The organism is Micromonospora sp. CPM1 (assembly GCF_023896895.1).
GTDB classification, from domain to species: domain Bacteria; phylum Actinomycetota; class Actinomycetes; order Mycobacteriales; family Micromonosporaceae; genus Micromonospora; species Micromonospora tulbaghiae.
Map to the genome: position 1 here is coordinate 516,192 of NZ_JAMHIU010000001.1, position 57,671 is coordinate 573,862.

Genomic DNA, 57,671 nt, shown 5'->3' on the forward strand with positions numbered 1-57,671 from the left:
CTGGGGTGGCGTCGTGGGCGCCGGCACCGCAGTCGTACCCACCGCCGTGGCGGTCGCGGCGCTGGAGCTGAGCGCGCCCGCGGAAAGCGCCGACGCGATCGCGGCGGGCCGGGCCCGGCTGGCCGCGCTCGGCGGCGTCGACACGATCACCGATCCGGCCATCTCGCTGCTGTGCCGGCAACTGCTCACGATGGCCGGGATGACCGCCGAGGCCGGCCCGCTGCGCCGGCTGCCGCTGGAGATCGTCCTGTTCGACCGGGTACGCCGGCAGCGCCTGTCGTTCCGGACCGCGCCGTTCGTCGGGCTCGCGCTCATGCAGGCCGACATGCTGCCCGCCGGCCGGCTGCGCCGGGCCACGCTTCGCCGGGCCCGTCCGGCGGCGGTGCGGCTGCTGCGGTCGATCCACGACCACGAGGGCCGCACCGGCGCGCTGAGCGAGGATCCGTGGCCGGCCGCGCTCGTCCTGCTCGGCCTGGCCCGCAGCGGCGAGGCGCCGGACATCGCCCGCGCCGTCGTCGGCTGGCTGCGCCGGGCGGTACGCCCCGACGGCTCCTGGGACGCGGTCACCAACCTGGACCTTACCCGGTCCGGGTACGCGGCGACCGGGCTGATCGCGGCCGGCTACGCCGACGATCCCCGGCTGCACGCCACCCGGGACTTCCTCCACGCCGCCCGCAAGACGGAGGCGTTCGAGGTGCTGGACGTCCCGCCGGGCGGGTGGAGCTACTCCAACGCCCGGGGCTGGCCGGTCACGCTGGAGTCGGCCGAGATCCTCTCCGCGCTCGCCGGACTCCCCGGCGCCGGCGCCGATCCGGTGCTGCGCCAGGGACTGGCGTGGCTCGCCGGCCGCCAGGACAGCCGCGGTTCGTGGAGCCTGTGGGTCCGCGACACCCGGCTCGCCAACGACGGCCCCTGCCCGGCCATCACCAGCCAGGCGGTCCTCGCGCTGCACGACGCCGGGCACCCGGACGACCACCCGGCGATCGCCCGGGCGGCGGCCTGGCTGCTGACCCGCGCCGCGCCCGGCGGCACGTTCGAGAACCTCTGGTACCGCGACCACACCTCCGGCACCGCTGTGGTGGTCGCCGCGCTGTCCCGGGTCGGGCACGCCCGGCACGAGGTGGTGCGCCGCGCGGCCCGGTGGCTGCGCGACACCCAGCTGCCCGACGGCTCGTGGGGCCCGGGCGACGGCACGGACGGCACCGTCGAGGAGACGTCCTGGGCGGTGCAGGGCCTGCTCGCCACCGGCGATCCCGACGCCGCCGACGCGGTGGACCGGGGCGTGGCCCGGCTGGTGGCCGCCGCCGGACCGGACGGCGCCTGGCCCGCCGCCCGGGTCTGCAACTACATCCGCCATCACATGCGGTACCCGAACGCGGTGATCACCCAGGCGCTCGCGCTGCGGGCGCTCGGTGAGTACCGCAGCGCCGCCGCCGCGCGATCCGGCGCCGCACCGGACGCGGTGGCCCGATGACCGCCGACGTCGTGGTGGCCGGCGCCGGCGCCGGCGGGCTGGCCTGCGCGCACGCGCTCGGCGCGCTCGGCCTGCGGGTGCTCGTGCTCGACCGGCAGCGTGCCCCCGCCTCGATCGCCAAGGGCGAGATCCTCCAGCCCGAGACGGTACGCATCCTCGACTCCTGGGGCGCGCTGGACGCCCTGCTGTCCACCGGCGCGCGTGCGGTCGGGCGGCTGGCCATCCGCGACGCGTACGGCGAGCCGTTGCTCTGCCTGGACTACGCCGGCCTGCCCGGGGCGTACCGGCAGATCCTCTGCGCCGACTACGGCGACCTGCGCGCGGTCCTCGCCGACGGGCTACCGGCCACCGTGGAGGTCCGGTGGGGCGTGCGGGTGACCGGCGTCCGGCGCGACGGCGACGGCCGGGTCGGCGGCGTCCGGGCCGTCGCGGACGGCGCCGAGCGGGAGATCCCGGCGCCGCTCGTGGTCGCGGCCGACGGCATGTCCTCGCCGCTGCGCCGCGCGGCCGGGATCGGCGTGGAACGCCGGGAGTACCCGCACGGCCTGGTCGCGTTCGACGTGGGCGGCGCCGAGGTGGCCGACGAGGTGTCCGCCTACCGTACCGGCCGGGGACTCTGCCTGGTCTACCCGCTGCCGGGCGGGCGGTGCCGCCTCTACGTGCAGGTCACGCCGGACGAGTTCCGGGGCCGGGCCGACGTGGACGCGTGGTGCGAGCGGCTGCTCGCCGACGTGCCGGCGATCCGCCCTCTGGGCCCGGCCGTGCGGGCGAGCCTGCACCGGCGCCAGTTGCTCGCGGTCTACCGGCTGCGCAGCGCACGACTGGCCGTACCGGGTCTCGCGCTCGCCGGCGAGGCCGCCCACGCGGTGCACCCGATGGCGGCGCAGGGCGTCAACAGCTCCCTCGGCGACGCCGAGACGCTCGCCGCCTGCCTGGCCGCCGAGGGCGGCGCGCCGGAACCGGCCGCTGTGGACCGGGCGCTGCGGGCCTTCGAGGCGGCGCGGCGGCCCCGGCTGGACCACGTCGCCACCGTCAGCCACAACGCCTCCCGCATGATCACCGCCGTGTCCGGGCTGCCGAAGCTGCTCGGCGCGCGGATGATGCGCCGCACCGCCGCCAACCCGCGGCTGCTCGGGCTCACCGCCGGGAACCTCTCCGGCACCGACGTCCGGCCGCTCTCCGCCCTCGACCGGCTGTACCAGCTCGGGCTGCTGGCCGACCGGCACGCGCACACCACGTCCCCACCGGTCCCGTCGGAAAGTGAGCGATGATGACGCCTGCCACCGCCGTCGGGACGCAACCGCCGGCCGACCTGTCCATGAACGAGACGCCCTACCCGCCGTTACCGGGGGTGCGGCGGGTGGTCGAGGACGCCGCCGCGACGCTCCAGCGCTACCCGGACCGCACGTCGTCGGCGCTCGTCGCCGCGCTGTCGGCGCGGCTCGGCGTCGGCCCCGAGGCGATCCTCGTCGGCCCCGGCTCGGCCGGCCTGTGCCAGCATCTCGTGCAGTCCCTCGGGCCGCGCCCGGACGTCGTCCACCCGGCCCTGTCCTTCGAGGGCTACCCGCTGATCATCGGCAACGCCGGCGCCCGCGCCGTGCCGGTCCCGATGGACGGGTACGACCACGACCTGCCCGCGATGGCGGACGCGGTCACCGAGCGGACCCGGTGCGTGCTGCTGTGCAACCCCAACAACCCGACCGGGGCGGCGCTGCGCCGCGACGACGTCGAGGCGTTCCTGGACCGCGTCCCGGCCGACGTCCCGGTGATCGTCGACGAGGCGTACCGCGAGTTCGTCACCGACCCGCGCTCACCGGACGGGATGGACCTGTACCGCGCGTACGACAACGTCTGCGTGCTGCGCACGTTCTCCAAGGCGTACGGGCTGGCCGCGCTGCGCGTCGGGTACGCCGTGGTGCCGCCCCGCCTCACCCGGGCCGCCGCGCTCACCGGGGCGGTGTTCTTCCCGGGCGCGCTCGCCCAGGCCGCGGCGGCGGCGAGCCTGACACCGGAGGTGGGCGCGGAACTGACCCGGCGGTGCACGGAACTGGTGGCGGCACGTACCGGCCTGATCGGCGCGCTGCGCGGCCTCGGGCTCACCGTGGCGCCCAGCGAGGCCAACTTCGTGTGGCTACCGCTGGGGGAGCGGGCCGTGCCGTTCGCCGAGCGCGCCCGGGAGGCGGGCATCCTGGTCATGGCGTTGCCCGGCGCCGGGGTCCGGATCACCGTCGGCTCCCCGGAGGCCAACGAGCGGCTGCTCGCGTTCGTCCGCGCGGCGCTCGCCGACGGGCTCTGACCGTCCGACCGGCTCCAGCGCGACCACGCTCAGGTAGCCCAGGCCGGGCTCGTAGTCGGCCGCCACCACCGGCCGGGGCCGCGCCGCGTCCCCGGCCAGACGGTCCAGCAGCGCCCACCAGAGGCCCGTGGACGGCTGCCTCGCCGGACCGGTGGTGACCGTGTCATCGCGGTGGCCGGGCCACGCGGCGGCCAGGTCCGCGCCGAGCACGACCGCGACATCGGTACGTCCGGCCGTCAGCTCGCGCACCTCGCCCGCCGCGAGCGCGGCCACGTCGTCCGCCCGGACGTCCGCGTGCTGGCGCAGCGCGGTCACCCGCGCCCCGCCGCCGAGCGCGATCCGCTCGGGACCGCCGGCCCCACCGTCGCCGCCGGCCCCACCGTCGCCGCCGGCCCCACCGTCGCCGCCGGTCGCGCCGTTGTCGCCGCGCCGCGCGGTGCCGCCGGTCGCGTGGCCGTCGCCGCGGTGCGCGCCGTCGTCGGCGAGCGCGCCCCAGAGCATGGCCACGGCCCGGTGGCGGGCCGGCACGGGCACCCCCGCGTCGTACGGCAGGACCGCCTGTTCGACGGTGACCAGCAGGGCGCGGCGGCACCCGTACTCGCGGGCGATCCGCAGCCCGGTGAACGCCGCGGCCGATCCCTGGTCGCAGAGCGCGAACGACATCGGCGTGCCCGGGCACACGTGACTGAGGTACGCCGCCGTGGCCCGCCCGGGCAGCACGTCGTGCACGGCGAACGCCAGCACCAGCACGTCCACCGGCTCGTCCGGCGGCACGACGGCCGGGATCAGCTCGGCGGCCATCTCCCCGTACGACTGCCCGAGCGCCCCCGGCGGCGCGTCGAACAGACCGTCGGGCACCCGCAGACCGTACGGCCGGGTCAGGTCCGCCACGTACTCGGCGGCACGGCCGCGCAGCGCGGGATCGCCGAGCAGCGCGGCCGGGCCGGTGACGGTGTGCCGCGCGGCCCGCAGCAGGCGCAGCCCGTCGTCCATGGTGACCTCCCGTCCGCCGGTCAGTGCTCGAACACCATGGCGGCGAACGTCGCGCCGTCCCCGGCGCCCACCGCCGCGACCAGGTACCGGTCACCCGGCCGGAGCAGGCCGCGCTCCCGGGCGGTGCGGTAGTTGACGAACGCGTCGGCGCAGAACACGTGGCCGGTCTCGGTCACGTTGTCCAGCAGCACCCGGTCCAGCGGCAGCCCGATCAGCCGGCACAGCCGCTTCCAGGTCATCAGGTTGACGTTGTGCGGCAGCACCAGCCGCAGCTCGGACAGCCCGGTGCCGGCCCGGTCCAGCGCCCGGCCGATCACCTCGGCCAGCGCCGGCCGGTACGCCCGCTGGAACCGCGCCGGGGACTCGCCGCCTGCCACGTCGAACTCGCCCCGCTGGTGGCAGGCGTACGCGAGCAGCCGGTCCCGGCCCCCACCGGCGCTGAGCAGGCAGGCCGAGGAGCCCTCGCTGAACACCGACGTCTCCGGGATGAACTGGGCGTCGCGGGTGAACGCCTTCTCCCCGGTGAGCACCAGTGCGAGCGGTGGACCGTCCGGCGTGTCCGGTTCGGACGCGAGCAGCCGCCCGGCCACGTCGACCGCGGCCAGCGCGCTCGCGCAGGACTGCTGGGTGAGCGTGAACGCGAGCGCGTGGCCCAGCCCGAGCATGCGGCACACCTCGTGCAGCGGGTTGACCGGATAGGGGGTGACCACCGGGAACGCCCGCCCGTACACCACGAACCGCACCCGCCGCCGCAGCGCGGACAGCGCGGTGAGGCCGGCCGCGGCGCGCAGCAGCAGGTCGGTCAGGGACAGCCCGGGGTCGCGGCGGACCTCGGTCAGGCCGTGGAAGCGGCGGAACAGGCGGACCTGCATGTCGCTCAGGCCCAGCGGCGCGGCCAGGCTCTCGACCGGCACCCGGCGCTGCGGCAGGAACACCGAGACGGCGTCGATCGCCGTCATACGCGTACCGTCACGCCACGGATCAGATCAGTGACACAGGTGGATGTCAACGCGCGTGCGATCATATCGACGTGGCTCGCTTCCTGTTCGTCGTGCTGCCGGTGGAGTCCCATCTGCACGCCCCGGTCGCCATCGCCCAGGAGCTGGAGGCGGCCGGGCACGAGGTGGCCTGGGTCGGGCCGCGCAGCGACCTGCACCCGCTCGTCGGCCCGGACGCCGCGCTGTTCCCCACCGGCAAGCGCTACTACCGGCCCGACGGGGCGTCCGGGGCGGCCTCGGTGCGCAGCCTCTGGGAGGGGCACGTGCTGCCCGCCAACCGGTTCGTCCGCGACGCCGCCGACGCGGCGGTCGAGCGGTACCGGCCGGACGTGGTGGTGGCCGACCAGTACGCGCTCGCGGGCGCGCTGGCCGCGCACCGCCGCCGGCTGCCGTGGGCGACGTTCTGCGTCGGCATGCTGGAGCTGACCCCGCCGACCGAGGAGATGCCCGAGTTCACCGACTGGGTGGACGCCCAGGTCCGCCGGGTGTGGGCGATGACCGACGTGCCGGTGGACGAGACGATCGACCTGCGCTTCTCGCCGTACCTCGTGATCGGCCTGACCACGACGGCGCTGACCGGCCCGGTGCCGCTTCCGCCGCGCTGCGTGCTCACCGGGCCGGCGCTGGGACGGCGGCCGAACGCGCCCGCGTTCGCCTGGCAGGAGTGGGATCCCGGCCGTCGGCACGTGCTGGTCACGGTCGGGACGATGGCCGAGCACCTGGCCGCCGACTTCTACCGGCGGATCACGGCGGCCACCGCGCCGCTCGCCGACCGGGTACAGGTGGTCCTCACCGCCGCCGCCGGCCTGGTGCCCGACCCGCCGCCGCACGTGCTGGTCGCGCCGCGGGTGCCGGTGCTGGAGCTGATGCCCCGGCTGGACGCGCTGGTGTCCCACGGCGGACTGGGCACCGTGTCCGAGGCGCTGGCCCACGGCGTGCCGGTGGTGGTCGCGCCGATCCGGCACGACCACCCGGCGGTGGCGCGTCAGGTGCGCCGGGCCGGCGCCGGCCTGGAGGTCTCCTTCCACTCGGCGACTCCGGCGCAGCTGACCGCCGTGCTGAGCGCGGTGCTCGACGAACCCGCGTACCGGACGGGGGCGCGCCGGGTGGGTAAGTCGTTCGCGGCGGCCGGCGGCGCCCGCGCGGCGGCGGCACACCTCGCCGCGTTGGCACGGACGGCCCCCGGCGCCTGACGCATCGACCGTTGTCCAACAGTCGGGGCCGAACTAGCCTGACCTGACGCACCCGCGCAGGCGTCGTGCCGCACGAGGAGGCTCGATGATCGAGGCCACCGGCCTACGCAAGTCCTTCCGGGTCGGGCGGGGGCGCGGCACCACCACCGTCGACGCGGTACGCGGTGTCGACTTCGCGGTGGGGCGCGGCGAGATCGTCGGTTTCCTCGGCCCGAACGGCGCGGGCAAGTCCACCACGCTGCGGATGCTCGCCACGCTGATCCGGCCCAGCGGGGGAGCGGCCACCATCGCCGGTGTCGACCTGCTGCGCGCGCCCGCGCAGGTCCGACGGCGGATCGGTTTCGTGGCGCAGGCCAGCGGCACCTACGACGACTCCACCGCCCGGCGGGACCTGGTGCTCCAGGCCCGGATGCACGGGCTGTCGAAGTCGGTCGCCCGGGAGCTGGCTGTCGGGGCGATCCGGGCGTTCCAGCTCGACGACTTCGCCGACCGCAAGATCAAGACGTACTCGGGCGGGCAGCGCCGCCGCCTCGACGTGGCGCTCGGCGTCATCCACTCGCCGCAGGTCATGTTCCTGGACGAGCCCACCGCCGGGCTGGACCCGCCCAGCCGGGTCCGGATGTGGCAGGAGGTACGGCGGCTGCGCGAGGAGGGCATGACCATCTTCCTCACCACGCACTACCTGGACGAGGCCGACAGCCTCTGCGACCGGGTCTCGATCATCGACGCCGGGCGGATCGTGGCCGAGGGCACCCCGTCGGCGCTCAAACGGGAGATCTCCGGCGACGTGGTCGCCGTCGACTTCGCCGCCGCCGACGTCGCGGGCGAGACCGGCGACCTGCCGGCCGCGACGAAGCTGCTGGCCGAGGCGCCGTACGTGCACGCGGCCGAGCCGGTCGACGGCACGCTGCGGCTCTACGTGGACAGCGCCGCCACCGCCATTCCGCAGATCATGCGGGCGCTCTACGACCGGGGCATCGAGCCCGGCGCGATCGAGGCCCGCCGGCCCAGCCTCGACGACGTGTTCCTGGCCAAGACCGGCCGGTCGCTCGCCGAGTGACCGGACGCCGAGAGGAGTACGGCGTGAAGCTCGTCCGCGACACCTGGCTGATCTTCCAGCAGGAGGCCGGCCTGATGGTGCGCAACCCGGTGATGGTCGCGTTCAGCCTGGCCCAGCCGATCACCTACCTGATCCTCTTCGCGCCGTTCCTCAAGGTGGTGATGGTCGACCGGGGCGCCTCGACCTACGCCGACGCGTACCGCATCTACGTACCGGGCCTGTTCGTGGCGATGGGCCTGTTCGGTGGCCTGTTCGCCGGGTACGGGCTGCTCAGCGCGCTGCGCGCGGGCATCATCGACAGGTGCCGGGTGACGCCGGTGAGCCGGACCGGCCTGCTGCTGGGCCGGGCACTGATGCACGTGTGTCTCAACGTGGTGCAGGCCGTGGTGGTCACGCTGGTGGCGCTGCCGTTCGGCCTGCGCGTGCACCTGGCCAACCTGCTGGTGTCGTACGCGCTGCTGTCGGTGATGGTGCTGCTGAGCACCTCGATCTCGTACGACATCGCGCTGCTCGTGCGCAACGAGAACAGCCTCGGCGTGCTGGTGAACACCGTCGGGCAGCCGGTGTCGCTGCTCGCCGGCGTGCTCATCCCGCTCGTGCTGGCACCGATGTGGATCCAGCGGGTCGCGGTCTGGAACCCGTTCGCCTGGGCCACCGACGGCATGCGGGCGCTGTTCGCCGGCCAGATCACCCAGAACGTGGTGTGGCAGGGCGCGCTCATCATGTCCGGGCTGGCCGCCGCCAGTCTGTTCTGGTCGTCGCACCTGTTCAACCGCGACGTCTCCTGACCGCTCGTACATCGACCATTGTCTCAGCGTGGCGGGCGCTCTAGCCTGATCGTGTCCCCGCTCGGCGGCCGGTACGGGGCGCGGCCGTGACGCGTGTCAGCTGAGGAGGCGACGAGTTGGGTGCCGACAACTTCCGGGCGACGCTGGCGGCCGACATGGAGCTGGGCGCGGGCAACGTGCTGCTCCGGCTGGCCGAGCACGGCGCCGACATGGAGATGCCCCGGGTGACGTTCGACGCCGACGTCGACGGCATCCCCGCCTGGACGCCACTGTCGCTGGCGACGCTCACCGAACGGGTCGCGGCCCGGGCCGCCTGGTTCCGGGCGCGCGGCGTCCGCCGCGCCGACCCGGTCGCGGTGTACGTGACCTCCGCGCCCGACGTGTTCCTCAACTTCCTGGCGCTGACCTGGCTCGGCGCGATCCCGGCGCTGATGAACGGCAACATGCCGATCCCGCTGGCCGCCGAGTTCGTCAGGCGGCTGCGCGGAACCGGGGTGCTGGTCGACGCCGACCACGCCGCCCTGGCCGAGCACGACCTCGGCGTGGAGATCCTCGGCGACGCGGCGCAGACCGGCACCGGCGACCCGGCGCAGGCGCCGCCGCACCACCGGCACCACCCCGGGGATCCGGTGGTCATCACCCACTCCTCGGGCACCACCCGGGTTCCGGCGGCGATCGTCCACTCGCACCACGGCCTGTTCGCCGCCATCCGCGCGGTCCGGCTCACCGAGTCCCGGCCGTACGGCGAGGTGCGGGAGATGTCCGCGCTGCCGGCCGCGCACGCCGCCGGCATCATCACGCTCAACCAGGCGCTCTGCAACGGCTACCAGCTGCTGTGCCTGTCCGCGCAGGGCGGTCCGTTCGAGCGCAGCGCGGAGACGATCCTGGACGCGATCGAGCGGTGGCGACCCACCGGCGTCTTCGGCTTCGCGGTGACCTGGTCCGAGCTGGCCCGGGTCGACCTCACCACCCGCGACCTCAGCTCGGTGCGCAACTGGTTCAACACCGGTGACTGCGCGCACGAGGCGCACGTACGCCGGCTGGTCGCGGTCGGCAGCCACCCCGCGTACACCCGCGAGGGCATGGTCGACGTGCCCGGCTCCAAGTTCGTCGACATGCTCGGCTCCACCGAGATGGGCCACGGCGCGTTCCGGATCACCCACCGGCTCGGCAGCGACCGCTACGACCGCTGCGTCGGCAGGCCGTACCCGTTCGCCGAGATCGCGCTGCTCGACATGGACACCGGCGAGGAGGTCGCGCCGGGGCAGGTGGGGCACGTCGGTCTCAAGTCGCCGACGCTGGCGCTCGGCTACTGGAACGACTCGGTCACCACGTACCGCACCCGGCTGGGCGGCTACTACCTGACCGGTGACCTGATGTACCGCGACGCGGCCGGCGACTACCACCACGTCGACCGGGCCAGCGACGCGGTCGACCTGGGCGGCGGCACCTGGCTGTACACCGCGTTGTCCGAGGAGCGCATCCTCAGGCACTGCCCGGACGTCCGCGACTGCACCGTCCTCGCGGCGACGGGGGAGGACGGCACGACCGTCACCGACGTGCTGCTCCTGCTCGCCGACGACGCCGACCCGGCGCAGGACCGGACCGGCCGGGTCCGGGCCGCGCTGGGGCCGGCGGTGGCCGCGACGCTGCGCCGGGTGGTGACGGTCCCCGACGACGACGTGGTGACGGGGCCGACCGGGAAGGTCCGCAAGTTCCTGATGCGACAGCGGCTACTGGCCGACACCGGAGCGCCGGGTGCGGGCTGACCGGCGGGAGATCGACGGCTGGCGTGGCCGTGCCAGAATCCAGCCGTGTCCTACCTCCCCTCGCAGCCGTACCCGCCGATGCCCGGCGGGGTCAGCCCGCTGATCGCCTACCCGCACCCGATCACCCCGCCGCCCGGCTGCGGTGTGCTCGTCGTCTCGGTGAACCGCGGGCCGTACGTGATTCCCGTGCCGGTGACCAGCCGCTTCAAGATCAACCGCCAGGTGGTCGCGATCCCCGGCGAGGGGACCTGGCACGTCGCGGTGCCGGCCGGCGCGCACGACGTCCGGTACACCGACTTCATGGGCGTCCCGATCGTCACCACGACGCTCGCGGTGCAGCCGGGCGCCGCGCACCACCTCGCGTTCCGCTTCGGCGGGTGGCGCAACCGGGTCTACGACGGGTACGGCACCGACGTCACCCGGTTCGGCATGTGGTCCAACTACAGCGTCATGCTGATCCTGCTCGCAGTCCTCGGCGTCGGCTGCTGCGGGGTGTTCGGACTGGCCCTGAGCACGACTCCCTGAGACGGGCCGGCCGGCGGACCTGGTCGCGCGGCTAGCGCAGCGACCAGGTCTGCTTCACGTTGAACACGCAGGTCCAGGCGTTCAGCGGCGCGCCCGCGGCGTGCCCGTCGACGTCCAGGCAGCGGTCGGTCGCCCGGTTGAACAGCGACCGCCGGCCCTGGCTCTCGATCCACTCCCACTTCTGCGCCGGGTTGCCGCTGCACCACGCGGTCTGCACCGGTACGCCGTCGCGCTTCTCGCCCCAGGCCACGTCCAGGCAGAGGTCGCCGTTGACCCGGACGCTGCCGTCGGACGCGAACGTCCACCACTGGGCACGCTCCTCCCGGCAGGCCCGCAGGACGACGCGTACGCCGTCCCCGCTGCCGCCGCTCGCGCACAGCCCGGTCTCCTTGCCGACGAGTTGCTTCGCGCCGGCCGGGCGGACCGGTGCGGACGGCTTCTCCGGCTCCTTCGACGTGCCCGCGGTGGGCGTCGGCGTGGACGGGCGCGTGACCGACGAGGACGGCGGCTTGGTCGTGGGCGTCGGGGTGGCGGGTGCGCCGGAACTCGCCGGCGTGCCGCGCAGCCGGCCGTCGAGGGCGTAGAAGTCGGCGAACTCCCGGACCGTACGCAGGAACGCCTGCGTCCCGGCGTCGAAGTCGCCGCCGGTGTGGCGCACGGCGTCGGTCCCGTCGCGGTACGCGGCCAGCGCCAGCAGGTCCGGATCGCCGTCGAGCGCGGCCAGTTCCCGCCGCAGCGCGCAGAGCGTGGCGCCGACCGCCGGTACGGCCGCCTGCGGATCCCACGGCGAGGCGCCGGACGGCCCGTGGGCACGCCACAGCTCGGGCCGGAACTGGGCGACGCCCTTGCGGCCGCCGTCACCGAGCAGGTTCGGGTCGAAGCCGGAGGAGGCCATGAGCTGGGCGGCGACAGTGGCCGGCGGCACCTGTGGGCACACCGAGCCGGCCCGCACCACGAGGCGGACGTACGCGGCGGGGACCGCCCTGGGCTGCCGGCGCTCGGCCTCGCCGCCCGCCGGGCCGGTTTCGGCGAAGCCGTCCTGCCGCCCGTAGTAGGCGGCGTACCGGCTCGCCTCGTCGACGTACCGGACCGCTGCCGAGGGCACCCCCTCGGCTTCGCGGACCGCGTCGAAGCCGGTGTGGAACGCGGCGAGCGACAGCCGCCACGGGTCGCCGGGGACTGCCGCCGCGCGCAGCTGCCCGGCCAGGTCGCACATGTGGTGGGCGAGCGCGAGGATGTTGGCGGCGGCGTCCGTGCGCCGCGCGTCCGGCCACGGCGCCCAGGTCCGCCACCGCTCGTCGTCCAGGCCGGCCAGTCCGCGGCCGCCGGACGCGGTCCGCTCGGCCCGCCCGTCCAGACCCGACTCGGCCATGAGCTGCCCGGCCAGCCGTGCCGGGGTCAGCGCGGGGCAGGCGCGGGCCGCGGTCCGGATCGCGGTCAGGTGCTCGGCGGAGACGGCCCGCCCGGCCGGTTCGTCGTCACGGGCGGCGGCGACGGTCCCGCTGAGGGCGGCGACCACCAGGATCAGCGCCGCCAGCCCGGCGGCGCCGGCGGCGACCAGGCCGCGCGGGATCCGGCGCGGGCGCGGGCCGCGGGCATCGGCTGTCACAGGCGGTCCTTCCGGTGATGACGTACGCCGGACGGGTGCGCGACGTCCTCGGTTCACCCGGCCGGAATCGGGTCCGACTCCGGTCCGGCCGTCATTGAACCGACCGACCGGCGAGCCGTCAAATGTGGACGGTCCGGCCGCCCCCGTCCCGGCATCCGCGGCGACGGTGTTGATCCGGAACGAGCCCGAAAAGTTTCGGAGATTCATCGCCTCAGACGGTGGCCCAGCGGCTGCCGCCGGTCCGTCGGTGCTGATCGGACGCCCTTTCCGGCAGCCGTAACGCCCGTTCAGGGCTCGGAGACGGGTTACCACAACATTTCCGGAACTTGTTGACAGGATGAACCGGGCCTCCAATACTGTGGCCATCGGCGTATCTCGATTGACGTCGATGTCCGACCACCACCGTGGCGCGGTTGTCGCCCCGGTCCCGCCGTCCGCGGGCGGGCGAGCACACCGCGGCTCGCGCCACCCGGCTGGCCGCCCGCCAGCCGTCACAGGGAGGAAACCCGTCCATGAAAGACGCCCCCGTCCGCACGGGCATCCGCAGGCGCGGACGCCTCAGGATGGTCCTCGGCGGAGCCTGCGCCGTGGCGCTGATCGCCGCCGGGGCGACGGCGGTCACGTCAGGTCCGGCCTACGCCGACACCACCGTCACGTCGAACTCGACCGGCACCAACAACGGCTACTTCTATTCCTTCTGGAAAGACAGTGGCAACGTGTCCATGACCATGGGCAACGGCGGTCAGTACAGCACCCAGTGGAGCAACATCAACAACTTCGTCGCCGGCAAGGGCTGGAACCCGGGCGGGCGGCGGACGGTCAGCTACTCCGGCAGCTTCAACCCGTCCGGCAACGCGTACCTGACGCTCTACGGCTGGACGCGCAACCCGCTCGTCGAGTACTACATCGTGGACAGCTGGGGCAGCTGGCGCCCGCCGGGCAGCGGCTACATGGGCTCGGTGTCCTCCGACGGCGGCACGTACGACGTCTACCGCACCCAGCGGGTCAACGCCCCCTCGATCGAGGGGACGCGGACGTTCTACCAGTACTGGAGCGTCCGGCAGTCGAAGCGCGTGGGCGGCACCATCACCGCCGGCAACCACTTCGACGCCTGGTCGCGCTACGGCATGAACCTCGGCTCGCACGACTACCAGATCCTGGCCACCGAGGGCTACCAGAGCAGCGGCAACTCCAACATCACGATCGGCGGGACCAGCGGTGGCAACCCGACCACCCCGCCGCCGAACAACGGTGGCTGCACGGTCAGCGTCAGCCGGGCCGAGGAGTGGGGCGACCGGTTCAACGTGACCTTCTCGGTCAGCGGCACCAGCAACTGGGTGGTCAGCATCCAGACCCAGGGCGGGCAGAGCCTCCAGAACAGCTGGAACGCGTCCGTCAGCGGCACCAGCGGCACGCTCACCGCACGCCCGAACGGCAACGGCAACAACTTCGGCATCACGCTCTACAAGAACGGCAACAGCAACACACCGACGGCGAGCTGTTCCGCCGCCTGAGCCCTCTTCCGGGGAGGGGGTGCCGCGCGCCAGGCGCGCGGAACCCCCGTTTTCGCGTGCCCGGACCACTGTCGTGTGACAGCCGACACACCCGCGCAAAAACTTGATTCATTCCAAAAGAGCGGACTAAGGTCGTCGCATGACGGCCGACTTCGAGACGCAGCTCCGGGCGGTCTCGTTGCGGGTGACCCGGCCCCGCCTGGCAGTGCTGGCCGCGCTGCGCGACCACCCGCACGTCGACACCGACACGGTGATCGCCCTGGTCCGCGCCGACCAGCCCACCGTGTCCCACCAGGCGGTCTACGATGTGCTCCGGGCACTCACCGACGCCGGGCTGATCCGGCGCATCCAGCCGGCCGGCGCCACGGCCCGCTACGAGTCGAGGGTGGGAGACAACCACCACCACGTCGTGTGCCGTTCCTGCGGCGCCATCGCCGACGTCGAGTGCGCCGTCGGCCGCGCCCCCTGTCTCACCGCCTCGGACGACCACGGCTTCGTGGTGGACGAGGCGGAGGTCGTCTACTGGGGCACCTGTCCCGGTTGCGCGGCCGACCGTACCGCCCAGCGATCCGCCAGTTCGGAAGGAAACAGATGAGCGACACCCAGGACAACCGGCCCGTCAGCCCGCAGGGCGTGGACGCCAAGGAGGCGGCCGGCTGCCCGGTCGCGCACGACTCCGTGACCGCGCACGGCAGCGAGAGCGAGAACCCGGCGATCGACTCGCCGACCCCGAAGACCGGCGGTCGTCCGCGCAGCAACCGCGACTGGTGGCCCAACCAGCTCGACCTGTCGGTGCTGCACGCCCACTCCTCCAAGGGCAACCCGCTGGGCCCGGAGTTCAGCTACGCCAGGGAGTTCGCCAAGCTCGACGTCGAGGCGCTCAAGCGGGACATCACCGAGGTCCTCACCACCTCGCAGGACTGGTGGCCGGCCGACTTCGGCCACTACGGCGGTCTGATGATCCGGATGAGCTGGCACGCCGCGGGCACCTACCGCATCGAGGACGGCCGCGGTGGCGCCGGCGACGGCGGGCAGCGGTTCGCCCCGCTGAACAGCTGGCCGGACAACGCCAACCTGGACAAGGCCCGCCGGCTGCTCTGGCCGGTCAAGCAGAAGTACGGCCAGAAGATCTCCTGGGCCGACCTGCTGGTGCTCGCCGGCAACGTGGCCCTGGAGTCGATGGGCTTCAAGACCTTCGGCTTCGGTTTCGGCCGTGAGGACGTCTGGGAGCCGGAGGAGATCTTCTGGGGCCCCGAGGACGCCTGGCTCGGCGACGAGCGCTACTCCTCCGAGAAGGAGATGGTGGCCGGCGTCGGCGCCACCGAGATGGGCCTGATCTACGTCAACCCGGAGGGCCCGCGCGGCAACGCCGACCCGCTCGCCGCGGCGCACTTCATCCGCGAGACGTTCCGCCGGATGGCGATGAACGACGAGGAGACCGTCGCGCTGATCGCCGGCGGCCACACCTTCGGCAAGACCCACGGCGCCGGCCCCGCCGACGGCCACGTCGGCCCCGAGCCGGAGGCCGCGCCGCTGGAGTCGCAGGGCCTGGGCTGGCTGAGCACGTACGGCGAGGGCAAGGGCGGCGACACGATCACCAGCGGTCTCGAGGTGACCTGGACCGACCGCCCGACGCAGTGGAGCAACCGGTTCTTCGAGATCCTCTTCGGCTACGAGTGGGAGCTGACCACCAGCCCCGGTGGCGCCAAGCAGTGGGTCGCCAAGGACGCCGAGGCGATCATCCCGGACGCCCACGACCCGTCGAAGAAGCACCGGCCGACGATGCTGACGACCGACCTGTCGCTGCGGGTCGACCCGGCGTACGAGAAGATCTCGCGCCGGTTCCTGGAGAACCCGGACGAGTTCGCGCTGGCGTTCGCCAAGGCCTGGTACAAGCTGCTGCACCGCGACATGGGCCCGGTCAGCCGCTTCCTCGGCCCGTGGGTGCCCGAGGCCCAGCTCTGGCAGGACCCGGTGCCGGCCGTCGCGCACGAGCTGGTGAACGACGCAGACGTCGCCGCGCTCAAGGCGAAGGTGCTGGAGTCCGGCCTCACCACCGCCCAGCTGGTCTCCACCGCGTGGGCCTCGGCCGCGAGCTACCGCTCCACCGACAAGCGCGGTGGCGCCAACGGCGCGCGGATCCGGCTGGAGCCGCAGCGCAACTGGGAGGTCAACCAGCCGGAGCAGCTCGCCACCGTGCTGAGCACCCTGGAGGGCATCCAGCAGGAGTTCAACGCGGCCGGCGGCGCCCAGATCTCGCTCGCCGACCTGATCGTGCTGGCCGGCTCGGCCGCTGTCGAGCAGGCGGCGCGGGACGCCGGCGTCGAGGTGACGGTGCCGTTCCACGCGGGTCGTACCGACGCCACGCAGGAGCAGACCGACGTCGAGTCGTTCCGGGTGATGGAGCCGCGCGCCGACGGGTTCCGCAACTACCTGCGGCCGGGCGAGAAGACCCAGCCGGAGGTGCTGCTCATCGACCGCGCGTACATGCTGAACCTGACCGCGCCGGAGATGACCGTGCTGGTCGGCGGCCTGCGCGCGCTCGGCAACAACGTCGGCGGCGCCGCGCACGGCGTGCTCACCGACCGGCCCGGCGTGCTCACCAACGACTTCTTCGTCAACCTGCTCTCCCCGGGCACCCGGTGGAAGGCGGCGGAGTCCGAGGAGCACGTGTACGAGATCCGGGACCTGGCGACCGACCAGGTGAAGTGGACCGCCACCGCGGTCGACCTCATCTTCGGCTCCAACTCGCAGCTGCGGGCGCTGGCCGAGGTCTACGCCAGCGACGACGCGCGGGAGAAGTTCGTCCGCGACTTCGTGGCCGCCTGGACGAAGGTCATGGAGCTGGACCGCTTCGACCTGGCCTGATCCGCCGTACCTCCCCGAGCCCCGTTCGCGGGTGGGCCGGTCCGGTCAGTCGTGCAGCGTACGGCTCGGGGGGATGCCGAACACGGACCGGTAGTGGGCGGTGAACCTGCTGTGGCTCAGGAAGCCCCACCGGGTGGCGATCCGGCTGACGGTCTCGCGTCTCGGATCGCCCATCCGCAGCTCCTGGTGCACCCGCTCCAGCCGGATGCGCCGCAGGTAGGCCGCCGGTGTGCTGTCCAGATGCCGCCGGAAGGCCAGTTGCAGGGATCGCACGGACACGGCGGCGGCGACAGCCACATCTGCCGGGCTGATGTCCCGGTGCGCGTTCTCCTCCATGAAGGCGATGGCCCGGCGCAGCGCCGGCGCCGAGGCGTCGCGCCGGTCCTGGCGCGCCGGGTCGGTCAGGGCGGTGTTGGGGAAGACGGCGAGCGCGGCCGCCGCGAGGGTGCGCGCCGCCGTACCGAGCACCAGCGGCTGGCGGCTCGCCTCGGGATTGCCCAGCACGGCATGCCGGACGTAGCGGGCGGCGGACCGCCAGTGCTCGGCCAGGACCGGGGAGGCCGGCTGGAGGTCGGTGAACCGGACCGGCGCGGGCCGGCGTCCGGGAGCGGGGGAGACGACCTGGTGGAGCAGGCCCGCGTCCAACTGGACCAGGAGCACCTCCCCGCATCGCCACCGGATCCGGTACGGACGGCCCGGATTGGCGTTCAGGAACACGTCGCCGGGGCGGAAGGGACGCTGTTCGCCGTCGCTGACACGGCACACCATGCTGCTCGTGCTCTCGCAGACGACAACGGAGTCGAGCTGCTCGACGTCGATACGCAGATCGCCCGACTGGGCGACCCGGTCCATCCGGAACGACCCGGCGTTGAGCCCTGCATATCCCGAATCCCATCAATGGGGCGCGGATCGCCGTGTGGTTGCCGTCGAGGTCGTCCTCGACCACCCGGCAGTTCAGGCAACTGCCCCGCTCGGTGATCCAGACGCCGGCGGTCTGCGTGCCGGTCGACGAGCGCCGCGAGCGCCGGCTGGTCGTCCGTCACCCCGTTGCCGGTCAGGCCGCCGGCATGTGGGCTGTCCGTGAGCGGGATCCACCGACACGGTACGTGCCGGCGGGCCCCCGCCAGGCCCGGATCGGTTCAGGTGGGTGTCACCGGCCCGCAAAGGTTGGAAAATCTGCTCGGAACTTGCGGTCGTCCCGCCAAGCGGTTCGCCGCCTCCCGAGCAGTGGGAACCGACTCTGGGCAGGGCTCGTCCGGTCCGCTGCGGATCGCCGCTGGTGGCAGGGAATCCGTACCGCTTTGTGTTGCCTGCTGGTTTCGAAAACTTTGCCGCAAGCTATTGCAAAGACTTTCATGGATGGCGCATCGTGTTCGTCACCCGGGACGGCCGCCCCACCCCCGCTCACCCTTTCGAACCCACGGAAGAGGTCCCCCAGCCATGCAATCCGCCAGGCCACACCCCCGTGGCCGCGCCGGTCGCCTGCTGCTCGCCGCCGCGCTCGTCGCGGCCGGCGGCACGGTGGCCGTCGCCGCTGCCACCACCGTCCCCGCCCCCGCCCGCGCCGCCGTCGCGCTCAACGACAGCGAGGTGACCGCCAACCTCTGGGAATGGAACTGGACCTCGGTCGCCGCCGCCTGCACCGACCACCTCGGACCGGCCGGTTACGGCGCGGTGCAGGTGGCGCCGCCGCAGGAGTCGGTGAAACTGCCCGCCAGTGCCGACGGCGCGTACCCCTGGTACGAGGTGTACCAACCGGTCTCCTACAAGCTGGACAGCCGGTTCGGCAACCGCCAGCAGTTCGCCGCCATGGTCACCGCGTGCCACGACGCCGGTGTGCGCGTCTACGTCGACGCGGTGGTCAACCACATGGCCGGCACCAACAACCCGGCCGGTACGCGCGGCTACGCCGGCACCGAGTTCTCCGGCTACAGCTACCCGGCCGTGCCGTACGGCGCCGGTGACTTCCACCGCCCCGGCGACAACTGCCCGACCGGCGGCGCGATCAACGACTGGAACAACGAGGCCCAGGTGACCAGCTGCGAGCTGCTGTCGCTGTCCGACCTCTACACCGAGAAGGAAACGGTCCGGAACAAGATCGCGGCGTACCTGAACGATCTGATCGGGCTCGGCGTCGACGGCTTCCGGGTCGACGCGGTCAAGCACATCCGCAAGGACGACTTCGCGGCCGTTCTCGGCAAGCTGGACGACACCGTCGCCGAGGGCCGGCGGCCCTACGTAGCGCAGGAGATCTTCGACGGGGCGAGCAACCCGGCGTTGCAGGCCCGCGCGTACATCGGCAACGGCGACGTGCTCGACTTCGCGTACGCCAAGGGCATCCGCTCGGCGTTCCAGGGCTCCGTCTCGGCGCTGGCGAACGTGCCGAACTGGAACCTCGACGCGCCGAGCGCCAACGTCTTCTCCATGGTCACCAACCACGACCTGGAGCGCGACGGCGTGGTGCTGTCGTACAAGAACGGCACCGACTACGTGCTGGCCAACTACTTCGCGCTGGCGTACCCGCACGGCAAGCCGTCGGTCTACGACAGCTTCACCTGGTCCGACCGCAACCAGTCCCCGCCGCACGACGGCACCGGACGGGTCACCGACGCGGTCTGCGGCGCCGCCTGGAACTGCCTGAGCCGCACCACGGGCGTCAAGGGCATGGTCGGCTGGGCCAACGCCGCCCGGCCGGTGAAGACGGTCTCGGACTTCACCACGGTGAACAGCAACGTGATCGGCTTCCACCGGGGCGACCGGGCGTGGATCGGCATCAACGACTCCGGCTCCGCCACCACCGCCACCTTCGTCACCGGGCTCGCCGACGGCCGGTACTGCGACGTCATCTCCGGCGTCGCCACCGGCAGCGGCTGCACCGGCGGTACGGTGACCGTGTCCGGCGGCCGGGCCACAGTGACCCTCCCGGCAAACGGCGCGGTCGCGATCCACGTGAACGCCCGGCCGGGCGCGAGCCCCTCCCCGTCGGCCTCTCCGACCGCCTCGCCGACCGCGTCGCCCACCGTCAGCCCGGGTGACCGGATCGCCACCACGTTCACCGTCGCCGCGAACCTGGCCGCCGGGCAGGACGTCTACGTCGTCGGCGGCATCCCCGAGCTGGGCTCGTGGACGCCCGCGAACGGCGTCGAGCTCGCCGCGCAGGGCGGCGGCACCTACCGGGCCACGGTCGACCTGCCCCGGTCCACCGGCGTGGAGTTCAAGTTCGTCAAGCTGACCGCCGCCGGAGCGGTCACCTGGGAGTCCGGCGCGAACCGGACGCTCACCACCCCGGCCGGCGGCACGTACGCGGTGACCGAGACGTTCCGCGGTGACACTGTCACCACGGCGGTCGCCACCACGTTCTCCGTCACCGCGACCACCGTCTACGGGCAGAACGTGTTCGTGGTCGGCAACATACCGGCGCTGGGTGGCTGGAACCCGGCCGCCGCCCTGGCGCTCTCGCCGGCCGCCTACCCGGTCTGGCGGGCCACCGTCGACCTGCCCGCCAACACCGCTGTCGAGTACAAGTACGTCAAGAAGAACCCGGACGGCACGGTGACCTGGGAGTCCGGCGCCAACCGGACGCTCACCACGCCGGCCGGCGGCGCCCGCGCCGTCACCGACACCTGGCGCTGACGATCGTGCGGCCCGTCCCCGCCACCCCGGGGGACGGGCCGCATCCGGTCAGGCCCGGACCCGGACCTCGTCATCGGCCCCGGACGCGGTAGCGGCGCCTTCGCGGCCTCCGCCCCGGGCCGCCGCCAGCGCGGCGGCCAGGCACACCACGGCGGCGACCACCAGTGGGGGCCGCCCGCCGACGGCTACCGCCGCCGACCCGAGCGGGATGGCGAGCGTGATCGGGCCGAACATCGCCGTGTTCGCCGTCCCGGCGACCCGCCCGAGCATCGCCGGTGGCGTGCACGTCTGCACGGCGGTGACCGCCGCGACGAGCGTCCACGGCAGACCCACACCTGCCACCACCGAGGCGGCCACGGTGCCCGGCCACCACGGCAGGCAGCGCCCCAGACAGCCGGCTGCGAACAGGACCGCACCCGCGACGCCGACCGCGATCTCGCCGTGGCGACGGGCGAGCCGGCCGACCACGAGCCCGGCGAGCAGCGACCCGGCGCCCTGCGCGCTGGCGAGCACACCGAGGAACGTCGACGGCAGCGCCAGGTCGGTCACCACCACGTCGTACAGCGCCGCGGTGGTGAAGCCGGACATCGCGATGGACACCGCCGCGAGCGTCACGGGTACGCGTACCGCCCGCCGGGCAAGGAGCGCGGCGAGCCCGTCCCGCACTCCCGCCGGGCGTGCGGCCGGGGGAGCGGGGACGGTCCGGGTCAGGCGCAAGGCGCCGTACAGGGCGGCCGCGAGCACCGGTACGGCGGCGGCGAGCACCGCGACGACGTGCCCGCCCCGCCACGCGTACAGGCCCGCGCCGGCCAGCGGCGCCACCAGCTTCATGCCCTCCTGCGCGCTCGACCGCCAGCCGTTGACGTCGGCCAGCCGGGCCGGGGGGAGCGCGGCGGGCAGCAACGCGGTCTCGCCGGCGTCGACGAGCACGTAGCCGACGCCGTAGGCGAGCGAGACGGCGTAGATCAGCCACGCCTGGCCGGGCCCTCGTACCGCCAGCAGGCTCAGCAACGCGGCGGCGAGCGCGAGGTCGACGCCGATCACCAGCCGGCGCCGGGGCACCCGGTCGAGCAGGCCGCCGAGCCACGGTCCGGCCAGCGTCGGCGCGTAGACGCAGAGGCCGGCCAGCGCGGCGAGCCCGGTGGAGCCGGTGAGATCGAGGATCCAGATGCCGGAGACCAGGGCCATGGCGCTGCCGCCGAGGCCGGACAGCAGCGAGACGGCCACGAACAGGAACGCGTTGCGGCGCATGAGTCCCCCGAGAGTTGAGCCTGGAGGACTCATCCTCGGGAGTTGAGTCAGGGCGCGGCAATAGCTTACGCGTGCGTCAATGTTCCGTTGACAGGACTGCCGTGATGCGGCGGGCGGCGTCGCGTACCGGCGCGGGCAGCCGGCGCCCGGCCCCGGCCAGGTCGTCGGCGAGGTGCGTGGCCAGCGCGTACAGCGGCCCGGCCGGTGCGTCGAGCGCGAGCAGGCAGGTGCGGCGCGTCAACGCCGCGCGGGGGAAACGGCCGTCCCACGAGCGGTCCGTCCCGATCCAGCGGTGCAGGTCGGCGACTGCGGCTCGGAGCGCCGGCACGTCGGGGGAGGCGGCCGGGTCGAGCGCGGCCAGGCGGCCTCGCCGGGCCGCCACGAGGCGCTGCCGGCGCTGCTCGGCGGCCTGTCGGCTGCCCAGGCCGAGCGTTCGCGCGATCTCGGCCCAGGTGGCGCCGTCGTGGCGGGCCCGGTCGATCAGGTCCAGTTCGCGGTCGTCCAGCCGGGCCCGGGCCGCGACGATCTCGGACAGGTGGGCCAGGCTCACCCGTCAACGCTACATTGACACCCCTGTGTCGGGCGTCAGTCCTCCGGGACGCCCGGGCCCACCTCGCCGCGCGCCAGGCGCTCGGCGTTGCGGTCGGCCTCGCTCTCCGCGTTCTCCGCCCCGGCGCCCGGATCCCGGGTACGCCGCCCCTCGGCGTCCTGGAACACCTGCCCGCGCTCGAGCGCGCCCTCCTGCTGTCGCTGGAACTGCTGCGGATCAGTCATGACCGTCAGGTGCCCCGGCGGCCGCGCGGCAAACCGGTGCGTCAGCGCGGCGGCGAGACGTACAGGCCCGTCCGGCAGCCGGTCTCGCCCGGTTCCAGCCAGATCCGGTCGTACGCGGGGGATTCGATCTTCCCGGCCGGCGTGCGGACGAGCAGCAGGCAGTCCCGTTCGGCCGGTACGCCGACGGCGGCGACGAGCGCGCCCTCGTGCACCGTCGTGTCGACGGTGATCCAGTCCTGCGGGAAGGCCGCCCGCACGGCGCCCGCCAGCGTGTCCGGGGTGGCGGTGCGCAGCACGGCGGTCAGCCGCTGCCGCCCGTCCTCGGGCACCCTCGGCACCGGCGCGGCGGTGGGCGGCGAGGGAGCGGGGCCGCTCGGACAGTCGATCTCGTGGTACGTCGTGTAGCGGTAGAGCTCGAACTCGTACCGGTAGCAGCGGGCGGCCTCACCGGCGGTGTTGCTAGCGCCGCCGATCGACACCGGCGGCTGCTCCGGCACCGTCACCACGAACCGCACGTCGACTGTGGCCCGCTCGTCCCGGGCGGTGCGGCCGGACCAGGCCAGCGCCTCACGCCGGACCGTCGCACCGCCGCCAGACGCGGCGTCCCGCGGCTCCCGGACGATCTCGGCCGCCGCGATCGACCCGGCGTCGCGTACCCGGTTGCGGTGCCCCAGCTCCGTGTTGAGCTGCTTCGCCTCCACGGCCGCGGCGTCGCGCGCCAGCGTGTCGCCGCTCTCCTCCCCGATCCCCTTCCCGCATCCGGCCGACGCGACGAGGAGCACCGCGAGCGTCCACCGGATCCCCGGGTGACGGGACGGAGGTTTCGGCCCGGTGGCGCTGCGTGTCCGGTTCACCGCGCCGACGGTACCGGCGAACCGGGCGCCGCGCCGCCCCGTACGCGGGGGGCCGTTGGTCCCGGGTCCGACAGGCCCTCGGCCCTGCGACCCGGGCCCGCCCGCGCGGCATGCTGGGGTTGCCCGGCGTGGGCGGCGACGACATGGAGGACGATGTGGTGATCAACGGCGGGCCCGCTACAGCGACGACGCCCACCGAGATCTCTCCGGCCCCCGCGACCGGGCTCGGCTCGGCCGAGGCGGCCGCCCGGCTGCGCGCCGACGGGCCGAACACCGTGGCCGCGCCGCGCAAGCGCGGGTTGGCCGGCCGGGTGTTCCGCCAGCTCACCGACCCGCTGGTGGCGCTCCTGCTGGCCGCCGCCGTGGTGACCACGCTGCTGCGCGACTACCCGGACACCGCCGTGATCGTGCTGGTCGTCCTGATCAACACGGCGATCGGCGTGGTGCAGGAGGTACGCGCCGACCGGGCCGTCGCCGCCCTGGACCGGCTCGCCGCACCGACCGCGCGCGTGGTCCGCGACGGCCGTGACCTCGTGCTGCCCGCGGCCGACCTGGTCCGCGGCGACCTGGTCCGGCTGGAAGCCGGCGACGTGGTGCCCGCCGACCTGGACCTCACCGACGCGGTACGCCTCAGCCTGGACGAGTCGGCGCTGACCGGCGAGTCGGTGCCGGTGGCCCGGGTCGCGGGGGAGGAGGCCAGCGCGGGCACGGTGGTCACCACCGGCCGCGCCACCGGGACCGTGGTGCGCACCGGCGCGGCGAGCGCGCTGGGCCGGATCAGCGCCCTGGTCGCGGCGACCCGGCCGGCGCCCACCCCGCTGCAACGGCGCCTGTCCTCGCTCGGCCGGGTGCTCGGCCTGACCGCCGTGGTGCTCTCCGGGCTGGTCTTCGCCATCGGCGTGCTCGACGGGCGGCCGGTCACGCAGATGGCGGTCACCGCCGTCAGCCTCGTGGTGGCGGCCGTGCCGGAGTCGCTGCCCGCCGTCGTCACGCTCGCGCTCGCCCTCGGCGCCCGCCGCATGGCCGGCAGCCGGGCCATCCCCCGCCGGCTGCACGCGGTGGAGACCCTCGGCTCGGTCACCGTGATCGCCTCCGACAAGACCGGCACGCTCACCGAGGGCCGGATGGCGGTGCAGTACGCCGTCGTCCCCGGCGACGACCGCTACGCCGTCACCGGCACCGGCTACGCGCCCGACGGCGAGGTGCACCACCGGGGCGAACCGGTGAGCGCCCCGGACGAGCTGCGCGCCCTCGCCCGCGCCGGGCTGCTCTGCAACGACGCCACGGTGACGCCGCCGACCGACGAGCGGCCGGAGTGGACCGCGATCGGTGACCCGCTGGAGGCGGCGCTGGTCACGTTCGGCGCCCGCTGCGGGCTGGACCCGGACACCACCCGCGACGCCTGGCCCCGCGTGGCGGAGGCGCCGTTCGACCAGGACCTGCGTCGGATGACCACGGTGCACCGCCGCTGCGACGGGCGCTACCTGGTGGTCTGCAAGGGCGCGCCGGAGAACCTGCTGGCCGCGCCGCTGGTGGACGCCGACGCCGGGGAACTGGCCGAGCTGACCGACGCCGCGCACCGGCTCGCCACCGAAGGGCTGCGGGTGCTGGCGGTGGCGTCGGCGGTGGTCGACACCCCGCCGGACCCGGCCCGGCCGGCCGGCCTGCGCCCGCTGGGTCTGGTCGCGGTCGGCGACCCGCTGCGCGCGGCGGCACCCAGCATCGCCGCGGGCTTCGAGGAGGCCGGCATCCGGCTGGTCCTCATCACCGGCGACCACCCGGCGACCGCCGCCGCCATCGGCGGGCGGCTCGGGCTCTGGCGCGACGGCGACCCGCTGGCCAACGGCGACGACGGCGACCCCGGCCGCGCCCACCCCGAGACCCGGGTGTACGCGCGGACCCAGCCGGAACAGAAGCTCGACATCATCGCCGGCCTGCAGACCCGGGGGCACGTGGTGGCGATGACCGGCGACGGCGTCAACGACGCCCCGGCGCTGCGCCGCGCGGACATCGGCGTGGCCATGGGCGGCGGCACCGAGGTGGCCCGGCAGGCCTCCGACCTGGTGCTCGTCGACGACGACCTGACCACCGTGGCGACCGCAATCGGCGAGGGCCGCCGGATCTACGACAACATCCGCCGGTTCCTGCGCTACGCGCTCGCCGGTGGCGTCGCCGAGATCGCGGTGATGCTGCTCGGCCCGCTGTTCGGCCTGCCGGTGCCGCTGCTGCCGGCGCAGATCCTCTGGATCAACCTGCTCACCCACGGCGTACCCGGGGTGGCGCTCGGCGCGGAGCCGGCCGAGCCGGGCACGCTGCGCCGGCCGCCCCGCTCACCGCAGGAGTCGGTGCTCGGCGCCGGCCTGGGCCGGGACGTGCTGGTCACCGGCGGGCTGATCGCCGCGGCGACGCTCGGTGCCGGCGTGTGGGCCGCGGCGGCCGACCGGCCGTGGCAGTCGGTGGTGTTCGTGGTACTCGGCCTGGCCCAGCTCGGCGTGGCGCTGGCGGTCCGCGCGATCCGTACCCCGGGCTCCCGCGAGCGCAACCTCGCGCTGCCGGTGGCGGTCGCGATCTCCGCTGTGCTCCAGGTGGCGGGTGTGCTGCTGCCGCCGCTGCGGGAGCTGCTCGGCACGTCCCCGCTCAGCGCGCTCGACCTGCTCGCCTGCGCCGCGATCGGCGTGCTGCCCGGGCTGGTGCTGCGGCTGACCCGCCGCTTCCGCGGGAGCAACGCCCCGCGGGCCGGGACCAACGACCCCCACGCCGGGACCGCCGGCCCTGCCGGGCCGGCCGCCGGACGGGCAGGCTGAGGACGAGTGAAGGAGGACGTCATGACGATCCACTCGCAGGCCCCCGTCGTGGTGGGCGTGGACGGCTCCGCCGCCTCGCTGGACGCGGTCCGGGTGGCCGCCCGCGAGGCCGCCGAACGGAACCGGCCGCTGCAGGTGGTGCACGCGTTCATCTGGCCGCTGACCCGCGCGCCGCTCACTCCGGCCCCGGGTGCGCCCGCCGGCGCCGGCCTGCGCAACCAGGCCGAACGGGTTGTCGCTGAGGCGGTCGCCGAGGTCGGCAAGGTCGCCCCGGAGGTGCCGGTCACCGGCGTGGTGGTCGACGGCGCGCCGGCGGCGGTGCTGGTCGCCGAGTCCCGCGAGGCGGCGCTGATCGTGCTCGGTCACCGCGGGCTGGGCGGGTTCGCCGGCCTGCTGATCGGCTCGGTCACGCTCCAGGTGTCGGCCCGCGCGCACTGCCCGGTGCTGGTGACACGCGGCGAGGCGCGCGCCGACGGCCCGGTCGTGGTCGGTGTGGACGGCTCCGAGCTGTCCACCGCGGCGGTCGGGTTCGCGTACGAGGAGGCCGCCCGCCGGGGCGCGTCGCTGATCGTGGTGCACGCCTGGCTGTACCCCACTCCGATCGGCCCCGGCGACATCCTTCCGCTGGTGTACGACCCCGAGGCCTTCGCCGAGGAGTCCCGGCGGGTCGTCGCCGAGTCGATCGCCGGATGGGCCGAGCGTTACCCGGACGTGCCGGTGCGGCAGCGGTCGATCCGCGGCGCCCCGGCCCGGGTGCTGGTGGAGGAGTCGAAGGACGCCCAGCTGGTGGTGGTCGGCGCGCACGGCCGTGGCGCCCTGGGCGGGCTGCTGCTGGGCTCGGTCAGCCACGCGGTGCTGCACCACGCCCACTCGCCGCTGGTGATCGTCCGCGACGGCGCCTGACGCGACAACGCCTGACGCCGCGACGGCGTCAGGCGCTGCGGACCGTGGTGAGGTCGGCCAGCCCGGAGATGGTCAGCAGCGGCTCCAGCAGCGGGCCGGCGATCAGCGCGATCCGGTCGGCGTGCGGGAACAACGCGGCCAGCCCGGCGCTGTCCAGGTACTCCACCTTGCTGAGGTCCACGACCAGAGGCTCACCGTCGGGGCGTACCGCTTCGGCCAGCGCGTCGGCGAAGGTGGACGCGTTGCTCATGTCGATCTCGCCGACGGCGGCCAGCACGCGGGCGCCGTCGGGACTGTCGCTCGTCGTCAGGGTCAGAGACGTGCTCATGGCGTGATCCTCGCCTGCATGTCGACTGTGGTGCCGGTGGCTCCCGGGGTGACGCTGATGTCGTCCATCAACGCGCGCATGAGCACGATTCCCCGGCCGCGGTGCGGGTCGGGAGGCCGGTTCCGGTCCCGCCACCGGCCGCTGTCGGTGACGCTCAGGCGCAGGTCGCCGGCCGTGGCGGCGGCGCGCAGCCGGATCCGCCCGCCCGGATCGTCGCGGTGCCCGTGCTCGATCGCGTTGGCGCACGCCTCCCCGGCCGCCACCAGGATGTTGTAGGCGTGGGCCGGGGCCAGCCCACAGCGGTCCAGCCATCCCCGCAGCGCGGTGCGGACCTCGGCCAGCCGGGTCGACTCGGCCGGGAACTCCAGCTCCAGCGGCCCGGGGTGGCGGTAGAGCAACAGCGCCACGTCGTCGTGGTAGCCGCCGTCCGGGGCGAGCCGCTCCATGATCTCGGTCGCCAGGACCTCGACCGGCGCGTGGTGTCCCTGCTGGATGGCGTCGGTGGCGCGGGCGATGCCGGCCGTGATCGGCTGGCGGCGGCGTTCCACCAGGCCGTCGGTGTAGAGCATCAGGGTGGCGCGCGGCTGCACCGTCGCCTCCGCCTCCGGGCGTTCCTCACCCGGACGTACGGCCAGTGGCCGGGACCGGCCGTGTCGCAGCAGCTCGGGAGTGCCGTCGGCGCGGACCACGATGGCCGGCGGGTGACCGGCGCTGGAGTAGCGCATCAGGCCGGTGGCCGGGTCCAGCACGCCGCAGAAGACGGTGGCGCAGGAGGCACCGGGCAGCAGCGCGGCGAACCGGTCCATGGCCACGAGCGTGCGGGCCGGGTTCGGGTCCTGCAACAGCAGGGCGCGGCAGGCGCTGCGCAGCTGCCCCATCACCGTCGCGGCCTGAAGGCCGTGGCCCACGCAGTCGCCGACCACGATGCCGATGCGTCCGTCCGGCAGCTCGACGGTGTCGTACCAGTCGCCGCCGACCTTGAGCGGCATCGCGGCGGGGGAGTACCGGACCGCGAAGCCGGCGGGCAGCTGCGCCGGACCGAGGATGGCCCGTTGCAGAGCCAGCGCGGTCTCCCGCTGCTGGTCGATCTGGTGCACCCGGTGCAGCCCCTGGCCGATGTGGCCGGCCAGCAGCGCCAGCAGGGTCTGGTCCTGTTCGGTGAAGGGCCGCTTCTCGCCCAGGTCGATCCAGAGCGCCATGGTGCCGTACGGGTGCTCGACGGCGATCCCGGCGCCGTGCGTACGCGTCGCCACCGGCGTCAGCAGCGGGGTGTCCCGCAGCGCGAGCAACGCCTGCCGGCGCTCCTGCGGCAACGTGTCCCAGCGTGCCGCCGGGTCGGTGGCGGTCACCTCGGGGGCGGGCAGGTCGCCGAAGACGGCGGTGAGCACGCCGGCGGCCCGCCACAGCTTGCGCAGCTCGTCCAGCACCCCGAGCAGCGCGTCGGTGAGGTCGTCCGCCTGCGACAGCCGCATGCTGAGCCCGGCCAGGGCGGTCTCCCGCTGCACGGCGTAGTGCTCGGCGGTCACGTCGCGGAACGTGCCGACGATCATCCGGCGGCCGCTGTCCGGGTCGTCGACCTGGTTGAACGCGGCCGAGATCCAGATCCGGTGCCCGTCGCTGTGGGTGACCGGCACGGTGTACGTGCCCCGGGTCTGCCCCACGAGCGTCGAGAACGCGGCCGCCACCTGGCGGTGCGCCTCGGGCTCGGCCTCCCGGTCCGGCCACCAGGGGTGCACCGCCGGGTAGGGCAGCCCTTCGGTGCCGTAGCCGAGGATGCCGGTGAACGCCGCGTTGATCTCGACGACCGCGCCGTCCTCGTCGCAGACGAAGAACGCCTCCTGCAACGAGTCGACGAGTGCGGTACGCCAGCGGGCGTGGTGGTTGCGCAGCCGGGCCAGCTCCACGTTCGCGCGTACGCGGGCCAGCAGCTCGGCGGCCGGGAACGGCTTGACCAGGTAGTCGTCGGCGCCGGCCTCCAGCCCTTCGATCGAGGCCTCCTGACCGGCGCGGGCGGACAGCAGCAGCACCGGAGTGCCGGCCGTGCGCTGGTCGGCGCGCAGCGCGGCCACCAGTTGCAGGCCGTCGAGCCGGGGCATCATCACGTCGCTGACCACCAGGTCGGGGGTGTGCGCGCGGGCGGCGTCCAGCGCGGCCCGCCCGTCGGCGACCGCCTGCACCTCGTGCCCGGCCGAGCGCAGCAGCCGGGTGAGGTACTCCCGCATGTCGGCGTTGTCGTCGGCCACCAGGACGCGGGCCGGCGCCCCGCCGGGCAGCGGCTGCACCGGCCCGTCGGCCGGGGTGTCCTCGCCGACGGCGTCGCCCGGGTCGGCGGGCAGCCAGCGCAGCGCCTCCTGCACGAACGGCTCGGCCGACGCCGGCGTCCGGCCGCTGCCCGCCGGGGCGAGCGCGTCGGCGGGCAGGTGCGCGGTGCCGAACGGCAACCGGATCGTGAAGGTGGTGCCCCGGCCCACCGCGCTGTCCGCGTCGATGTCGCCGCCGTGCAGCATGACCAGCTCCTTGACCAGAGCGAGGCCGATCCCGCTGCCCTCGTCGGAACGGGAGCGGGCGTTCTCGATGCGGTGGAACCGCTCGAACAGGCGCGGCATCTCGTCGGCGGGGACGCCGATGCCGGTGTCGGAGATCCGCAGCACCGCCGAGTCGCCCTCGTCGCGTAGCTCCACCCGGATCGTGCCGTCGAAGGTGAACTTCAGCGCGTTGCTGAGCAGGTTGAGCACCACCTTCTCCCACATGCCGCGGTCCAGGTGCACCGGCTCGGACAGGGGCGGGCAGTCCACCTCGAAGGACAGGCCGGCCCGTTCGATCGCCGACCGGAAGACGCTCGCCAGGTCGGCGGTCACGGCGGCCAGGTCCACCGGCTCGTAGCGGGCCTGCATCCGCCCGGCCTCGATCCGGGAGAAGTCGAGCAGGCTGTTGACCAGCTTGCCCAGGCGCAGCCCGTTGCGGCGGATCACGTCCAGCTCGGCGCGGACCCGCTCGTCGGCACCCTGCAACCGGCCGCGCAGCTCGTCCAGCGGGCCCATGATCAGGGTGAGCGGGGTGCGGAACTCGTGGCTGATGTTGGAGAAGAACGCGGTCTTCGCGCGGTCCAGCTCGGCGAGCTCCTCGGCCCGCCGCTGCTGCGCCTGGTAGCTGCGGGCGCTGGCGATGCCGGTGGCGAGGTGCCCGGCGGTCAGCTCGACGAAGCCGCGGTACCCGTCGTCCAGCGCCCGGTAGCGGTTCAGCCCGGCGACCAGGAACCCGTACGGCGCCCCGCCCTGCTGCCGCAGCGGCACCAGGAGCGCCTCGGTCGGCGCGGCGGGCCAGACACCCGCCGGCAGGTCCGTGAAGGCGGGGCCGTCGAGCGCGACCCGCACCGGATCGCCCTCGGTCAGGGCGCCGGCCGGCCACGGGGCGGCCGGGTCGCCGGGGGACAGCGTGGCCGGGGCCGCCGGGTGGTCCGCCGCCAGCCCGGTCGCCTCCACCAGCCGGGCACCGCCGTCGTCGTCGTACAGGTAGGTGAGGGTGAACGGCAGGTCCTGCGGGTTGCGCGCCAGCTGGCGGCTGACGAACGCGAGCGTCTCCTGCTCGGTGCGGATGACGCTCGGGTCCGAGCCGAGGTCGCGCAGCGTGGCCATCCGCCGCTCACCGATGACCCGCTCGGTGTCCTCGCTGACCACGCAGAGCATCCCGACCAGGCTGCCGTCGTCGGCGCGCAACGGGCTGTAGGAGAACGTGTGGTACGTCTCCTCGCGGTAGCCGGCCCGCTCCAGGAACAGCAGCAGCCCCTCGTCCCAGGTCGCCTCGCCGGTGCGCAGGACGGTGTCGACGCGGGGGCCGATGTCGTCCCAGATCTCCGCCCACACCTCGTTCGCCGGGCGCCCCAGCGCCCACGGGTACTTGCGGCCGAGCGTGTCCCGCCGGTAGGCGGCGTTGCAGAAGAAGATGAGCTGCGGACCCCAGGCCATCCACATCGGGAACCGGGAGGACAGCAGGATCCGCACCGCGGTCCGCAGGCTCTGCGGCCAGGTGTCCGGCGGGCCCAGGGGGTGCGCCGACCAGTCGACCCGCGCCAGGTCCGGCCCGATCTCCCCGTCGACGGCGAAGACGTCGGCACGCGTACGCGGGTCGGTGTCAGCGCCGCTCATCGCACGAGTCTCCCCCACCCCACCCGATCCCGCTCGTCCGGGCCGCGTCGCACCGCGGCCCGCGGTCGCTTCTTGCCCCGTGGCGCCCCCGGCACTCCACCCGGGGCGGGGAGATCTGACTCACGTGACGGCGGCGGGCCAGGGCAGGGGGACGTGACGACCGCAAAACGAAAGGCAAGGAGACAGGTCTCCTCGCCACTATCAACATATATCGCACCCCGGGTCTTGCCGCAAGGCCCCGGTCATGCCGCACAATCATCGGCCGATGCGGATTGAGCTGCGAAAACGGGGGCACGGCATGACCGGACGGTATGTGTGGGAACTGCACGAGGTCGACGAGACGCGGATCGGCGCGGTCGGCGGCAAGGGCGCGCATCTGGGGGCGCTGACGCGGATCGAGGGGGTGCGCGTACCTCCTGGTTTCTGCGTCACGACGGACGCCTTCCGGCTGGTGGCGCGGGCGCCGTCGCTGGCCGGCCCGCTGGACCGGCTCGCCGGCGCGGACGCGGACGACCCGGCGGCGATCCGGGCGGCCGCCGCCGAGGTCCGTCGCGCCGTCGAGCGGACCGCGCTGCCCGCCGACGTGGCGGCGGCGGTCACCGGCGCGCTGTCCCGGCTCGGTCCGGACGCGGCGTACGCGGTGCGGTCCAGCGCGACGGCGGAGGACCTGCCGACCGCCTCGTTCGCGGGCCAGCAGGACACCTACCTGAACGTGGTGGGCACGGCCGAGGTGCTGCGGCACGTCAGCCGCTGCTGGGCCTCGCTGTTCACCGACCGGGCGGTGACCTACCGGCGGCGCCACGGCATCGACGACCGGGCCGTGGACATGGCCGTGGTGGTGCAGCGGATGGTCTTCCCGGACGCGGCCGGGATCATGTTCACCGCCGACCCGGTCACCGGGAACCGGACGGTGGTGTCGGTGGAGGCCGGCTTCGGTCTCGGCGAGGCCCTGGTCTCCGGCCTGGTGAACCCGGACGTCTTCACGGTGCGCGACGGCGCGGTGGTGGGCCGGGCGATCGGCGCGAAGTCACGGGCGGTGCACGCGGCGCCCGGCGGCGGCACCCGGCTCACGCCCGTCGACCCGGCGCGGCAGGCGTCTGCCGCGCTGACCGACGCGCAGGCGGTACGCCTCGCCGCACTGGGCCGGCGGATCGAGGCGCGCTTCGGCCGCCCGCAGGACATCGAGTGGGCCGTGACCGGGGACGACGTCCACATCCTCCAGAGCCGGCCGATCACCACGCTGTTCCCGGTGCCGGCGGCCGCCGCCGACGGGCGGTTCCACGTCTACCTGTCGGTCGGCCACCAGCAGATGATGACCGACGCCATGAAGCCGCTGGGCCTGTCGATGTGGCGGCTCACCGCCATGGCGCCGATGCACGAGGCGGGCGGCCGGCTGTTCGTCGACGCCACGCCGCACCTGTCCACCCCGGCGGGCCGTACCGCGTTCCTGGGCATGATCGGCCGGGCCGACCCGCTCACCCGGGACGCGCTGGAGACGGTCCTCGCCCGCGACGTCCTGCCGGTCGCGCCGGACCCGGCCCCGGCCGGCCCGCCCGCGGGCGGGCCGCCACAGCCGGTCGCCACCGACCCGGCGATCGTCGCCACGCTCGTCGAGCGCAGCCAGGCGTCCGTCGCCGCCCTGCGCCGCGACGTCAGCACCCGGTCCGGACCCGAGCTGTTCGACTTCCTGACCGAGGCGTTCGCCGAGCACAAGCGGGTGCTCACCGATCCGCTGAGCGGCCAGGCGATCATGGCGGGGATGCAGGCCACCTGGTGGCTCAACGACAAGCTGGGAGAGTGGCTCGGCGAGCGCGACGCGGCCGACACGCTCACGCTGTCCGCGCCCGGCAACGTCACCTCCGAGATGGGGCTCGCGCTGCTCGACGTGGCCGACGTGATCCGCGCGTACCCCGAGGTGGTGGCGTTCCTGCGGGACGTCGCCGACGACGGGTTCCTGGACGACCTGCCGAAGCTGCCGGGCGGCCCGGAGGCGCGCGAGGCCATCGAGGGCTACCTCGACCGGTACGGCATGCGCTGCGTCGGCGAGATCGACATCACCCGGCCGCGGTGGAGCGAACGCCCGGCCACGCTGGTGCCGCTGATCCTGGACAACGTCCGCAACTTCGCCCCGGGCGCTGCCGCGCGCCGCTTCGCGCAGGGCCGGGAGCGGGCCGAGGCGAAGGCACGGGAGGTGCTCGACCGCCTGCGCGCGCTGCCCGACGGTGAGCGCAAGGCCGCCGAGACGCAGGCGATGATCGAGCGGGTACGGACGTTCGTCGGCTACCGGGAGTACCCGAAGTACGACATCGTGAGCCGCTACGCCGTCTACAAGCAGGCGCTCATGGCCGAGGCCGGCCGGCTCGCCCGCGCCGGTGTGCTCGCCGCCGCCGAGGACGTCTTCTACCTGACGTTCGACGAGTTCCGCGAGGTCGCGGCCACCGGCCGGGTCGACGCCGGGCTGATCCGCGGGCGCCGGGAGGAGTTCCGGGCGCACCAGGCGCTCACTCCGCCCCGGGTCCTCACCTCCGAGGGCGAGGCGATCAACGGCTCGTACCGGCGCGACGACGCTCCCGCCGGCGCCCTGGTCGGGCTGCCGGTCTCGGCCGGCGTCGTCGAGGGACGGGCGCGGGTCGTGACGGACCTGGCCGGCGCCGACCTGGAGCCGGGCGACATCCTCGTCACCGCGCACACCGACCCGAGCTGGACGCCGCTGTTCGTGGGCGCCGCGGGCCTGGTGACGGAGGTGGGCGGCCTGATGACGCACGGCGCGGTGATCGCCCGGGAGTACGGCCTGCCGGCCGTGGTGGCGGTGCCGGACGCGACCCGGCTGATCCGCGACGGCGGGCGGATCCGGGTGCACGGCAGCGACGGGTACGTGGAGCTGCTGTCCTGACCGGCGCGGCATGCTCGATGATGGAGATTCGGCCAGCGGGAGGGCACGATGCGGATCGGGGAGCTGTCGGCGCGCACCGGGGTCAGCGCCCGGTCCATCCGGTACTACGAGCAGCAGGGCCTGCTCGCCGCCATGCGTACCGCGAGCGGGCAGCGGGTCTTCGCCGAGTCGGCGGTGGACCGGGTCCGGCTCATCCAGCGGCTGTTCGACGCCGGGCTGAGCAGCCGCAGGATGGCCGAGCTGCTGCCCTGCGTGACCGATCCGGAGATCCGCACCTCGTGGCTCACCGACCGGCTGCGGGAGGAGCGGACCCGGATGACCGCGGAGATGGCACGGCTCGCGCACGCCGTCGCGGTGCTCGACGACGTGGTGTCCGACATGAGCGTGACCGAGGACACCCGGGATCCGGCCGCCTGAGCGCTTGCCCTTGACACCGGTGTCAACTCCTAGCGTCGGGTCATGAACGCGACCCTGGACACCGCATCGCCGGTGGCGCCGCTGCTGGCACCCGTCACCGTCGCCGGACTGCCGTTGCCGTCCCGCTTCGTGATGGCGCCGATGACCCGTAACCGCGCGCCGGGCGGCGTGCCGACGCCGGAGATGGCCGACTACTACCGGCGCCGCGCCGCGGCGGGCATCGGCCTCGTCGTCACCGAGGGCGTGCTGGTCGACCATCCCAGCGCCGGGCACGAGGACACGGTGCCCCGGATGACCGCCGGCGCCGCGGAGGCCGGCTGGCGGGGGGTGGTCGAGGCGGTGCACGCCGCCGGCGGCCGGATCGCCGCGCAGCTGTGGCACCTGGGCAGCCTGCGCGAGCCGGTGGACGGCCGTCCGGCGTGGACCCCCTCGGGGGTACGCGAGCCGGGTCGCCCGGCGCCGCACGCGATGACCGCAGCGGACGCGGAGGTGCTGCTGGCGGCGTACGCGGACGCGGCACGGGTCGCGGTGCGGGCCGGGTTCGACGCGATCGAGATCCACGCCGCGCACGGTTACCTGCTGGACGAGTTCCTGTGGCCGTACACGAACCGCCGGACCGACGCGTTCGGCGGCTCACCGGCGCGGCGGGCGGCGTTCCCGGCGGCCGTGGTGCGTGCGGTACGCGCGCAGGTCCCGGCGGACCGCCCGGTGATCGTGCGGTTCTCCCAGTTCAAGGAGCGGGCGTTCGACGCGCGGATCGCCGAGAGCCCGGCCGAGCTGGCGCAGATCCTCACCGCGTTCGCCGAGGCCGGCGCGGACGTCCTGCACGCCTCGCAACGTCGCTTCTGGCAGCCCGTCTTCCCCGGCTCGGCGCTGAACCTGGCCGGATGGGCGAAGCGTCTCACCGGTCTGCCGTCGATCACCGTGGGCTCGGTCGGGCTGCGGCGGGACTTCCTGCGCCCGGACGGCCCGGAGTCGGTGGCGGGCCTGACCGCGCGGCTGGCGGACGGGGAGTTCGACCTGGTGGCGCTCGGTCGCGCGCTGCTCGGCAACCCGGCGTGGGTGACGCACGCCGCCGCCGGACGGCTGGGCGAGATCGCCGACTACCGCAAGGCGCACGAGGACGTGTACCCCTAGGACCGGGGTGCCGCAGGGGGTTGACGCCGGGGGATGTTATCGCTCACAGTCGATGGCAGGGCACGAGCGCCACAAGGCTCACCGGGCGAGCCGCGCTGGTCGTACCTCGACACCACCGCCACCGGACGCGGGGGTCGAGGAGTCGCACCACCACCATCGCGCAACCCCCGGAAGAGGAATCCGCATGAGACGAAAGAGAGCCTTGCTGACCACCGGCATCCTGGCCGGCGCGCTCGCCGCCGGGATGGCGGTGGCCCTGGCGCCGGCCGCGAGCGCCGGCACCACGCTGCGCGCGGCGGCAGCCGAGAAGGGCCGCTACTTCGGCGCCGCTGTCGCCACCGGCAAGCTGTCCGACAACACGTACGCCACGGTGCTGAACCGCGAGTTCAACTCCGTGGTGGCCGAGAACGAGATGAAGTGGGACGCCACCGAGCCGCAGCAGGGGCGGTTCAGCTACGGCGGCGGCGACCGGCTGGTGAGCCACGCCCGCGCGAACGGGATGTCGGTGCGCGGGCACGCGCTGCTCTGGCACCAGCAGCAGCCGTCGTGGGCGCAGGGCCTGTCCGGCAGCGCGCTACGCAACGCCGCGATCAACCACGTCACCCAGGTCGCCACCCACTTCCGGGGGCAGATCTACGCCTGGGACGTGGTGAACGAGGCGTTCGCCGACGGCGGCAGCGGCGGGCGTCGCGACTCGAACCTGCAGCGCACCGGCAACGACTGGATCGAGGCCGCGTTCCGGGCGGCCCGCGCCGCGGACCCGGGCGCGAAGCTCTGCTACAACGACTACAACACCGACGGCATCAACGCGAAGTCGACGGGCATCTACAACATGGTGCGCGACTTCAAGTCGCGTGGCGTGCCGATCGACTGCGTCGGCTTCCAGTCGCACCTGGGCACCACGCTTCCCGGTGACTACCAGGCCAACCTCCAGCGCTTCGCGGACCTGGGCGTCGAGGTGCAGATCACCGAGCTGGACGTGATGACCGGCGGCAACCAGGCGAACATCTACGCCGCCGTCACCCGCGCCTGCCTGGCGGTGTCGCGCTGCACCGGCATCACGGTGTGGGGCGTGCGGGACTGCGACTCGTGGCGCGGCTCGGACAACGCGCTGCTGTTCGACTGCTCGGGCAACAAGAAGGCGGCGTACAACGCCGTGCTCGACGCGCTCAACGCGGGCGGGAACAACCCGCCGCCGACCACGACCCCGCCGCCGAACAACCCGACCACGCCGCCGCCGGGCCAGGGCGGGTGTACGGCATCGGTGACGCTGAACTCCTGGACCGGTGGCTTCGTCGCCAACGTGAAGGTGACAGCCGGCTCGTCGGGCACCCGGGGATGGACTGTCACCATGACGCTGCCGGGCGGCGCGAGCATCACCAACACCTGGAGCGCCACCGCGAGCGGTAACAGCGGCACGGTGCGGTTCACCAACGTCGACTACAACGGCCAACTGGGCGCCGGTCAGAGCACCGAGTTCGGGTTCCAGGGCAACGGCAGTGGATCGGGCATGACGCCCACCTGCTCCGCGACCTGAGCCGGGCCACCGCGGGGGCGGCGCGCCGTCGCCCCCGCGGTGCCCCGCCACGCCGGTCCCGTCCGACCTGGACTGCCGTCTCTGTTACGAGAAAGAGACATGCGCATTTCGCGCGATTGGTTGACGGGGCAACTTGTGAGCGTTAACACTCCCCGTGAGGGTTACCTGTGTCACAGGGACCGCCACGACAGGGAGGACGCTCGTGCGCAGACGACTTCTGGCCGCACTCAGCGGTGCCGCGCTCGCGATCAGCCTGGCCGCCTGCAGCGGCGAGGGCGCGGGAGGCGGCGGAGACACCAGCTCGGCCAAGCCCGGCGACCTGACGATCGGCGTCTCGATGCCGACGCAGACCTCGGAACGGTGGATCGCCGACGGCAACTCGGTGAAGGAGAAGCTCCAGGCGAAGGGCTACAAGGTCGACCTCCAGTACGCCGGGGACGACATCCCGACCCAGTCGCAGCAGATCGACCAGATGATCACCCAGGGCGCGGACGTGCTGGTCATCGCCCCGATCGACGGCACCGCGCTCAGCGGCCAGCTCCAGGCCGCCGCGGCCGCGAAGATCCCGGTCATCTCCTACGACCGGCTCATCCGCAACAGCCCGAACGTCAGCTTCTACGTCAGCTTCGACAACTACAAGGTCGGCGTGGCGCAGGCCAACGCGCTCCTGGTCGGGCTCGGCCTGCTCACCAAGGACGGCGCCAAGGGCACCGCGACCGGCCCGTTCAACGTGGAGCTGTTCGCCGGCTCGCTCGACGACAACAACGCCGGGTTCTTCTTCAACGGCGCGATGGACACGCTCAAGCCGTACTTCGACGCCGGGACGCTGAAGGTCAAGTCCGGGCAGACCAAGATCGAGCAGGCCGCCATCCTGCGCTGGCAGCAGGAGACCGCGCAGAAGCGGATGGAGGACCTGCTCACCTCCAGCTACAACGACGGCAGCAAGGTCGACGGCGTGCTCTCGCCGTTCGACGGCCTGTCCCGGGGCATCATCACCGCGCTGCAGAACGCCGGCTACCGCGGCGGCGCCAAGAAGATGCCGGTGGTGACCGGCCAGGACGCCGAGGTCGCCTCGGTCAAGCTCATCAACGACGGCGTGCAGAGCTCGACGGTGTTCAAGGACACCCGGCTGCTGGCCGAGCAGGCGGTCATCGCCGCCGAGGCGTTCCTGCGCAAGGAGGAGCCGAAGGCCAACGAGACCAAGGCGTACAACAACGGCGTCAAGGTCGTGCCCGCGTTCCTGCTGCCGGTGCAGACCGTCTACAAGGAGGACATCAAGTCCGTCCTGATCGACTCCGGCTACCTGACCGAGCAGGAGGTCGCCGCGGGCCGGGCCGGCTGACCCCGCGGCGACGGGCCCGGCGGCCACCCGCGCCACCGGGCCCGTCCGCTCCGGACACCACGACCACGAGCAGGACGGATACCCATGAGCGATCACATCCTCGAGATGCGTGGCATCACGAAGACCTTCCCGGGCGTGACCGCGCTCCAGGACGTCTCGCTCGCCGTACGGCGCGGCGAGATCCACGCGATCTGCGGTGAGAACGGCGCCGGCAAGTCCACCCTGATGAAGGTGCTGTCCGGCGTCTACCCGGCGGGCAGCTACGACGGCCAGATCGTCTTCGACGGCGAGCCGGTCGGGTTCCGGGGCATCCAGGACAGCGAGGCCCGCGGCATCGTCATCATCCACCAGGAACTGGCCCTGGTGCCGTACCTGTCGATCGCCGAGAACATCTTCCTCGGCAACGAGCGCCGCGGCCGCGGCGGGCTCATCGACTGGCACCGGACCAACGCGGAGGCCGCGGCGCTGCTGCGGTCGGTCGGGCTGCACGAGAACCCGGTCACCCCGGTCATCCAGCTCGGCGTCGGCAAGCAGCAGCTCGTGGAGATCGCCAAGGCGCTGTCCAAGAAGGTGCGGCTGCTGATCCTCGACGAGCCGACCGCGGCCCTCAACGACATCGACTCGGCGCACCTGCTGGACCTGATGCGCCGGCTGCGCGACCAGGGCATCACCTGCATCATGATCTCGCACAAGCTCGGCGAGATCACCGCCGTCGCCGACTCGACCACTGTCATCCGCGACGGCCGTACCGTCGAGACGCTGGACATGTCCGACGGCGCCGTCACCCAGGACCGGATCATCCGCGGCATGGTCGGCCGCGACCTGGCCGCCTTCTACCCGACCCGCAGCGTGACGCCCGGCGACGAGGTGCTGCGCATCGAGGACTGGTCGGTGCGCCACCCGACGCAGGACCGCCTAGTCGTCGACCGGGCGTCGCTGCACGTACGGGCCGGGGAGGTCGTCGGCATCGCCGGCCTGATGGGCGCCGGGCGCACCGAGCTGGCGATGAGCGTGTTCGGCCGGGCGTACGGCCGCGACATCAGCGGCCGGCTCTTCGTCCGGGGCCGCGAGGTACGGGCGCGGACGGTGGCCGAGGCGATCGCGAACGGCATCGCGTACGCCACCGAGGACCGCAAGCACTACGGCCTCAACCTCATCGACGACGTGCGGGGAAACATCTCGGCCGCCGCGCTCGACAAGCTGGCCCGGCGCGGCTGGATCGACGGCAACCGTGAGATCCAGGTCGCCGAGCGGGGCCGGCGCGACATGAACATCAAGGCGCCGACGGTGATGTCCGTGGTGGGCAAGCTCTCCGGCGGCAACCAGCAGAAGGTCGTGCTGGCGAAGTGGCTGTTCACCGACCCGGACGTGCTGATCCTCGACGAGCCGACCCGGGGCATCGACGTGGGCGCGAAGTTCGAGATCTACACGATCGTCAACCGGCTGGTGGCCGACGGCAAGGCCGTCGTGCTGATCTCCTCCGAACTGCCCGAGCTGCTCGGCATGTGCGACCGCATCTACACCCTGGCGGCCGGCCGGGTCACCGGGGAGATGCCGGTGGCCGAGGCCACCCAGGAGAACCTGATGGAACTCATGACCAAGGACAGGGATCTCGTCCGATGACCAGCACGAAGCCTCCCCCCGCCTCGAAGATCGCCACCCCGGACACCGGCGCGGCGGCGACCCTGCACACCGGCACCAGCGACCCGCGCGCGCTGATCCTGGGCAACCTGCGGCAGAGCGGCATCTACATCGCCCTGGTGGTGATCGTGGCGCTGTTCGCGGTCCTCACCGACGGCGTCTCGCTGAGCCCCGGCAACCTGACGAACATCGTCCTGCAGTACTCCTACATCCTGGTGCTCGCGATCGGCATGGTCATCGTGATCATCGGCGGGCACATCGACCTGTCCGTGGGATCGGTGGTGGCGCTCACCGGAGCGGTCTCGGCGGTTCTCGTCATCCGCGAGGGCATGCCCTGGTGGGCCGGCGTCCTGGCCGCGCTCGCGGTGGGCGTCGCGGTCGGCGCCTGGCACGGGCTCTGGGTCGCGTACGCCGGCATCCCGGCGTTCATCGTCACCCTGGCCGGCATGCTCCTGTTCCGTGGCCTGACGCTGCGCGTGCTGGACAACATCTCGCTGTCGCCGTTCCCCGAGGAGTACCAGCGGGTCGCCGCCGGATTCCTCAACGGACTGCTGGGCGGCCAGGGCTTCGACGCCTTCACGCTGTTCATCGGCGCGTTCGCCGTGGTCGGGTACGCGGTGAGCGTGTTCCGCACCCGCGTCGCCCGGGTGCGCCACGAGCAGCCGGTGGAGTCGTTCCCGCTGTTCGTCCTGCGGATCGTGGTGGTCGGCGCCGTGGTCATGTGGTTCGCCTGGCAGCTCGCCCACGCCCGGGGCCTGCCGATCGTGCTGATCGTGCTCGCCGTGCTCGTGCTCGTCTACGGCCTGCTCACCCGCCGTACGGTGTTCGGCCGTCAGGTGTACGCGATCGGCGGCAACCTGCCCGCGGCGATGCTGTCCGGCGTACGGGTGAAGCGGGTCAACTTCTGGATCTTCGTGAACATGGGCTTCCTGTCCGCCGTGGCGGGCGTGATCTACTCGTCCCGGTCCAACGGGGCCCAGCCGGCGGCGGGCAACATGTTCGAGCTGGACGCGATCGCGGCGGCGTTCATCGGCGGCGCCGCCGTCACCGGCGGCGTCGGCACCGTGGTCGGCGCCATGGTGGGTGGCCTGATCATGGCGGTGATGAGCAACGGGATGCAGCTCATGGGCGTCGACCAGTCCGTCCAGTCGGTGGTCAAGGGCCTGGTGCTGCTCGTCGCGGTGGCGTTCGACATCTGGAACAAGCGCCGGGCCGCCGGCGCCCGGTGACGGCCGGCCGGACGCTCGCCCCTTCGTCCGGCCGACCGCCGTTCACCGGCCGCAGCCGCTCACACCCGGCTCCACCGTTGGTTGGTGTTGCCGTGGCAGGTCCAGACGATCACCCGCGTGCCGTTGGCGGTGCCCGCGTTGTCGACGTCGAGGCACAGGGACGGGAAGCGCACGTTGCTCACCGTGCCGTTGCCGTTGATCGTCCACTGCTGGTTGGTGCCGCCGTTGCAGTCCCAGATCTGCACCCGGGTGCCGGCCGTGGCGTTCGTCGGCACGTCCAGGCACTTGCCCAGCACCTGCAACGCCTGCCCGTTGGCGGTGAACTGCTGGTTGGCGTTGTTGTGGCAGTCCCAGATCAGCGTCCCGGTGCCGTTCGCGGTGCCGGCGTTGTCGACGTCGAGGCACCGGCCGGACGACTCGCTGCGCAGCCGGAACGTGGTCGGGACCGGCGGCGGGGTGGTGGTGCCGCCGCCGCTGACCCGGTAGACCACTGTGCCGTGCGCCGGGACGCTGGCGGAGATCGCGCCGCTGCTGCTGGAGGTGGCGTCGGTCCAGGCGTCGCGCAACGTGAACGAGCTGCCGCTCTTGCCGACCGCCGCCGCCGTGGTGGAGACCGTGGTGGTCGAGCTGCCCTGGTTGAACAGGGCGACCGCCACGTCGCCGTTGGCCAGCGGCTTGGCCAGCACCCGCCGGGTGCCGTCGAAGGAGACCTGGACCGCCTGGCGGCCGAGCGTGTCCTGGTTGATCGCGACCAGGTTCGCGTTGCGCAGGATCGCCAGCGTGGCCGCGCTCGCCGAGCGTACGTCGTTACCCATCATCAGCGGCGCCGCGAGCATCGACCAGAGCGCGAAGTGGCTGCGCATCTCGGTGTCGTTCATGCCACCGTTGCCGACCTCGAGCATGTCCGGGTCGTTGAATCCGCCGGGGGCGGCGTACCCGGCCAGCGGCACCGTGACGTCGACGATGTTCTGGATGCCCATCGGGTAGCCGTTGGTCTGGCCGGTGTTCCAGGCGTTGGTGATGTCCTCGGTGGTCCGCCAGAGGTTCGCCACGTCGCTCCAGTTGCGCTGCGGCCCGGTCTTGGCGTGGTAGCTGTTGGGGTTGATGCTGTAGACGATCGGCCGGCCGGTGGACGCCAGCGCGTCGCGCATGATGCCGAACCGCGCCACCTGGTCGTTGATCGTCCCGGTGCCGGAGCACCAGTCGTACTTGAGGTAGTCCACGCCCCAGGCGGCGAACTGCCGCGCGTCCTGGTACTCGTGGTTGAGGCTGCCGGTGGCGCCGGGGAACGCGCCGCCGACCTGGGCGCAGGTCTTGTCCAGCGGCACCTGGTAGATGCCGAACAGCAGGCCGCGGGCGTGCAGGTAGTCACCGAGCGACTTCATCCCGCTGGGGAACCGCTGCGGGTGTGCCTGGAGGTTGCCCTGCGCGTCCCGGTTCGGGTTGAACCAGCAGTCGTCCACGACGACGTACTTGTACCCGAGGTCGCGCAGACCGTTGGCGACGATCGCGTCGGCGGTCTGGCGGATGAGGGTCTCGTTGATGTTGCAGCCGAAGGTGTTCCACGTGTTCCACCCCATCGGCGGGGTCCGGGCGACGCCGTTGTCCAGCGCCCGGGCGGGGCGTGGGGCCACGGCCTGGTCGGTGACTGTGGCAGCGAGCGCCACCGCCGCGACACCCAGGACGGCGAGCGTCCGTCGGGTCCATTTGCGCACTGCGTCCTCCTTGGTGGCCGGGCGCCGTCCGTGCCGGCGCCCGGAGGGGAGCGGCCCGCCGGTCGCACGGCGTCGCCCGTGGTCCAGGGGACGGACGCGGCACGGCAGTTCCAGCGGCCGGTCGGTGCCGGCGGGCGCTCGTGGGTGGTGGGGTTCCGGCGGTCGACGGGGTCGCCGTCCGTCGCCGCCCGGCTGCGGCGCCGGGGTTTCCCGGACAGCGGCGCCACAGTGTGTGGGGATGGCGAAATGTTATCGCTGACATCAAGCACTGTAAATAGGCTCGCCACCTTCGAGTGGCCTGCGGCGACCGGCTGTCGAGGGCGTCGTCGCGAGAAAAAGGGCCGCTGAGCGGCCCTCTGAGCGGTCCGCGGCGGCGTCCGAGGGCTCGGGCCAGGGGTGCCGGGAGTGCCGAGAGAATTTCCGGAAGTTCCATCGATTGTTGTCGTTAACAGGGCGTCGGTCCGGGGTCTGGCCGCGCCGGTGGCGTGGATCTCCGGGCCGACGGCCGGGCCGGTCCGCGCGGGGCGGCGGACCCCGGTTCCGGGCGCCGCCGCTCGTTACGCAGCTGTTGCTCGGACGTGTCTTGACGGATGTATATGTGAGCGCTAACACTAACTCCGTGACACGGCGGAGGTGCAAATGAGCGAAGTGGACGCGTCCGACCGGTACGTGATCGGCGTCGACTTCGGCACGCTGTCCGGGCGGGCACTGGTGGTCCGCGTCCGTGACGGCGCCGAACTGGGTACGGCGGTGCACGAGTACCGGCGCGGGGTCATCGAGACCGCGCTTCCCGACGGCGGCCCGGCGCTGCCCCCGGACTGGGCCCTGCAGGACCCCGACGACTACCGCGACGTGCTGCGCCACGCGGTGCCGGCCGCGCTCGCCGAAGCCGGCGTGGATCCGTCCCGGGTGGTGGGCATCGGCATCGACTTCACCGCCTGCACCGTGCTCCCGACGCTCGCCAACGGCACACCGTTGTGCGAGATCCCGCAGTTGCGCGACCGGCCGCACGCCTGGGTGAAGCTCTGGAAGCACCACGCCGCGCAGCCGCACGCCGACCGGATCAACGCGCTGGCGGCCGAACGCGGCGAGCCGTGGCTCGGCCGCTACGGCGGCAAGATCTCCGCGGAGTGGCAGTTCGCCAAGGGCCTGCAGATCCTGGAGGAGGACCCGGAGGTCTACCGCCGGGCCGAGCGCTTCATCGAGGCCGCCGACTGGATCGTGTGGCAGCTGTGCGGCGCCGAGACGCGCAACGTCTGCACCGCCGGCTACAAGGGCATCCGGCAGGACGACCACTACCCGTCGGCCGACTACCTGGCCGCGCTCGACCCCGGCTTCGCCGACTTCGTGACCAAGCTGGACGGTCCGCTGCTGCCGCTGGGCGCGCGGGCCGGCTCGCTCAGCGCCCGCGCCGCCGCCTGGACCGGGCTGCCCGAGGGCATCGCGGTCGCGGCCGGCAACGTCGACGCGCACGTCACCGCCGCCGCGGCCCAGGCGCTGCGGCCCGGCCGGCTGGTCGCCATCATGGGCACCTCCACCTGCCACGTCCTCAACGGCACGCACCCGGCCGAGGTGCCGGGCATGTGCGGTGTCGTCGACGGCGGCATCAGCCCCGGCGCCTGGGGCTTCGAGGCCGGGCAGAGCGGCGTGGGGGACATCTTCGGCTGGTTCGTACGCCACGCCGCCCCGGCCGGTTTCGACTCGCACGAGCAGCTCACCGAGGCCGCCGCCGCCCAGCCGGTCGGCGCGCACGGGCTGGTGGCGCTGGACTGGTGGAACGGCAACCGGTCCCTGCTGGTCAACCACGACCTCAGCGGGATGGTCGTCGGGCTGACGCTCGCCACCCGGCCGCCGGACGTCTACCGGGCGCTGCTGGAGGCCACCGCGTACGGCACCCGGATGATCGTCGAGGCGTTCGCGCAGGCCGGCGTGCCGGTCGACGACCTGGTGGTGGCCGGTGGACTCACCTCCAACCGGCTGCTCATGCAGATCTACGCCGACGTCACGAACCGGCCGCTGAGCATCATCGGCTCCGCCCAGGGCCCGGCGCTCGGCTCGGCCATCCACGCGGCGGTGGCCGCCGGGGCGTACCCGACGATCCACGAGGCGTCCGCCGCGATGGGGCGCATCGACGAGGCCGTCTACCGGCCCGTACCGGAGAACGTGCGCGCCTACGACGCCCTGTACGCCGAGTACCGCGCGTTGCACGACCACTTCGGTCGCGGCGCGAACGACGTCATGCTCCGCCTGCGGGCGATCCGCAACGCGGCCGTCGACGCCGCCGCGGACCGCGCCGCCGCGACCCTGGAGGTGGTCGGATGAACACCGAGGTGACCCGCCAGGTGGCCGCGCTGCGCGAGACGGTGGCCCGCCTGCACCGCGAGCTGACCCGCTACGACCTGGTGGCCTGGACCGCCGGCAACGTGTCGGCCCGCGTACCCGGTCAGGAGCTGATGGTCATCAAGCCCAGCGGGGTCGACTACGACGACCTGACCGCCGAGGCCATGGTGGTCTGCGACCTCAACGGCACGGTCGTCGACGGCGACGGCGCCCCGTCCAGCGACACCGCCGCGCACGCCTACGTCTACCGCGCGATGCCCGAGGTCGGCGGCGTCGTGCACACGCACAGCGGATACGCCACCGCCTGGGCGGCCCGGGGCGAGGCGATCCCGTGCTGGCTGACCGCGCAGGCCGACGAGTTCGGCGGGGAGATCCCCATCGGCCCGTTCGCGTTGATCGGCGGTGACGACATCGGCAAGGGCATCGTCAGCACGCTGTCCGGGCACCGCTCACCGGCGGTGCTCATGCGCAACCACGGCGTCTTCGCCATCGGCAAGGACGCCCGGGCGGCGGTCAAGGCCGCGGTGATGTGCGAGGACGTCGCCCGTACCGCACACCTGGCCCGCGCGCTCGGGCAGCCCGTGCCGATCGCGCCGGCCGACATCGACTCGCTCTACGACCGCTACCAGAACGTGTACGGCCAACGCCCGCCGGCGCCCTGACCCCGGACAGCGCCGCGCACCCCCCACCACCACACCCGGGCCGCGCCGGTTCCCGCCGGTCGCGCGCCCGGAACATCCAACCCCGGAGGAGAATCGATGAGAAGCAGGAGCACGGCACGCACGGTCATAGCGGCCTTCGCCGGCGTGCTGCTCGCCGCCAGCATGGCCGCGTGCGGCAACAGCGACACCGGCGGCGGTTCCGGCGACGGCAACGACAAGATCGTCCTGGGCTTCTCCCAGGTGGGCGCCGAGAGTGGCTGGCGTACCGCCAACACCACCTCGATCAAGGAGGCGGCGGCCGAGGCGGGCATCGAGCTGAAGTTCGACGACGCCCAGCAGAAGCAGGAGAACCAGATCAAGGCGATCCGCAACTTCATCCAGCAGAAGGTCGACGTGATCGCCTTCTCGCCGGTGGTGGAGTCCGGCTGGGACACCGTGCTCAAGGAGGCCAAGGACGCCAAGATCCCGGTGATCCTGACCGACCGCGCCGTCGACTCGGCCGACAAGTCGCTCTACAAGACGTTCCTCGGCTCGGACTTCGTCAAGGAGGGCCGCCTCGCCGGCGAGTGGCTGGTGGAGCAGAAGAAGGCGGCGTCCGGCCCGGTCACCATCGTGGAGCTTCAGGGCACCACCGGCTCGGCGCCGGCCAACGACCGGAAGAAGGGCTTCGCCGAGGCCATCGCCGCCAACCCCAACCTGAAGATCGTCGCCTCCCAGTCCGGTGACTTCACCCGCGCCGGCGGCAAGCAGGTGATGGAGCAGTTCCTCAAGGCCAACCCGAAGATCGACGTGCTCTTCGCGCACAACGACGACATGGGCCTGGGCGCGCTCGAGGCGATCACCGCGGCCGGCAAGACGCCCGGCAAGGACATCACCATCATCACCGTCGACGCGGTGAAGGACGGCATGCAGGCCCTCGCGGACGGCAAGTTCAACTTCATCGCCGAGTGCAGCCCGCTGCTCGGCCCGCAGCTGATGGACCTGGTCAAGAAGGTCAAGGCCGGCGAGGAGGTGCCCGCCCGGATCGAGACCGAGGAGACCACGTTCACCCAGGAGCAGGCCAAGGAGGCACTGCCCAACCGCAAGTACTGAGTCACCCCGGGGGTCGCCGTCGCAACCGACGGCGGCCCCCGTACCACCACCGTCGAAGAAGAGGTCCGATGGGATGACGGGTAACCGTCCGGTCCTGACCATGACCGGCATCAGCAAGACCTTCCCCGGGGTCCGCGCGCTGCACGACGTCGACTTCCGGCTGTTCCCGGGCGAGGTCCACGCCCTGATGGGCGAGAACGGCGCCGGCAAGTCCACCCTGATCAAGGTGTTGACCGGCGTCTACGGGACCGACGCGGGCGTCGTCACGCTCGACGGCGAGCAGGTCTCGTTCACCGGTCCGATGCAGGCCGCCGCGGCCGGCGTCAGCACCGTCTACCAGGAGGTCAACCTCTGCACCAACCTGTCGGTGGCGGAGAACGTCTTCATCGGCCGGGAGCCCCGCCGGTTCGGCGCGGTGCGCTGGGGCGAGATGCGCCGCCGGGCCCGCGACCTGCTGGCCCGGCTCGACCTCGACCTCGACGTCTCCGCGCCGCTCGGCTCGTACTCGCTGGCGGTGCAGCAGATGGTCGCCATCGCCCGGGCGATCGACGTGCAGGCCCGGGTGCTGATCCTGGACGAGCCGACGTCCAGCCTGGACGCCGGCGAGGTGGCGCAGCTGTTCCGGATCATGCGGCAGCTGCGTGACGAGGGGATCGCGATCCTGTTCGTCACCCACTTCCTCGACCAGGTCTACGGCATCGCCGACCGGATCACCGTGCTGCGCAACGGCCGGCTCGTGGGCGAGTACCGCACCGAGGAGCTGCCGCAGTTCAGCCTGGTCGAGAAGATGATCGGGCAGGAGCTGGACGTGCTGGAGCGGCTCGACGAGCAGCAGAAGCGCGCCACAGTCGACGCCGGTGACGAGGCCCCGCTCGTGGACGCCGCCGAGCTGGGCCGGCGCGGCGCGGTCGCCCCGTTCAGCCTGCGCATCCACGCCGGTGAGGTGGTCGGCCTGGCCGGCCTGCTCGGCTCCGGCCGCACCGAGGTGGCACGGCTGATCTTCGGCGCGGACCGGGCCGACCACGGCCAGGTCCGGCTCGACGGCGGCCGGGCGCCGGTGCGCAACCCGATGCAGGCCATCGGCCAGGGCGTCGGGTTCTGCTCGGAGAACCGCCGGGCCGAGGGCATCGTCCCGGAACTCACGGTGCGGGAGAACATGATCCTGGCGATGCAGGCCGCGCGCGGCTGGCTGCGTCCGATCCCGCGCCGCCGCCAGGACGAGCTGGTCCGCAAGTACGTCGAGGCGCTGAGCATCCGCCCGGCCAACCCGGAGCTGCCGGTGCGCAACCTGTCCGGCGGCAACCAGCAGAAGGTGCTGCTGGCCCGCTGGCTGATCACCGAGCCGCGCCTGCTGATCCTGGACGAGCCGACCCGCGGCATCGACGTCGGCGCCAAGGCCGAGATCCAGAAGCTGGTGGTGCAGCTCTCCGACGGCGGCATGGCGGTGCTGTTCATCTCCGCCGAGCTGGAGGAGGTGCTGCGCCTGAGCCACCGGGTCGCGGTCATGCGCGACCGGGAGATGGTCGCCCAGCTCGACAACGACGACACGCTCGACGCCGACCGCGTCATGCGCACCATCGCCAGTGGAACGCCCCGGGAGGAGGTGACCCGATGACCGCCGTCGCCGACCGCCTCCGCCCGCTGACCGGCCACCGCCTGTTCTGGCCGGCACTCGTGCTCGTGGTCATGATCGCCGCGAACACCGTCTACCGTCCCGGCTTCCTCGCCGTCGAGGTCAAGAACGGCCATCTGTACGGCACGCCGATCGACATCCTCCGGCTGAGCGCGCCGCTGATCCTGGTCGCGCTCGGGATGACGCTCGTCATCGCCACCGGCGGCATCGACCTGTCGGTCGGCTCGCTCTGCGCGATCAGCGGCGCGATCGCCTGCCTGCACATCAGCGGGGCGGCCGACCAGAACAGCCCGGCCACGGTGGCCACCGCGCTCGCCCTGGCCTTCGGCGCCGCGCTCGTGCTCGGCGCCTGGAACGGGATACTCGTGGCGGTCATCGGCATCCAGCCGATCATCGCCACGCTGATCCTCATGGTGGCCGGGCGGGGCATCGCCCAGCTCGTCACCGAGGGCCAGATCATCACCATCAACTCCGGTCCGTACCGGGCGATCGGGCTCGGGCACTTCCTGACGCTGCCGCTGGCCATCCTGATCGCGCTCGCCGCCGCGCTGCTCGTGGCCGCGTTCACCCGCCGTACCGCGCTGGGGCTGATCGTCGAGTCGGTCGGCGGCAACGCCGAGGCCAGCCGGCTCGCCGGCATCCGGTCGCGGCGCATCGTCTTCCTCGTCTACGTGATCAGCGCCGTCTGCGCGGCGCTCGCCGGTTTCATGGTCACCGCCAACGTCTCCAGCGCCGACGGCAACGCCGCAGGTCTGTGGATCGAGCTCGACGCGATCCTGGCGGTCGTCATCGGCGGCACCTCGCTGGCCGGCGGCCGGTTCTCCCTCGGCGGCACCGTCCTCGGCGCGCTGATCATCCAGACCCTGACCACCACGGTGTACGCCATGAACATCTCGCCGCAGACGTCGCTGCTGTTCAAGGCGGTCGTCGTCATCGCCGTCTGCCTCGTCCAGGCTCCGGCGTTCCGGGCCCGGCTGCGCCGGCGCCGGCGCGGGGCCGAACCCGGCCCGGCGGCCCCGCAGCGGGAGAAGGAGCAGGTGCCGGCATGAGCAGCACGTCGTTGACCACCGGCCGGTCCTGGCGGCCCAGCCTGCCCCGGCGGCACGTCCCGGTGCTGGCCACGCTCGCCCTGCTGCTGGTCATGTACGGCATCGGCGTGTCCCAGTACCGCGCCTTCTCCAACGTCCAGGTCGTCTTCAACGTCTTCATCGACAACGGGTTCCTGCTCGTCGTCGCGGTGGGCATGACGTTCGTGATCCTCACCGGCGGTATCGACCTGTCAGTCGGCTCGGTGGTGGCGATGACCGCGATGGTGTCGGCGTCGTTGCTGCGCGACGGCCTGCCCGCGGCCCTGGTGCTGGTGATCGCGCTGCTCATCGGCCCGACGCTCGGTTTCCTGATGGGCTGCGCGATCCACTTCTTCGAGATCCAGCCGTTCATCGTGACACTCGCCGGGATGTTCTTCGCCCGGGGCATGTGCACGTTCATCAGCGACTCCTCCATCTCCATCACCGACGGTTTCTGGACCTCGATGTCGCAGCAGCGCATCGGCGACCCGGCCGGCAACTTCGTGTCGATCAGCGTGCTGATCGCGTTCGCGGTGGTGCTGATCGCGGCGTACGTGCTGGCGTACACCCGGTTCGGCCGCAACGTGTACGCGGTCGGCGGCAACGCGCAGTCGGCGCTGCTGATGGGCCTGCCGGTGGCGCGGACCCGGATCGCCGTCTACACGATCAGCGGGCTCTGCTCGGCGATCGGCGGCATCCTGCTGTCGTTCTACACGCTGTCCGGCGCGCCGCTGATCGCCGTCGGGATGGAGCTGGACGTGATCGCCGCCGTGGTGATCGGCGGCACCGTGCTCACCGGCGGCTCCGGGTACGTCTTCGGCACCGTGCTCGGCGTGCTGGTGCTGGGCGTGATCCAGACCCTGATCACGTTCGACGGCAGCCTCAACTCCTGGTGGACCAAGATCGTGATCGGCGGCCTGCTGTTCGCGTTCATCCTCCTCCAGCGCCTCATCGGCATCCGGTTCAAGTGACGGTTCCTAGCGCGGAAGGCAACAACATGGCAACTCACCCCCAGCCCGAGGTCTGGTTCCTCACCGGCAGCCAGGGCCTCTACGGCGAGGACACCCTGCGGCAGGTCGCCGAGCAGTCCCGGCAGATCGCCGCGCGCCTGGACGAGTCGCCGGACATCCCCGTACGCGTGGTCTGGAAGCCGGTCCTCACCTCCAGCGCGGACATCCTCGCGGCCTGCCGGGACGCGGCGGCGCAGGGCGCGGTCGGGGTGATCGCCTGGATGCACACGTTCTCCCCGGCGAAGATGTGGATCTCCGGGCTGGACGCGCTGCGCACGCCGCTGCTGCACCTGCACACGCAGGCCAACGTGGCGCTGCCGTGGGACGAGATCGACATGGACTTCATGAACCTCAACCAGGCCGCGCACGGCGACCGGGAGTTCGGGTTCATCCAGACCCGGCTCGGGGTGGCCCGCAAGACGGTCGCCGGCCACGTCACCGACCCGCGGGTCGTCGGGCGGGTCGCGGCGTGGGCCCGCGCCGCGATCGGCTGGTCGGCGGTGCGGACGCTGCGGCTGGCCCGCTTCGGTGACAACATGCGCGACGTCGCGGTCACCGAGGGGGACAAGGTCGAGGCCGAGCTGCGCTTCGGCGTCTCGGTCAACACCTACGGCGTCAACGACCTGGTCGCCGCCGTCGACCAGGTGCCCGAGGCCCAGGTCGACGACCTGGTCAAGGAGTACGACGACACCTACCGCGTCGCGTCCGAGCTGCGGCCCGGCGGGGACCGGCACGACTCCCTGCGGTACGCGGCGCGCCAGGAGCTGGGCCTGCGCGCGTTCCTCGACGCCGGTGGTTTCCGGGCGTTCACCACGAACTTCGAGGACCTCGGCGGGCTGCGGCAGCTCCCCGGGATCGCGGTGCAGCGCCTGATGGCCGACGGCTACGGCTTCGGCGGCGAGGGGGACTGGAAGACCTCGGTGCTGGTGCACACGCTCAAGGCGATGGCCGTCGGCGTGCCGGGCGGCACCTCGTTCATGGAGGACTACACCTACGACCTGACGTTCGGTCAGGAGCTGATCCTCGGCGCGCACATGCTGGAGGTGTGCCCGAGCATCGCCGCCGACGTGCCGAGCGCGGAGGTGCACCCGCTGAGCATCGGCGGGCGGGAGGACCCGGTACGCCTGGTGTTCGACGCGGCACCGGGCCCGGCTGTCGTCCTGGGCATGGCGGACATGGGGGAGCGGTTCCGGCTGGTCGCCAACGCGGTGGACGTGGTGCCGCCGCCACACCCGCTGCGCCGCCTCCCGGTGGCCCGCGCGGTCTGGCGTCCGCAGCCCGACCTGGCCGGCTCGGCGGAGGCGTGGATCACCGCCGGCGCGCCGCACCACACCGTGCTCTCCCAGGCCGTCGGCGTGGAGGAGCTGCGCGACCTGGCCGCGATGGCCCGGACCGAACTGGTGGTCATCGACGCCGAGACGCGCCCGCACCGCTTCGCCGACGAGCTGCGCTGGAACCAGGCGTACTACCGGCTCGCCCGGGGTTTCTGAGCCGCCGCCCGCCGTCCGTGCCGGCCCGCGCGGCGGGCCGCACGTTACGCCTTGACGAACGGCATGTTATCGCTCACAGTCGATGGATAGGGTCACCGGCACCGCTCGCGGGCCGTTCCGGGCGCGATCTGCGCCGCAGTTGCCAGGGATCCGACTCTCGCCTGGGTGGGCATCGCTGTTAGCGATAACGCTGCCGTCGTCGGCGCGTACCGCCGCGCCCGGGCTCCGGTCGACGAAGGAGGATCGTGGTGACGGCTCGACTGTCCCGTGGACGTGGAAGCCTGTCCCGGCTGCTGGCCGGGGTGGTGGCGCTGCTTGTCGGCGGCGTGGTGGTGGGCGCCGTGCCGGCGCCGGTATCGGCTGCCACAGTGGACACCAGCGCGTACTACGTGCTGGTGAACCGCAACAGCGGCAGGGCGCTGGACCTGTACAACCAGGCCACCAACGACGGCGCGCGGATCACCCAGTGGACGCGCAACGACGGCGCCTGGCAGCAGTGGCAGTTCGTGGACTCCGGCGGTGGCTACTACCGGCTGCGCTCCCGGCACTCGGGCAAGGTGCTCGACGTGACCGGCGCGTCCACCGCCAACGGCGCGGCGGTGGTCCAGTGGACCGACCACGGCGGCACCAACCAGCAGTTCCGGCTGGCCGACTCCGACAGCGGGTACGTCCGGCTGATCAACCGGAACTCGAACAAGGTCATGGAGGTGCAGAACGCCTCCACCGCCGACGGCGGCAACATCGTCCAGTACGACGACTGGAACGGCGCGAACCAGCAGTGGCAGCTCGTCCGCGTGGGCGACAACCCGGGCAACCCGGGCGGCAGCTTCACCAACCCGGCCGTCTGGCAGGACTTCGCCGACGTCGACATCATCCGGGTCGGCGACGTCTACTACATGTCCGCCTCCACCATGCACTACTCGCCGGGCGCACCGGTGCTGCGCTCCTGGGATCTGGTGAACTGGGAGTTCGCCGGGCACTCCGTACCGCGGCTGGACTTCGGCTCGAAGTACGACCTGAGCAGCAGTGAGCACGCGTACGTGGACGGCATCTGGGCGTCGACGCTGAACTACCGGCCGAGCAACCGCACGTTCTACTGGGCCGGCTGCATCGACTTCGCGCAGACCCACATCTACACGGCGGGCGCCGTCGACGGGGCGTGGAGCCGCCTGGCCACCATCCCCAACTGCTACTACGACGCCGGCATGCTGATCGACGACAACGACACCATGTACGTCGCGTACGGCAACGGCACGATCAGCGTGGCCCAGCTCTCCGCCGACGGGCGCAGCCAGGTCCGGGCCCAGCAGGTCTACCAGACGCCGTCGAGCATCGGCACGCTGGAGGGCGCGCGCTTCTACAAGCGCAACGGCGCGTACTACATCTGGCTGACCCGTCCGGCCAACGGCCAGTACGTGCTGAAGTCCACGAACGGCCCGTTCGGCCCGTACGAGCAGCGGCAGGTGCTGCTCAACCTGCCCGGCCCGATCTCCGGCGGCGGCGTGCCCCACCAGGGCGGGCTGGTGCAGACGCAGACCGGCGCCTGGTACTACATGGCGTTCACCGACGCGTACCCGGGCGGCCGGATGCCGACGCTGGCGCCGATCACCTGGACCTCCGACGGCTGGCCGCAGGTGCAGACCGTCAACGGCGCCTGGGGCGCGAGCTACCCCAACCCGCTGCCGACCCGCCCGGTCAAGCCGCTCACCGGCACCGACACGTTCTCCGGCACCACGCTCGGCGTGCAGTACGAGTGGAACCACAACCCGGACAACAGCCGGTGGTCGGTGAACAACGGCCTGCGCCTGCAGACCGCCAGCGTGACGAACGACCTGTACCGGGCCCGCAACACGCTCACCCACCGCATCCAGGGCCCCACCTCGACCGGCACGATCGAGCTGGACTACTCGGGCATGCGCGACGGTGACCGGGCCGGCCTGGCGATGCTGCGCGACAGTTCGGCCTGGATCGGCGTACGGCGGGACAACGGCGCGACGCGGGTGGTGATGACGAACGGCCTGACCATGGGCTCGAACAACTGGAACACCACCAGCACCGGTACGGAGATCGCCGGTGCGGCGGTGTCCGGCGGGCGGATCTGGCTGCGGGCCAACGCCGACATCCGGCCCGGCTCCGGACGGCAGGCGCGGTTCTCCTACAGCACCGACGGGGTGAACTTCGTACCGCTCGGGAACGCGCTGACGCTCAACAACGCGTGGCAGTTCTTCATGGGGTACCGGTTCGGCTTCTTCAACTACGCCACCCAATCGCTGGGTGGCGCGGTGACGGTGCGGCAGTTCTCGCTGACAACACCGTGACAACGGTCACCATTCGCGGCCGTTGACACATCTTCAATAGCCCGGGGTGGGGCACCGGCAATCACCGGAAATGCCGCACCCCGGGCTCAATTCCACAGCTCCCGAGCTGCCTGTTCACGCCGCTGCGTAACGGAAGGGAATGAGCCGTCGGTCGATTCCGCGATATCGCCGCGCCACGATGTGAACGGTCGATCCACGGTGCCGATACCGATGGGACCGCTGGCGTAGACTGTCGCCACCCGGGCCGGTCCGGTCGAGATCGACCGGGTGTGGCCGCGGGCAGTGGCGAAAGTGAGGTGGCCGTGCGCGGTCCTGCGATGACGGACGTGGCCCGCCTCGCCGGGGTGTCGCACCAGACGGTCTCCCGGGTGCTCAACGGGCATCCCAACGTGCGTGAGCAGACCCGGCTGCGGGTGCAGGCCGCCATCACCGAACTCGGCTACCGGCCCAACCGCGCGGCCCGCGCGCTGGTGACCGGCCGGTCCCAGGTGATCGGCGTGGTCGCGCAGAACACCACGCTCTACGGTCCGGCGTCACTGCTGGCCGCGCTGGAGCAGGCGGCCGCCGAGGCCGGTTTCGCGGTGAGCGTCGGCAGCGTCCGCGACCTCGACCACCGTTCCATCTCGGCCGCCGTGGAACGGCACCTGGCGCACCGGGTCGCCGGCATAGTGGTCATCGCGCCGGTCGAGTCCGCCGGGGAGGCGCTGGAACGGCTGCCCCAGGACGTGCCGCTGGTGACTGTCGACGGCGACCCGCGCCGGCCGATCCCCTTGGTGACTGTCGACCAGGTCGCCGGCGCCCGGGCCGCCACCGAGCACCTCCTCGCCGCCGGGCACCGCACGGTGTGGCACGTGTCCGGCCCGTCGGACTGGTTCGACAGCGCCGGCCGGATCGAGGGGTGGCGCGAGGCGCTGCGGCAGGCCGGCGCCGAGATCCCGCCGCTGGTCCCGGCCGACTGGTCGGCGGCGGCGGGCTACCGGTGCGGGCAGATGCTGGCCCGGATGCCGGAGGTCACCGCCGTCTTCACCGCCAACGACCACTTGGCACTGGGCGTGCTGCGGGCGCTGCACGAGCACGGCCGCCGCGTCCCCGACGACATCAGCGTGGTCGGGTTCGACGACGTCCCCGAGGCGGCGTACTTCATCCCGCCGCTGACCACGGTGCGGCCGGACTTCGGCGCGGTCGCCGCGGCCAGCCTGGACCTGCTCCTGGCGCAGATCGAGTCGCCGACCGTCGGGCCGCTGCGGCAGACGATCGCGCCGACGCTGGTGCCGCGCCGCAGCGTCGGCCCGCCGCCCGCCCGCTGAGGCGCTCGCGGCGCGCTCACCGTCGCCGGCCCGCCGAAGGGCCGGCGCTCACTCACCCGAGGCCGGCCCGCCGAGGGCCCGTGCACCCCGCCGCCGATCCCGCCGTGTGGTCCGGTCCTCAGTGGTCAGTGCGACGAGCGCGCGCCCGGCGCGCGACCAGCAGCACGATCCCAGCGACCACGAGCAGCCCGGCGACCGCCCCACCGGCCAGCAGCGCGACCGGCCGGCTGTCGTCGCCGGACCGCGCGACTGAGGCATCCGGCTCGCCCGCGGCGTCCGTGCCGGTCGACGCGGCAGCCGCCGACGACGCGGCAGCCGCCGACGACGCGGGAGCCGACGGCGACGCGGGAGCCGACGGCGCGGGCGCGGCCGGGTCGGCGACGGTGAAGCGGTACGACCCCTGGACCGGGTGGCCGTCGCGGGACACCACCCGGTAGGCGACGGTGTAGGTGCCGTTGCCCAGCGGCTCGTCGATCGTCACCGTGCCGGTGGCGCCGTCCACCGCCGGTGCGGACGTGGGCACCGTGCGCTGACCGGCGTCGCTGACCGTGATGGTGGTGAACGAGGGGTTCAGCCGTTGCAGGAACCGCAGCGTGACCTGCGTCGGCGCGGCGGTGAGCCGGGCGTCGCGCGCGGGCGTGGCCTCCTGGAGCGAGTTGTGCGCCGCCGCGGGCGTGGCCGGGACCAGCAGCAGTGCGGTGAGGACCGCGGCGAACAGCGCGGTGACGGAACGGGTACGCATGACGCGCCTTCCTGTGGTGGTCAGCCGAGCAGTTGCCGGCCGATCCAGCTGCCCTCGGGGCAGCCGGGCGGTACGGCGAACACGGCGGAGCCGATCGGGGTGGTCCACTCGTTGAGCAGGTCGCGCTCGGCGAGCCGGCGTTGGACGGGCAGGAACTGGCGGGCGACGTCGGCCTGGTACGAGGCGAAGACGAGGCCGCTGTCCGCGTTCCCCTCGGGGGTCGGCACGCCGTCGTAGTTGTAGGGCCGGCGCAGGATCTTCTGCCGGTCGTCGGTGACGCGCGCCCGGGTCAGGTGCGAGAAGTCGGGGATGACGGTGAG

At 73.1% G+C, this 57,671-nt stretch carries 42 protein-coding genes and 1 pseudogene (2 of these 43 cut by a window edge); 30 read left to right on the forward strand and 13 right to left on the reverse strand.

The features are described from left to right. The 3 genes and pseudogenes from M8C11_RS01950 to M8C11_RS01960 form a co-directional block, all read left to right on the forward strand. Positions 1-1,474, forward strand: the 3' portion of a protein-coding gene (locus M8C11_RS01950; protein WP_252448064.1) for a prenyltransferase/squalene oxidase repeat-containing protein. 227 nt of this gene lie to the left of the window's left edge; 1,474 of the gene's 1,701 nt are visible here — the last part of the coding sequence; its start codon lies beyond the left edge, outside the window; its stop codon occupies positions 1,472-1,474. Then, on the forward strand, positions 1,471-2,745 hold the full coding sequence (locus M8C11_RS01955) for an NAD(P)/FAD-dependent oxidoreductase (RefSeq protein WP_252448065.1): 1,275 nt from the start codon (positions 1,471-1,473) through the stop codon (positions 2,743-2,745). Before M8C11_RS01950 ends, M8C11_RS01955 begins: the two co-directional genes overlap by 4 nt. 47 nt (positions 2,746-2,792) lie before the next feature. Further along, positions 2,793-3,677: pseudogene (locus tag M8C11_RS01960) on the forward strand (aminotransferase class I/II-fold pyridoxal phosphate-dependent enzyme); the annotation flags it as partial. On the opposite strand, the gene M8C11_RS01965 reads toward M8C11_RS01960, so the two are convergent. Next, positions 3,606-4,763: a 2-hydroxy-acid oxidase gene (locus tag M8C11_RS01965; protein ID WP_252448066.1), complete on the reverse strand. Its 1,158-nt coding sequence runs from the start codon at positions 4,761-4,763 to the stop codon at positions 3,606-3,608. The pseudogene M8C11_RS01960 and the gene M8C11_RS01965 sit on opposite strands and share 72 nt — an antisense overlap. Positions 4,764-4,783: 20 nt before the next feature. Beyond that, on the reverse strand, positions 4,784-5,722 hold the full coding sequence (locus M8C11_RS01970; protein ID WP_252448067.1) for a 3-oxoacyl-[acyl-carrier-protein] synthase III C-terminal domain-containing protein: 939 nt from the start codon (positions 5,720-5,722) through the stop codon (positions 4,784-4,786). 71 nt (positions 5,723-5,793) lie between these two features. On the opposite strand from M8C11_RS01970, the gene M8C11_RS01975 reads away from it, so the two are divergent. From M8C11_RS01975 to M8C11_RS01995, 5 genes are all read left to right on the forward strand, one after another. Beyond that, on the forward strand, positions 5,794-6,954 hold the full coding sequence (locus M8C11_RS01975; protein ID WP_252448068.1) for a glycosyltransferase: 1,161 nt from the start codon (positions 5,794-5,796) through the stop codon (positions 6,952-6,954). A gap of 85 nt (positions 6,955-7,039) precedes the next feature. Next, complete coding sequence (locus M8C11_RS01980; RefSeq protein WP_252448069.1) at positions 7,040-8,014, forward strand: ATP-binding cassette domain-containing protein; 975 nt, start codon at positions 7,040-7,042, stop codon at positions 8,012-8,014. Positions 8,015-8,037: 23 nt separating this feature from the next. Further along, complete coding sequence (locus M8C11_RS01985; RefSeq protein WP_121685341.1) at positions 8,038-8,802, forward strand: ABC transporter permease; 765 nt, start codon at positions 8,038-8,040, stop codon at positions 8,800-8,802. A gap of 116 nt (positions 8,803-8,918) precedes the next feature. Continuing rightward, positions 8,919-10,571, forward strand: coding sequence for a class I adenylate-forming enzyme family protein (locus M8C11_RS01990; protein WP_374666766.1), 1,653 nt, complete (start codon positions 8,919-8,921; stop codon positions 10,569-10,571). A gap of 45 nt (positions 10,572-10,616) precedes the next feature. After that, entirely contained in the window at positions 10,617-11,096 is a 480-nt protein-coding gene (locus tag M8C11_RS01995; protein WP_252448070.1) for a hypothetical protein, read from the forward strand. A 31-nt stretch (positions 11,097-11,127) separates the two neighbouring features. On the opposite strand, the gene M8C11_RS02000 is transcribed toward M8C11_RS01995, so the two are convergent. Next, positions 11,128-12,705 (reverse strand): ricin-type beta-trefoil lectin domain protein, encoded by a 1,578-nt coding sequence (locus tag M8C11_RS02000; RefSeq protein WP_252448071.1) that lies wholly within the window; start codon positions 12,703-12,705, stop codon positions 11,128-11,130. 512 nt (positions 12,706-13,217) lie between these two features. Between M8C11_RS02000 and M8C11_RS02005 the strand changes: the two genes are divergently transcribed. The 3 genes from M8C11_RS02005 to katG all read left to right on the forward strand — a co-directional run bounded on the left by M8C11_RS02005 (position 13,218) and on the right by katG (position 17,087). Next, the gene (locus M8C11_RS02005) at positions 13,218-14,219 is read left to right on the forward strand and encodes a glycoside hydrolase family 11 protein (RefSeq protein ID WP_120569470.1); all 1,002 of its coding nucleotides are present in this window, start codon (positions 13,218-13,220) and stop codon (positions 14,217-14,219) included. A gap of 139 nt (positions 14,220-14,358) precedes the next feature. After that, positions 14,359-14,814 (forward strand): Fur family transcriptional regulator, encoded by a 456-nt coding sequence (locus tag M8C11_RS02010; RefSeq protein ID WP_091417126.1) that lies wholly within the window; start codon positions 14,359-14,361, stop codon positions 14,812-14,814. Beyond that, the gene (gene katG / locus M8C11_RS02015) at positions 14,811-17,087 is read left to right on the forward strand and encodes a catalase/peroxidase HPI (RefSeq protein ID WP_252448072.1); all 2,277 of its coding nucleotides are present in this window, start codon (positions 14,811-14,813) and stop codon (positions 17,085-17,087) included. Before M8C11_RS02010 ends, katG begins: the two co-directional genes overlap by 4 nt. 45 nt (positions 17,088-17,132) lie before the next feature. On the opposite strand, the gene M8C11_RS02020 is transcribed toward katG, so the two are convergent. Next, a complete protein-coding gene (locus M8C11_RS02020) occupies positions 17,133-17,939 on the reverse strand; it encodes a helix-turn-helix transcriptional regulator (RefSeq protein ID WP_252448073.1) in 807 nt (268 codons plus the stop codon). Between the two features lie 588 nt (positions 17,940-18,527). Here M8C11_RS02020 and M8C11_RS02025 point away from each other — a divergent pair. Next, positions 18,528-20,720: a carbohydrate-binding module family 20 domain-containing protein gene (locus M8C11_RS02025; protein ID WP_252448074.1), complete on the forward strand. Its 2,193-nt coding sequence runs from the start codon at positions 18,528-18,530 to the stop codon at positions 20,718-20,720. A gap of 48 nt (positions 20,721-20,768) precedes the next feature. Here the strand turns inward: M8C11_RS02025 and M8C11_RS02030 are convergent, their stop codons facing one another. The 4 genes from M8C11_RS02030 to M8C11_RS02045 all read right to left on the reverse strand — a co-directional run bounded on the left by M8C11_RS02030 (position 20,769) and on the right by M8C11_RS02045 (position 23,599). Then, positions 20,769-21,971, reverse strand: a complete 1,203-nt coding sequence (locus M8C11_RS02030; protein WP_252448075.1) for an MFS transporter — start codon at positions 21,969-21,971, stop codon at positions 20,769-20,771. Between the two features lie 76 nt (positions 21,972-22,047). Next, positions 22,048-22,521 (reverse strand): hypothetical protein, encoded by a 474-nt coding sequence (locus M8C11_RS02035; protein ID WP_252448076.1) that lies wholly within the window; start codon positions 22,519-22,521, stop codon positions 22,048-22,050. A gap of 35 nt (positions 22,522-22,556) precedes the next feature. Then, positions 22,557-22,745, reverse strand: coding sequence for a ribonuclease (locus M8C11_RS02040; protein ID WP_252448077.1), 189 nt, complete (start codon positions 22,743-22,745; stop codon positions 22,557-22,559). Between the two features lie 41 nt (positions 22,746-22,786). Then, positions 22,787-23,599 (reverse strand): hypothetical protein, encoded by an 813-nt coding sequence (locus M8C11_RS02045; RefSeq protein WP_252448078.1) that lies wholly within the window; start codon positions 23,597-23,599, stop codon positions 22,787-22,789. A 110-nt stretch (positions 23,600-23,709) separates the two neighbouring features. Here M8C11_RS02045 and M8C11_RS02050 point away from each other — a divergent pair, with 110 nt between their 5' ends. Both M8C11_RS02050 and M8C11_RS02055 read left to right on the forward strand, forming a co-directional pair. Further along, on the forward strand, positions 23,710-26,403 hold the full coding sequence (locus M8C11_RS02050) for a cation-transporting P-type ATPase (protein ID WP_308212711.1): 2,694 nt from the start codon (positions 23,710-23,712) through the stop codon (positions 26,401-26,403). A gap of 21 nt (positions 26,404-26,424) precedes the next feature. Beyond that, complete coding sequence (locus M8C11_RS02055; protein ID WP_252448080.1) at positions 26,425-27,306, forward strand: universal stress protein; 882 nt, start codon at positions 26,425-26,427, stop codon at positions 27,304-27,306. Between the two features lie 28 nt (positions 27,307-27,334). On the opposite strand, the gene M8C11_RS02060 is transcribed toward M8C11_RS02055, so the two are convergent. Both M8C11_RS02060 and M8C11_RS02065 read right to left on the reverse strand, forming a co-directional pair. After that, positions 27,335-27,634 (reverse strand): STAS domain-containing protein, encoded by a 300-nt coding sequence (locus M8C11_RS02060; RefSeq protein WP_252448081.1) that lies wholly within the window; start codon positions 27,632-27,634, stop codon positions 27,335-27,337. Beyond that, complete coding sequence (locus M8C11_RS02065) at positions 27,631-31,779, reverse strand: SpoIIE family protein phosphatase (protein WP_252448082.1); 4,149 nt, start codon at positions 31,777-31,779, stop codon at positions 27,631-27,633. The genes M8C11_RS02060 and M8C11_RS02065 overlap by 4 nt, the downstream gene beginning before the upstream one ends. A gap of 298 nt (positions 31,780-32,077) precedes the next feature. On the opposite strand from M8C11_RS02065, the gene rph reads away from it, so the two are divergent. From rph to mmsB, 7 genes are all read left to right on the forward strand, one after another. Continuing rightward, a complete protein-coding gene (rph, locus tag M8C11_RS02070) occupies positions 32,078-34,672 on the forward strand; it encodes a rifamycin-inactivating phosphotransferase (RefSeq protein WP_252448083.1) in 2,595 nt (864 codons plus the stop codon). Positions 34,673-34,720: 48 nt separating this feature from the next. Beyond that, complete coding sequence (locus tag M8C11_RS02075) at positions 34,721-35,089, forward strand: MerR family transcriptional regulator (RefSeq protein ID WP_091417166.1); 369 nt, start codon at positions 34,721-34,723, stop codon at positions 35,087-35,089. A 42-nt stretch (positions 35,090-35,131) separates the two neighbouring features. Beyond that, positions 35,132-36,226 (forward strand): 12-oxophytodienoate reductase, encoded by a 1,095-nt coding sequence (locus M8C11_RS02080; RefSeq protein ID WP_252448084.1) that lies wholly within the window; start codon positions 35,132-35,134, stop codon positions 36,224-36,226. Between the two features lie 184 nt (positions 36,227-36,410). After that, positions 36,411-37,763, forward strand: coding sequence for an endo-1,4-beta-xylanase (locus M8C11_RS02085; protein ID WP_252448085.1), 1,353 nt, complete (start codon positions 36,411-36,413; stop codon positions 37,761-37,763). 202 nt (positions 37,764-37,965) lie between these two features. Next, positions 37,966-39,105 (forward strand): multiple monosaccharide ABC transporter substrate-binding protein, encoded by a 1,140-nt coding sequence (gene chvE / locus M8C11_RS02090; protein WP_071094585.1) that lies wholly within the window; start codon positions 37,966-37,968, stop codon positions 39,103-39,105. An 84-nt stretch (positions 39,106-39,189) separates the two neighbouring features. Next, positions 39,190-40,728: a multiple monosaccharide ABC transporter ATP-binding protein gene (gene mmsA / locus M8C11_RS02095; protein WP_120569486.1), complete on the forward strand. Its 1,539-nt coding sequence runs from the start codon at positions 39,190-39,192 to the stop codon at positions 40,726-40,728. Further along, a complete protein-coding gene (gene mmsB, locus M8C11_RS02100; RefSeq protein WP_120569487.1) occupies positions 40,725-41,975 on the forward strand; it encodes a multiple monosaccharide ABC transporter permease in 1,251 nt (416 codons plus the stop codon). Before mmsA ends, mmsB begins: the two co-directional genes overlap by 4 nt. Before the next feature lie 59 nt (positions 41,976-42,034). On the opposite strand, the gene M8C11_RS02105 is transcribed toward mmsB, so the two are convergent. Then, complete coding sequence (locus M8C11_RS02105) at positions 42,035-43,690, reverse strand: glycoside hydrolase family 27 protein (protein WP_120569488.1); 1,656 nt, start codon at positions 43,688-43,690, stop codon at positions 42,035-42,037. 639 nt (positions 43,691-44,329) lie between these two features. Here M8C11_RS02105 and araB point away from each other — a divergent pair. From araB to M8C11_RS02150, 9 genes are all read left to right on the forward strand, one after another. Next, complete coding sequence (gene araB / locus M8C11_RS02110) at positions 44,330-46,012, forward strand: ribulokinase (RefSeq protein WP_252448086.1); 1,683 nt, start codon at positions 44,330-44,332, stop codon at positions 46,010-46,012. Beyond that, entirely contained in the window at positions 46,009-46,692 is a 684-nt protein-coding gene (locus tag M8C11_RS02115) for an L-ribulose-5-phosphate 4-epimerase (protein ID WP_252448087.1), read from the forward strand. Before araB ends, M8C11_RS02115 begins: the two co-directional genes overlap by 4 nt. Before the next feature lie 96 nt (positions 46,693-46,788). Next, on the forward strand, positions 46,789-47,784 hold the full coding sequence (locus tag M8C11_RS02120; RefSeq protein ID WP_120569490.1) for an ABC transporter substrate-binding protein: 996 nt from the start codon (positions 46,789-46,791) through the stop codon (positions 47,782-47,784). Positions 47,785-47,857: 73 nt separating this feature from the next. Beyond that, positions 47,858-49,399 (forward strand): sugar ABC transporter ATP-binding protein, encoded by a 1,542-nt coding sequence (locus M8C11_RS02125; protein ID WP_252448088.1) that lies wholly within the window; start codon positions 47,858-47,860, stop codon positions 49,397-49,399. After that, entirely contained in the window at positions 49,396-50,466 is a 1,071-nt protein-coding gene (locus tag M8C11_RS02130; RefSeq protein ID WP_120569492.1) for an ABC transporter permease, read from the forward strand. The genes M8C11_RS02125 and M8C11_RS02130 overlap by 4 nt, the downstream gene beginning before the upstream one ends. Continuing rightward, positions 50,463-51,455, forward strand: a complete 993-nt coding sequence (gene yjfF, locus M8C11_RS02135) for a galactofuranose ABC transporter, permease protein YjfF (protein ID WP_091417258.1) — start codon at positions 50,463-50,465, stop codon at positions 51,453-51,455. The genes M8C11_RS02130 and yjfF overlap by 4 nt, the downstream gene beginning before the upstream one ends. Positions 51,456-51,481: 26 nt before the next feature. Continuing rightward, positions 51,482-52,984, forward strand: a complete 1,503-nt coding sequence (gene araA, locus M8C11_RS02140) for an L-arabinose isomerase (RefSeq protein ID WP_120569493.1) — start codon at positions 51,482-51,484, stop codon at positions 52,982-52,984. A 248-nt stretch (positions 52,985-53,232) separates the two neighbouring features. Beyond that, positions 53,233-55,302 carry an RICIN domain-containing protein gene (locus M8C11_RS02145; protein ID WP_252448089.1) on the forward strand — a complete coding sequence of 690 codons (2,070 nt, stop codon included), beginning with the start codon at positions 53,233-53,235 and terminating at the stop codon, positions 55,300-55,302. Between the two features lie 317 nt (positions 55,303-55,619). Next, a complete protein-coding gene (locus M8C11_RS02150) occupies positions 55,620-56,609 on the forward strand; it encodes a LacI family DNA-binding transcriptional regulator (protein ID WP_199733094.1) in 990 nt (329 codons plus the stop codon). 118 nt (positions 56,610-56,727) lie between these two features. On the opposite strand, the gene M8C11_RS02155 is transcribed toward M8C11_RS02150, so the two are convergent. Further along, positions 56,728-57,351 (reverse strand): copper resistance CopC family protein, encoded by a 624-nt coding sequence (locus M8C11_RS02155; RefSeq protein ID WP_252448090.1) that lies wholly within the window; start codon positions 57,349-57,351, stop codon positions 56,728-56,730. 20 nt (positions 57,352-57,371) lie between these two features. Then, positions 57,372-57,671 carry the end of a Dyp-type peroxidase gene (locus tag M8C11_RS02160; RefSeq protein ID WP_252448091.1) on the reverse strand. 927 nt of this gene lie beyond the right edge of the window, so only the last 300 of its 1,227 coding nucleotides appear in the window; its start codon lies beyond the right edge, outside the window; its stop codon occupies positions 57,372-57,374.

Excerpts from the sequence above, each read along its gene's own strand:
- M8C11_RS01965 (WP_252448066.1), bottom strand. The coding sequence starts at position 4,763 with ATGGACGACGGGCTGCGCCTGCTGCGGGCCGCGCGGCACACCGTCACC.
- M8C11_RS02155 (WP_252448090.1), bottom strand. The coding sequence starts at position 57,351 with ATGCGTACCCGTTCCGTCACCGCGCTGTTCGCCGCGGTCCTCACCGCA.
- M8C11_RS02055 (WP_252448080.1), top strand. The coding sequence starts at position 26,425 with ATGACGATCCACTCGCAGGCCCCCGTCGTGGTGGGCGTGGACGGCTCC.
- M8C11_RS02080 (WP_252448084.1), top strand. The coding sequence starts at position 35,132 with ATGAACGCGACCCTGGACACCGCATCGCCGGTGGCGCCGCTGCTGGCA.
- M8C11_RS02115 (WP_252448087.1), top strand. The coding sequence starts at position 46,009 with ATGAACACCGAGGTGACCCGCCAGGTGGCCGCGCTGCGCGAGACGGTG.
- M8C11_RS02150 (WP_199733094.1), top strand. The coding sequence starts at position 55,620 with ATGACGGACGTGGCCCGCCTCGCCGGGGTGTCGCACCAGACGGTCTCC.
- M8C11_RS02120 (WP_120569490.1), top strand. The coding sequence starts at position 46,789 with ATGAGAAGCAGGAGCACGGCACGCACGGTCATAGCGGCCTTCGCCGGC.
- M8C11_RS02010 (WP_091417126.1), top strand. The coding sequence starts at position 14,359 with ATGACGGCCGACTTCGAGACGCAGCTCCGGGCGGTCTCGTTGCGGGTG.
- M8C11_RS02040 (WP_252448077.1), bottom strand. The coding sequence starts at position 22,745 with ATGACTGATCCGCAGCAGTTCCAGCGACAGCAGGAGGGCGCGCTCGAG.
- M8C11_RS02130 (WP_120569492.1), top strand. The coding sequence starts at position 49,396 with ATGACCGCCGTCGCCGACCGCCTCCGCCCGCTGACCGGCCACCGCCTG.
- rph (WP_252448083.1), top strand. The coding sequence starts at position 32,078 with ATGACCGGACGGTATGTGTGGGAACTGCACGAGGTCGACGAGACGCGG.
- M8C11_RS02025 (WP_252448074.1), top strand. The coding sequence starts at position 18,528 with ATGCAATCCGCCAGGCCACACCCCCGTGGCCGCGCCGGTCGCCTGCTG.
- M8C11_RS02020 (WP_252448073.1), bottom strand. The coding sequence starts at position 17,939 with ATGGACCGGGTCGCCCAGTCGGGCGATCTGCGTATCGACGTCGAGCAG.
- katG (WP_252448072.1), top strand. The coding sequence starts at position 14,811 with ATGAGCGACACCCAGGACAACCGGCCCGTCAGCCCGCAGGGCGTGGAC.
- M8C11_RS01955 (WP_252448065.1), top strand. The coding sequence starts at position 1,471 with ATGACCGCCGACGTCGTGGTGGCCGGCGCCGGCGCCGGCGGGCTGGCC.
- M8C11_RS02075 (WP_091417166.1), top strand. The coding sequence starts at position 34,721 with ATGCGGATCGGGGAGCTGTCGGCGCGCACCGGGGTCAGCGCCCGGTCC.
- M8C11_RS02060 (WP_252448081.1), bottom strand. The coding sequence starts at position 27,634 with ATGAGCACGTCTCTGACCCTGACGACGAGCGACAGTCCCGACGGCGCC.
- M8C11_RS02030 (WP_252448075.1), bottom strand. The coding sequence starts at position 21,971 with ATGCGCCGCAACGCGTTCCTGTTCGTGGCCGTCTCGCTGCTGTCCGGC.
- M8C11_RS02125 (WP_252448088.1), top strand. The coding sequence starts at position 47,858 with ATGACGGGTAACCGTCCGGTCCTGACCATGACCGGCATCAGCAAGACC.
- araA (WP_120569493.1), top strand. The coding sequence starts at position 51,482 with ATGGCAACTCACCCCCAGCCCGAGGTCTGGTTCCTCACCGGCAGCCAG.
- M8C11_RS01970 (WP_252448067.1), bottom strand. The coding sequence starts at position 5,722 with ATGACGGCGATCGACGCCGTCTCGGTGTTCCTGCCGCAGCGCCGGGTG.
- M8C11_RS02005 (WP_120569470.1), top strand. The coding sequence starts at position 13,218 with ATGAAAGACGCCCCCGTCCGCACGGGCATCCGCAGGCGCGGACGCCTC.
- mmsA (WP_120569486.1), top strand. The coding sequence starts at position 39,190 with ATGAGCGATCACATCCTCGAGATGCGTGGCATCACGAAGACCTTCCCG.
- M8C11_RS02050 (WP_308212711.1), top strand. The coding sequence starts at position 23,710 with ATGCTGGGGTTGCCCGGCGTGGGCGGCGACGACATGGAGGACGATGTG.
- M8C11_RS02065 (WP_252448082.1), bottom strand. The coding sequence starts at position 31,779 with ATGAGCGGCGCTGACACCGACCCGCGTACGCGTGCCGACGTCTTCGCC.
- M8C11_RS02085 (WP_252448085.1), top strand. The coding sequence starts at position 36,411 with ATGAGACGAAAGAGAGCCTTGCTGACCACCGGCATCCTGGCCGGCGCG.
- yjfF (WP_091417258.1), top strand. The coding sequence starts at position 50,463 with ATGAGCAGCACGTCGTTGACCACCGGCCGGTCCTGGCGGCCCAGCCTG.
- mmsB (WP_120569487.1), top strand. The coding sequence starts at position 40,725 with ATGACCAGCACGAAGCCTCCCCCCGCCTCGAAGATCGCCACCCCGGAC.
- araB (WP_252448086.1), top strand. The coding sequence starts at position 44,330 with ATGAGCGAAGTGGACGCGTCCGACCGGTACGTGATCGGCGTCGACTTC.
- M8C11_RS01980 (WP_252448069.1), top strand. The coding sequence starts at position 7,040 with ATGATCGAGGCCACCGGCCTACGCAAGTCCTTCCGGGTCGGGCGGGGG.